Here is a 57,671-nt window from a genome sequence, read left to right as displayed (position 1 = left end):
CGGTACTCCGCTCGGCGATCCGATCGAGGTCCAGGCGGCTGCCGCCGCCTACGGCAGCGCGCGCGACTCCGACCGTCCGTTGCTGATGGGTTCGGTCAAAACCAACATCGGCCACACCGAATCTGCCTCGGGCGCAGCAGGTCTGATCAAGGTCGTGTTGTCGTTGCAGCACGAGGTCCTGCCGCAGAGCCTGCACTTCGACAACCCGTCGCCGCACATTCCGTGGGATTCGCTGCCGGTGCAGGTCGTCGACAAGGCGACCCCCTGGCAGACCAACGGCCGGCCCCGCCGCGCCGGTGTGAGCTCGTTCGGGTTCACCGGCACCAACGCGCACGTGCTGATCGAGGAGGCGCCGGCGCGACCCGCCGCCGCCCCCGATGACCAGCCCGCCGACGAGGTGTCGGCGGAGACGCAGGCTCCTGCCGAGCAGGTGAGCGTGCTGGCATTGTCCGCGCGGTCACCCGAAGCTCTCGTGGCACTGGCACAGCGGTACGAGACGTGGCTGAGCGCCCACCCGGACGCCGATCTGGCTGGTGTGTGCCTGACCGCCGGAACCGGACGGTCGCACTTCGAGCATCGGGCCGCGCTGGTCGTGGATTCGATCGAGGAAGCACGCCTGGCTCTGGCCGACCTGGCCGAGAACCGGACCCGGCCCGGTGTGGTGCGCGGTGAGCACACGAACCACCCGACCACCGCATGGCTGTTCACCGGACAGGGCAGCCAGTACCCGGGCATGGCGCGTGAGTTGTTCGACACGGAGCCGGTTTTCGCCGAGACCGTGACGCGGTGCGCCGACGCGGTCAAGGGCATGCTGCCGCTTCCGCTCCTGGACGTGATGTTCGCCCAGGATGCCGAGGCCGGACAGACGCTGCGACACACGTCGTATGCGCAACCGGCGCTCTTCGCCGTCGAGATGGGCCTGGCGCGGCTGTGGCAGTCATGGGGCATCGCACCTGACGTCGTACTGGGCCACAGCGTCGGCCAGTACGCCGCGGCATGCGTCGCCGGCGTCTTCAGCCTGGAGGACGGTGCCCGGCTGATGGCCGAGCGCGGCCGGTTGTTCGGCAGCCTGCCCGAAGGCGGTCGCATGGTGGCGGTGTTCGCCGACCCCAAGCACGTCGAGGAGATCGCAAGCAAGTTCCCGCGGGTGTCGGTCGGCGCCTACAACGGACCCAACACCGTGCTCTCCGGCCCGGGCGACGATCTCGAGGAGATCGTCAACCAGTTCGGGAACGAGGGGACGCGCTGCACCTGGCTGCAGACCAGCCACGCATTCCACTCGGAACTGCTGGACCCGGTGCTCGACGAATTCGAGGCGTACGCGGCGCAGGTGCAGTTCGCAGCGCCGACACTCCCCCTGGTCTGCAACCGCACCGGAGCAATCCTGACGGCCCAGACCCCACTCGATGCTCAGTACTGGCGCCGCCATTCACGTCAGCCGGTGCAGTTCTCCGAAAGCGTGCGGACCGTCGCGGCGCTGGGCTGCTCGGTCCTGATGGAGATCGGTCCGCAACCGGTGCTCACCAGCGCAGCGGTTCAGGTATGGCCGGAACACCTGGCCGCACCGCGGGCAATCGTCTCGCTGCGCAAGGGCATCAGCGATCGGCGTCAGATCGCCGACGCGCTGGCAGCGGCCTACGTCGGTGGGCACCGACCCGACTTCGCTGCAGTGCAGCGGCAGCCCGGTCACAAGGTCGAGTTGCCGACATATCCGTTCCAGCACCGCCGCTTCTGGCCCAAGACCTCGGCGATCACGAGCTCCGGCTTCGACGGCAGCGCAGGGACTGGAATCCTCGGCGCGGCCAAGGACCTGGCTTCCGGGGACTCCATCTACACGAGCCGGATCTCGGTCAAGACGCAGCCGTGGCTTTCCGACCACGTCATCTACGGCACCGTCGTCGTCCCCGGCGCGACGTACGCCGCGATGGCGCTGGCCGCGGTCGGAACCCCGGCCCACGCCAAGGACGTCTTCTTTTTCGAGCCGATCATCCTGCCCGAGAAGAGCTCTCGCGAAGTGCAGTTGACATTGCACCCGTTGGAGACAGGCGGAGAGTGGAAGTTCCAGGTTCACAGCCGTCCCTACGGAGAACGCGACGTCGACTGGTCGCTGAACGCCGAAGGAACAGTGGTAAGCGGTCTCGCCGACTCGTCCGAGGAGCCGACCGCCGAAACCGATCCGGTCGACGAGGCCATCGAACGGCTGGAACGCATGCGTCCGCAAGAGCTGTTCGAGACCTTCGCCGACCTGGAATTGGCCTGGGGCCCAAACTGGTCCGGATCCCTGAAGTCCTTGTGGCTCGGTGAGGGCGAGGCGATCGGCGACATCCTGGTCGGAGCGGAACTCGCCGAACAACTGGGCACCGAGCCGATGCACCCGGTCCTGATGGACCTGTGCACGGGCGTCGCCTTCCCGGCGTTCCCGGCTCTTCTGGCGGCCGAGCAAGGGGTCAACGACCTGTTCCTGCCGTTGCGCTACGGGCAGGTGACGTTGAAAGAGAAGATGCCTCGGCGGTTCTACTGCCGGGCGAAGTGGCACGAGGCCGAGCTCAACAACGAAACCCAGGTGTTCGACCTCGAGTACATCGATCGGGACGGCCATTACCTCGGCGGCGTTCGCGAGTTCACGGTCAAGCGCGCACCCCGCGAAGCATTGCTTCGTGGCCTCGGCGGCGACGCCACCCGGCTGCTGTACACGCTGGGCTGGCACGAAGTGCCGGTGCCGCCGTCCGACGCTGCGGCCGAAAGCCCCAGCGGCACTTGGCTGGTCGCCGGGTTCGACGAACTCGCCGCGAAGGTGCCGGGCTGCATCCCGCTCGATCGCAACACCGGTCAGCAGCTGGGAGAGGTGCTGGCAGAGGCCAAGGAGCGCGGTCTGCCGTTCTCCGGTGTCATCTGGCGCGCCGCTACGCCGGGCACGGAAGAGGCCGGTGCTGACAGTCAGGCACGACTCGAAACCGAGATCACCAATCTGCTCGGCGCGGTGCACACCGTGCAGGGCGGTTCACAGAACGGCGGCGTGAAACTTCCACATGGATTGTGGATCGTCACCGAGCGGGCCGTCGCCACCGAATCCGGCGAGCCGGTCGATCCGGTGCAGGCGGCGCTGTGGGGCTTCGGCCGCACCACGATCAACGAGGAACCGGCGTTGCACGCCAAACTCATCGATTGCGACGGGTCACCGGAGGCCGTGCAGGCACTGGCCGATCTGATCGCCACCCCGGTCGAGGAACCGGAGATCGCTGTGCGGCAAGGCAAGCTGCTCGCATCTCGGTTGCTGCCATGGTCGCGAAGCGGGAACCTCACGGTGCCGCGCGGCAGCGACTACGTGCTGGCACCCACCGAACGCGGCGCGATCGACAACCTCCGCATCACCGAGAAGGAGGTGCCGGCGCCGGACGAGGGTTACGTGCAGGTCCGGGTGGAGGCCGCAGGTCTCAACTTCCGGGATGTGCTCAACGTGCTGGGCCTGTACCCCGGCGATCCGGGACCGATCGGCGGTGACTTCGCCGGCATCGTCACACAATTGGGTGAGGGCGTCACCGGAGTCGAGGTGGGCCAGCGGGTCTACGGCTCCATGCAGGGTGCGTTCTCCAGCCGGTTCAACGTGCCTGCCCAGTTCCTGGCGCCGATCCCGGACGGGGTCAGCGCGGTCGAGGCCGCGACGATTCCGGCCGCGGCGCTGACCGTCCGACTGTCGTTCGACTGGGCGAAGCTCAACCCCGGCGACAAGGTGCTGATCCACGCCGCCAGCGGTGGTGTGGGCCTGGCCGCAATCCAGATGGCACAGCAGTGCGGTGCTGAGGTCTACGCCACGGCGAGCACCTTCAAGCGGGCCACGTTGCGCAAGCTGGGTGTCAAGTACGTCTATGACTCGCGGACAACGGACTTCGCCGATCAGATCCTGGCGGACACCGACGGTGCGGGCGTGGACGTGGTGCTCAACTCCCTGACGAGCGAAGGGTTCATCGAGGCGACGCTGAAGGCCACCGGCAAGAACGGCCGCTTCGCCGAGATCGCCAAGCGCGACATCTGGTCACCGGAGCAGATGGCCGAGGCTCGTCCCGACATCGCCTACGAGATCGTGGCGTTGGACACGGTGATGTTCAACGAGCCCGATCGCATTCGCGACCTGCTCGTTGAAATTTCGGAAGGCCTGGCTGCAGCTGTCGACTCCTCGCGCGAGCGCTCGTCGGTGGCCGAATGGACTCCGCTGCCCGCGGAGATCTACCCGCTGACGGAGGCCAGGACGGCGTTCCGGCGTATGCAGCAAGCCCGGCACATCGGCAAGATCGTGTGCCAGCTGCCGAATCCGCTTGCACCTCGGCCGGATCGGACCTACCTGATCACGGGTGGGCTCGGGGCGATCGGTCTACACACCGCGTCGTATCTGGCTCAGCTGGGTGCCGGCGACATCGTGCTGACCAGCCGCCGCGCACCGGATACGGACGCGCAGAAGCTGATCGAGGAGATCACCGAGCGCAACAAGACCCGCATCCATGTGTTCACCGCCGATGTGGGCGAGGAGTCCGAGGTGTCGAACCTCCTGGAGCGGATCCGTGCGGAGCTCCCGCCGCTTGCGGGCGTCGCCCACCTGGCAGGTGTGCTCGACGATGCGCTGCTGGGTCAGCAGAGCACGGAGCGGTTCCATAAGGTGTTGGCACCCAAGGCCTTCGGCGCCGAGTATCTGGACAGGTTGACCAAGGACGACGAGCTGGACTTCTTCATCGTGTCCTCCTCGGTGTCCAGCCTGTTCGGTTCCCCGGGGCAGTCCAACTACGCGACGGCCAATGCGCTGCTCGACGGTCTGATCGCACAGCGCAGGGCGCAGGGCCTGCCGGCCACCGGCATCAACTTCGGCCCGTGGGGTCAGGGTGGCATGGCCTCCTCGGAGGCGGCGACAGCCAATATCAGTGCGCAAGGCCTGATTCCGCTGGATCCCTCGGCCGCGCTCGCCGCGCTCGCCGAGGTCGTCGCCAACGGGACCGGCCAGGCGGCCGTCATCAAGGCCAACTGGCAGCGGGCCGCGAAGGTGCTGGGCAGTCAGCGGCCTCCGATCCTCGACCTGGTGTTGCCGAGTGCCGTCGGTGAGGTCGTCGGTGACAGTGAGGTTCTCAAGCAGCTGCTCGAGATCCCCGTGCCGCAGCGTGCCGGGTTCGTGACCGAGTTCCTGCAGAAGGAGGTGCAGAACTTCCTGCGACTCGCCTCACCGCCGGCCGCGACCAGCCGCTTCCTGGATCTCGGCACCGACTCGCTGATGGCGATCGAACTGCGCAACCGACTGCACACTCAGTTCGGTGGCAAGTTCACGCTCAACGCGACGGCGGTCTTCGACTACCCGACCATCGGTGGGCTGGCCGAGTATCTGGTGGCCCAGCTGCCCGATGCGGAGTCCGCGGATTCGGCCGAGTCGTCGGAGCCGTCGGAGTCTGACGCGGCGCAACCGGAGTCGGCACCGGAGGCCTCAGAGGCACCCACGGACTAACCCGCGAGCAGACGCTGCGGTACCCGCGAACGCCGATTTTCGGTACCGCAGCGTCTTCTCGTCGGAGCGGACGGAAGTCTTCAGGACATGCCGGCTGCCGCACTGCGGCCGACGTGCACTGGCAGGTCATCCGCCCAAGGTTGGTTGACGGCCATGTCATCGACTTCGACGTAACCCCGCTCGAACTCGCCGGTGGCTGCGTCGACGAGCCGATACTCCTGTCGCTTGGTGTGAATCGGCTGCGAGTCGAGGATCACCACACGAACCTCTCCCGGATCGAACCCGCAGCGCCGTTGCATCGCCTCGATCAGGCACTCGTTGTGCATGTGGCCGTCACCGAAGTTCCAGCCAAGCAGCATCGCGCAGACCTGCTCGCCCTCACACAAGTTGTAGTCAGCTTCGTCCTGGCCGGCCATGGCTCGGTGCGCCAACGTGAACAATGCGCGCCCGTGGGTGTTCATCCCGCGGAACGCGTAGCCGAGATAGGTGATGATCTGGGGCGTTTCACTGTCGTCGTACAGCCGCTCCAGTTGCAGGTGATACATCGGGCCGAGCGCTCGCGAGGCTGCCCGCAGCTTCTCGTCAGCCGACGGCTTCACGCACCACACCGTGGTGTCCCAGTTGCCTGCGTAGTACCTCATGCCGGGCAAGAAGGAAATCTTGTGCGGCAACAGGTTTCCGCACACCACGGTGCCCGCGAGGACGACAAGAAGCAGCACCACCGGCCAGGGTTCGCCAAGGTCAGGCAGTCCGATGTCCGCATGGCCGACGAAAAGCCAGAGCAACCCGAAGATCATGAAGACATTCCATTCCAGCGGAACACCCATCGGAAACGACAACAGGATGTTCAGGTGGAACACGACCATCACGAATGCCGCGACGGCGGTGGGCCAGCCACCGTGGGAGAAGAACAGCACCAGCGGCACCAACCCCTCCACTGCCGTCGAGAAATGCGCGATGAAGTGCGCGACACTGCTGGGCCTCAGATCGTCCGGATATCGCTTGAACATCGAGCGTTTGAGAATCCCCGGCGGGACAAAGGGATTGTTCGCCAGCATCGTCGAAATGACGAACGGAAAGTGCGCGTTGAGCTTGCTGGTAGCGGCGCCCAGCCAGATGACCAGGAAGACCACCTTTGCGCCGACGACGATGTCTGTCCCGACGAACAGGAACACCAGTGCCAGTGGCGCGTACACCTCGGCGCGGGCCGCCAGATAGATCACCTTGTCGCGCAACCCGAGCAACGCCAGGACGGACAGCACCGCGGCGGTCTGCCACCAGGGCAACACGCCGATCTCGGTGTCCAGGGCGGAAATTGGGCCGGACCCATCGGACAACAGCGCTGTCACGAGTAACACGAGCAGTCCGGCGTACAGCGCCACATCGATCGGGGACCGGTTGTCGCCCTTGGTCAACGGCACCCGGTCCGGCCACGGCGGCAGCCGCACGGTCCCGGGCCGCAACCAGTACAGGATCGATCCCATCGGCGGAAAGTAGCGGCCCGCCAAAGGCCCGAAACAGCAACCGAGCCCGACGACTTCGAACAACATCGTGTAGAGGACGGCCTTCTGGAAGACGATCGGCTCCAACCACCAGGCCCCGACGTTGGTGAATCCGTCGACGCCCCGAGTCGACAACGCGAACAACCAGGCACCGAGAACGTAGAGCACGATCTTCACGCCGTACATCAGCGGCATCACCACCGGCGTGCCGAAGCCGTTCTCGGCGATGTGCCGCGCCATCGGCACAATTCGCTCGGCGCGGGTGCCTTTGCTCCACACCGCGACATCGACGACCGGCAGGTTCGGCTGGAGAAACCCCATGCCGGAATGTTCCACGTCAGAGGCCGATTGCGGGGGTCTTTGGAACGAGGAGCCGCCCCGATGCTTGCGTCAGCAAGCGCGTCACCCCTGATTGCCGAGCAGACGTGGCGGTACCCGGAGTTGCCGATTTTCGGGTACCGGAGTGTCTGCTCGGCGGAAGAACTCGGCAGAGCGAACTCAGACCCAGCGGGTCGCTTCGACCTCGGCAGGCAGCGGCGGGTGCAACGGCACGTCGAGTCCGTCGTAGATACCGGGCTTCTGGGTAGCCAGCCAATCGATCGCGCCGAGCAGACGGTTGGCCGCCGTGGTGTTGCCGCCGTCGGCGCGGGTGCCACCCGGCACATCGGCGCGCACGACGATGCTCAACTGCGGATCGCCGTCGACGATCACCCGGTGATCGCCGACCCCTTCGTCGGGCTGCGGCCAGTCCGGCGCACAGGCCGGGTCGATGCGGGTGATGTGCTCGATGACGACCCGCTCGACCCCGTTGGCCCACCCGATGACCTGCAGGCGGAACGCGCCCTGGGTGCCTGCCTCGAACCGGCCCATGACGTTGTCGACAGCCTCGGTCAGCGGCAGCCGTTCGACCGTCTCGGTGATCTCGTCGATCTCCAGGCCGAGCCCGCGGCCGATCAAGCGGACATTGCCGCCCCACACCATGGTGGGGATGGACGGCAGCAACATCATCGGCGTCTCGTCCATCGACCCACCGAAACCGCAGAGCACCCGGACCGAGTGCGGCTGGTTGTAGGTGGAGTAGTCGAAGATCTCCTGGCACCGGATGGTGCGGATCCGGGTGCACAACCCCGCCGCGATCACGGCCAGGGCATCGTTACCCCAGCCCGGGTCCACGCCACTGACCAGAAGCGCGGAGTTGCCGGCCACCGCGGCGTCGGTGAGCCGCTCGACCCATTCGGCGGGAGCCGAGGCCGGGTCGTAGAGCGAGTACAGCGACGGCGTCACCACTTGCTTACCTGCACGGAGGCACCGCTCGATCTCGGCAAGGGCCTCCTCGGGACGGATATCGCCGGAAGACATATACGCCACCGCATCGCACTGGGCGAGTGCCGCGTCCACATCGGTGGTGGCCTCGACTCCGGTAGGCGCGTCGAGCTTGGCGAACGTCGCCGCGTCGCGACCGGCCTTGTCGGGCGAGGACGTGATCACCGCGGTCAGTTCGAGGCCCGGAAATCCCGTGGCCGACCTGATCGCCGTCGCACCCATGTTGCCCGTACCCCACACCGCAATTCGACGCATCGGGCCACCTTAGTAGACCATTGGTGACTATCCTCACATTATCCGAAAACAGCTGGTCAAGCCCGTTTACGGAAAGGGGTACAAGGCTCGATCAACCACTGGGTTGGTTAGCTTTCAGAAATTGCTCAGAGTCTCTTTGCGTTGAAGTTACCGAACGGTATAGTTAGCCGCAGTTACTGGTGGGTAACTTATCCAAAGTACCCAACCTCAGGTGGCATTCCACAAGGAGGAAAAGTGAGCCACTACAAGAGCAATGTCCGTGACCAGGTCTTTAACCTGTTCGACGTGTTCGGCATCGACAAGGTGTTCGGCACCGGCAAGTTTGCGGATCTCGATCAGGATTCGGCTCGCGAGATGCTCGCGGAGATCGCACGACTGGCCGAGGGACCCATCGCCGAGTCGTTCGCCGACGGCGACCGCAACCCTCCCGTCTTCGATCCCAAGACCCATAGCGTCACGCTGCCGGAGTCGTTCAAGAAGTCGATGCGCGCCCTCCTCGAGGGTGGCTGGGACAAGGTCGGCCTCTCCGAGGAACTCGGCGGTATGCCGGTGCCGCGTGCCCTGCAGTGGGCGCTGATCGAGCACATCCTCGGCGCCAACCCCGCGGCCTACATGTACGCGATGGGCGCGGGCATGTGCGAGATCTTCTACAACAACGCCACTGAAGAGCAGAAGAAGTGGGCAGTGCTGGGCGCCGAGCGCGGCTGGGGCGCCACCATGGTGCTCACCGAGCCCGACGCCGGTTCCGACGTGGGCGCCGGCCGCACCAAGGCCGTCCAGCAGGAGGATGGCTCCTGGCACATCGACGGCGTGAAGCGGTTCATCACGTCCGCCGACTCCGACGATATGTTCGAGAACATCATGCACCTGGTGCTGGCCCGCCCCGAGGGCGCCGGCCCGGGCACCAAGGGTCTGTCGCTGTTCTTCGTACCCAAGTTCCTCTTCGACTTCGAGACCGGTGAGCTGGGCGAGCGCAACGGCGCCTTCGTCACCAACGTCGAGCACAAGATGGGCCTGAAGGTCTCCACCACCTGTGAGCTGACCTTCGGTCAGCACGGCGTTCCCGCCAAGGGCTGGCTGGTCGGCGAGGTGCACAACGGCATCGCGCAGATGTTCGACGTCATCGAGCAGGCCCGAATGATGGTGGGCACCAAGGCCATTGCAACCCTGTCGACCGGTTACCTGAACGCCCTCGAGTACGCCAAGGAGCGCGTCCAGGGTGCCGACCTGACCCAGATGATGGACAAGGCTGCCCCGCGCGTCACCATCACCCATCACCCCGACGTGCGCCGGTCCCTGATGACCCAGAAGGCCTACGCCGAGGGCATGCGCGCCGTCTACCTCTACACCGCGACCTTCCAGGACGAGGACGTTGCCAAGGCCGTCCACGGGGTGGAGCCCGAGCTGGCCCACAAGGTCAACGACCTGCTGCTGCCGATCGTCAAGGGCTGCGGCTCCGAACGGGCCTTCGTCCTGCTGGGCCAGGAGTCGCTGCAGACCTTCGGTGGCTCCGGCTTCCTGCAGGACTACCCGCTCGAGCAGTACGTCCGCGACTCGAAGATCGACTCGCTCTACGAGGGCACCACCGCCATCCAGGCGCAGGACTTCTTCTTCCGCAAGATCGTCCGCGACAAGGGCCAGGCGCTGGCATTCGTGGCCGGCGAGATCGAGCAGTTCATCAAGAACGAGACCGGCAACGGCCGCCTCAAGACCGAGCGTGCCCTCCTGGCCACCGCGCTGGAGGACGTGCAGGGCATGGCCGCCACCCTCACCGGGTACCTGATGGCCGCCCAGGAAGATGCCGCAAGCATCTACAAGGTGGGTCTGGGTTCGGTCCGCTTCCTGATGTCGGTCGGCGACCTGCTGCTCGGCTGGCTGCTGGCCCGCCAGGCCGCAGTGGCCATCGAGAAGCTCGACGCCGGCGCCACCGGCGAGGAGCGCACCTACCTGGACGGCAAGATCGCCGCCGCATCGTTCTTCGCCAAGAACATGCTGCCGCTGCTGAGCAGCACCCGTCAGGTCATCGAGACCCTCGACAACGAGGTGATGGAGCTCGACGAGGCTGCGTTCTAAGAAGTTCGAAGTCGAACGCCCCCGGGTTACCCGGGGGCGTTTGTCTTTGATGCACCCGGGTGCAGACACGGCCGCCAACGGGTATCTCCGGACAGTGCCCATGGAGTTGACGAATTGGTTCCTCACGACAGAGGAACGCGGCAATCCGGACACCTTGTTGCCTGACTGGTGTGCCGGCAACCGGGTCGAACCGCTGATCCATGGCGCAACCTACTTCGATCGGCTGGCCGCCGAGGTGAGCGAGATGCGCCGAGGCGACCATCTGTTCTTCACCGACTGGCGCGGCGACCCCGACGAACGGATGCGCGTTGACGGACCTACCATCGCCCAGCTGTTCTGCCAGGCTGCCGCGCGTGGCGTTGTCGTCAAGGGCTTGATGTGGCGCTCGCACCTGGACCGATTCGCCTACAGCGAGGAGGAGAACCGGCATCTCGGTGACGTGATCGAGGCAGCGGGTGGGGAGGTGCTGCTCGACCAACGGGTGCGCATCGGCGGTTCCCATCACCAAAAGCTCGTCGTACTGCGCCATCCCGGCGCACCCGAACGCGACGTCGCCTTCGCCGGCGGTATCGACCTGTGCCACTCGCGCCGCGACGACGCCGACCATCATGGGGATCCGCAGTCGATGCGGATGGCTCGCCAGTACGGCGAACACCCGCCGTGGCACGACGTCCAGCTACGCATCCAGGGACCGGCGGTCGGCTCGCTGGACTTCACGTTCCGGGAGCGTTGGACCGACCCGGCACCGTTGGACATGCTGTCGCCGATCGCCTGGATCGCCGATAAACTTCGCCGCTCCGACCTGAACGCCGGCACATTGCCGCCGCAGCCACCCGATCCCCCACCCTGCGGCCGACAGGCCGTGCAAGTTCTGCGGACCTATCCCGATGCCCACTTCGAGTACGCGTTTGCCCCGCACGGCGAGCGCAGCGTGGCACGTGGGTACACGAAAGCCGTGCAGCGGGCCAGGAGCCTGATCTATCTCGAAGACCAATACCTGTGGTCCAAGCAGGTTTCGCAGTTGTTCGCCGACGCGTTGGCGAACAACCCTGACCTACACCTGATCGCGGTGGTGCCGCGACACCCCGATGTCGATGGCCGCTGGGCCCTGCCACCCAACCAGGTGGGCCGCCAGCAGGCGATCGAGACGTGCCGCGCCGCCGACCCGCGGCGTGTACATATCTTCGACATCGAAAACCACATGGGGACACCGGTTTACGTACACGCAAAAGTGTGTGTGATCGACGATGTCTGGGCCTGCGTGGGCAGCGACAACTTCAACCGGCGGTCCTGGACGCACGACAGCGAGTTGTCGTGCGCAGTACTCGACGGCACCCGCGACCAACGTGAACCCCGTGACCCAGCGGGCCGCGGCGAAGGTGCCCGGGTGTTCGCCCGCAACCTCCGGCTGCGGCTACTCGCCGAACATCTCGACCTCGCCCCCCACGACGATGTCGACCTGATCGATCCGGCGGCTGCGGTCGAGGCCGTCACGGCGTCGGCACAGGCGCTGCAGGACTGGCATGACGGCGGGCGGACCGGCCCGCGCCCGCCCGGGCGGCTCCGGCCGCATCAACCCGAGCGTCTCGCCCGGCTCACCCAGGCGTGGGCAAAACCGGTGTACCGCGCCGTCTACGACCCCGACGGGCGGTCTTACCGCGACCGGCTGCACCGGCGCTGGTAGTGCGGTGACCAAGCCCAACGTTGGCTCGTGTCTCAAATTCGGCCGAAATATGGGACACAAGCCAACATTCGGCGGATGACAAACTGGTCGCATGACTGAAGCCCGCGGCATCTTGCTCGTCATGTCGTTGATGGCGACGACCGCGCTCACCCTGGCCCTCGGGATCACCGATCCGGCGGCGCCGATGTCCTACCCGACCAAGTTCCTGGTGTGGAACCTGGTGCTCGCCTGGATCCCGATGGTCTTCGCGATCGCTTTCGATCTGGTCGAGCGACGACTGTGGCTGTTGCCGCTGGGACTGGGTTGGTTGGCGTTCCTGCCGAATGCTCCCTATCTGGTGACCGATCTGGTCCACCTCGGCGAGGGCTACGAGCTGTGGCGTCACGTGCTGCAGTACGGATTCGCCGCGTGGACCGGGATGCTGCTGGGCGTGGTCTCGCTGTTGCTGGTGCATCAGCGCCTTGACGACGAATTCGGCTCGTTCTGGGGCTGGCTGGCCGTCGTGCTGTCCGTGGCGGGGTGCGCCGTCGGCGTGGTCATCGGCCGGTTCCAGCGCTGGAACTCCTGGGACCTGGTGACCCGGCCCGATGCGGTGGTCGCGGCGACGTTCGACTGGATGCGCGCACCGCTGTCCTATGTGCAGTCGACCGGCGTGGCGATAGCTGTTGCAGCGTTCTTCGGGTTGGCGTATCTGACGATCTGGGCACTCAACGGACTGAATGTGCGCAGATAGTGTCCTGATCGTTATCGCGGTTTATCCCATTTGCCACATGGGTAACTTCTGTATCAGCGGCGCGAGTCCGCGACCGCACTGAATCAGAAAGAGGCGAATGGATCACCACCATGAACACCGTCCTATATTTCAGCGTCTACGGCGCCGTCTATGAAACCCGGGCCTACACCACCGCCGATATCAACCAGCTCGTCCACGACCATGGGCTGCACTGCCTGACCTCCGCGGATCGGCAGTTCGACTTCTGGTTCAGCCCGTCAACACACTCATGCCAGCGTCACGTGAACCGGAAGGCAACCGAACTCCTGCTGGCCACAACAGCTTTCACCCCCAAGTCGGTTCCGCTGCTGCGCGGATGCGTCGTCGTCGCCACGCACGACACCGACGGTGAACTCGACGGGCTGAGCTGGCAGCAACTGGAGCTGCTGGCCCGCCGCGACCGCTCGCTGACCACGTCGCAAAAGCGTGCGCTCGGTCGACACATCAACCGCACCGACGCCCGCCGAATCGACCCGCTCATCCCCGCCGCGCACTGCGACGGGTCGCATCACATCGCGGTCAGCCGCGTCCGCGCAACCAGTCGAAGGGCCTGGGCCGATTGATCGGCGATGCCGGAATGGCCCGTGGCGGCGGAACGCTACACGGGCGATTCATGGGCCAGCGCCCGGTAGCCCTTGGCTCCCGCCCGGTCGACGGCGGCGCGGACCAAGCCGAACACCAAGCCCTGCAGGGCTGCAGCCGTCAGCGCTTTGGCGGTGGACCTTTCGAGATCTTTGGGGTCGGGCGGTTCCAGATTCGGCTCATCGATGCGCTTCCAGATCTGGGTGAACAACGCGCCGGCCAACAGTCCCCCGCCCACGCTCGTCGCCATCGACAGCGGCAGGTACAGCGTTTTCGAGAGTCGGCCCACGGGTTCTCCTCGCATCGTCCAGGCCCCGAAAGAACGGCTTTCGGGCTGACAGTGCGGATACCCCGAACCGACCGGTTCTAACGGGTTCCGGCGGCGGTACGAGGTTTTGCCGGGCCCTGCGTCGGGCACAGCTGTGTGAGAAGTAGTACGCATGGGGAAAGGCCCACCGATGACTACCGAACCCAAAACCATCAACGAAGCGTCCACGGCCGAGCTCCTCGGCCAACTACAGCAGCAGACCACACGGCTGGTACGCGACGAGTTGCGATTGGCGCAACGCGAATTCCAGGAGTCGGCGCGCCACGCCGGACTCGGCGCCGGGCTGATCAGTGCTGCCGGCCTGCTGGCGGTGCTGGGCCTGATGACGGTCGTCGCCGCCGCAGTGGCGGCGATCGCGCTGGCCCTGCCGGTATGGGCGGCCGCGCTCATCGTCGCCGCGGTGCTGTTCCTCGGGGCCGGGGTGGCCGCGCTGGTCAGCCGCAGCCAAGCCAAACAGGTACCGCCGCCGGCGAGCCAATCGGTCGACAGCGTCAAGCAGGATCTCGACGAGCTCAAGGAGGCACGACATGGCCACCGCTGATCGCCTTCCGCCCGAACCGGGGCCGGACGCCGGCATCGACGAACTCCAGTCCGATATCGACAAGACGCGCAGCGAGCTGGGTGAGACGGTGGCTGCGCTGTCGGACAAACTCGACGTCAAGGGCCGGGCACAGGACAAGGCAGTCGAGACCAAGGAAGCCTTCGTCGACCGGGCCCACGCCGCAACCGAGGCCGCGCGGTCCAAACCGGCGGTTCCGGTGGCCGCTGTGCTCGCCGTGCTCGCGGCAGTAGGCCTGCTCGTGTGGTGGCGCCGCCGCTGACAGCTCAGAACCGGGTCAGGCTGGGCATCAACACGTCGTCCACGAGCGCCCGAACCGTCTCCTCGGTCGGCGGACGTCCTGGGATCAGGGACCGGAACACCAGATACCCGGGCATCACATCCCACAACTCGTTGTGCACCGCCGCGGCGGCGATCTCACCCCGGTTGACCGCATCCGTCAGCACTTCGGTCATCAGCTTCTTGCGCTGCAGAACGAACTGATTCTGCAGCGCCGCACTCAATTCCGGGCTGTGCGCTACCTCTGACATGATCGCGCTCATCGTGCTGCCGTGCTCGCGTGCCTGTGCGCACACCGACGAGCCGATGCTCAGCAAATCGGTCCGCAGCGCGCCCGTGCGAGGCGGCACCAACTGGATCCGGGTGCCCTCGATGAAGGCTGCCAGGACCAGCTCGGTCTTCGAGGGCCACCGGCGGTAGATGGTGGCCTTGCTCGACTTCGCTTCGGTCGCGACGGCTTCCACCGTCAGCCGGTCGTATCCGTGCTGCTGCAACAGACGCAGGGTGACCGCCAACAACTCCGATTCGCGCTCGGTCCACTGTGTCGCCGGGGCCGGCGGTGAGACGTCATGCGACGAGGCGGTCGAAGCGGGTGACACTGAAAACCTTTCCATAGCGGGCAACCACAGCCACTTGCCTGTAGGCCTTGCCCTGCAATCGACTGTACCGTACGGTACCGTTCAGGTGCTTGGAACGGCCAAAGACTCTCGCCTCACGGCGCGCAGAGCGCCCGTTGTCGAAAGGCTCTGAGATGCAGGGGATCTCGGTAGGCAGCCTGATAAGGCGGCGCTGGACGGTGATCGTGGCCGTACTCGTGGTGGCGGTCGTCGCGTTCACCGTCAGCCGACTACACGGCATATTCGGTTCCGACAACGAGGTGTCACGCCCCAGTGCCGACGCCCTGGAGAACACCGGATACAACCCGAAACGGGTTCTCTTCGAAGTATTCGGATCACCGGGCTCGGTAGCCACCATCAATTACCTGGACATCGACGCACAACCCCAGCGGGCCGAGGACATGACGCTGCCCTGGTCGCAGACCCTGGTCACTGATGACCCGACCATGTTCGCCGACCTGCGGGCACAAGGCGACGGCGCGTACATCGGCTGCCGCATCACCGTCAACGGTGTGGTCAAGGACGAAAGGTCCACCGACAACGTGAACGGCTACATCGCATGCTTGGACAAGTCGGCATGAGCGGGCAGCACGCCGAAGGCGCAGACGTCCGCTCCAGGACGTCGCGGACCATCCGCATGCTCGCGGTACCGATCGTGCTCGTGTGGGTGGCCATCGCCGCACTGACGAACATCCTTGTGCCACAACTGGAGGTCGTCGGCGCAGCACGTTCGGTGGGGCTCAACGCGCCCGATGCACCGTCGACCATGGCGATGCGCCCCATCGGCCAGGTCTTCGACGAGTTCAACTCCGACAGCGCAGCCATGATCGTGCTCGAAGGCGATCAGCCGCTCGGCGATGATGCCCACCGCTTCTACGACACCTTGGTGAAAAAGCTTGCCGAGGACACCGAGCACGTCGAGCACATCCAGGACTTCTGGGGAGACCCGCTCACCGCGGGCGGCTCACAGAGCAAGGACGGCAAGGCCGCTCTGGTGCAGGTGTACCTGGCCGGCAACCAGGGCGAGGCATTGTCCAACCAGTCCGTCGACGCCATCCGCGAGATCGTGGCGAGTGTCCCACCACCGCCTGGGGTCAAGGCCTACGTCACCGGCGCCGCGCCGCTCATCACCGACAACTTCGAGGTGGGTAGCGAGGGCACCGAAAAGGTCACCGGCATAACCTTCTTGGTCATCGCGGTGATGCTGCTCGTGGTCTACCGATCCCTGGTCACGATGCTCCTCATGCTCGTCACCGTCCTCATCGAACTGGCGGCCGCGCGCGGTGTCGTCGCCGCGCTCGCGCACTCCGGGGTCATCGGCCTGTCCACCTATTCGACGAACCTGCTGACGCTGTTGGCGATCGCTGCGGGCACGGACTACGGCATCTTCATCGTCGGCCGCTATCACGAGGCGCGTAGCCGTGGCATGGACCGCGAAGCCGCGTACTACGACATGTTTCGCGGCACCGTCCACGTCATCGTCGGCTCCGGGCTGACCATCGCCGGAGCCGTGGCCTGCCTGCACTTCACCCGACTCCCCTACTTCCAGACCCTGGGCGTACCCGCCGCCATCGGCGTGCTGGTGACGCTGGTGGCCGCACTGACGCTCGGGCCCGCCGTACTGACCATCGGGAGCCGATTCGGACTCCTCGAACCGAAACGCAATCCACGGGCACCGCGCTGGCGGCGCATCGGCACCGCGATAGTGCGGTGGCCCGGTCCCATCCTGGTGGTGTCGTGTCTGATCGCGCTCGTCGGCCTACTCGCCCTGCCGGGCTACAAGACCAGCTACGACGGCCGCCCCTACCTACCGGAATCAGCACCGGCCAACATCGGCTACACCGCCGCCACCCGCCACTTCTCCGAAGCCCGGCTGAACCCCGAGCTGCTGATGATCGAAACCGATCACGACATGCGCAACCCCGCGGACATGCTGGTGCTCGAACGCGTTGCCAAGGCCGTTCTGCACACCCGCGGCATTGCCCTGGTCCAGTCGATCACCCGACCGCTGGGCACACCGATCAAGCACAGCTCCATCCCATTTCAGATCAGCGCGCAAAGCGCCAGCCAGATCATGAATCTGGGTTACCAGCAGGACCGCGCCGCCGATCTGCTCAAGCAGGCAGGCGAGCTGTCCAACACGATCAACATCCTCAAGCAGCAGGTCTCCTTGCAGCAGGCCAGTGCCGCCGCCACCCATGAGCAGACGCAGGCGTTCCACGACACCGTCGCGATCGTGAACGATCTGCGCGACAAGATCGCCAACTTTGACGATCAGTTCCGCCCCTTGCGCAACTACTTCTACTGGGAACCACACTGTTTCGACATCCCCATGTGCGCGGCGTTGAGGTCGGTCTTCGATGCGCTCGACGGGATCGACAAGCTCAGCGACCAATTCGGTCAGATCACCGCGAGCCTGGACAAGCTCGACGCCCTTCAGCCGAAACTCGTGGCGCTGCTGCCGCCGCAGATCGCCATCCAGGAGCGCAACCGTGATCTCACCCTGTCCAATTACGCCACCACGGCCGGCACCAACTCGCAGTCCCAGGAAGCCCTCGAGAATTCGACCGCGATGGGCCAGGCCTTCGACTCCGCGAAGAATGACGACTCGTTCTATCTGCCGCCGGAAGCCTTCGACAACCCCGACTTCAAACGTGGCCTGAAACTGTTCATGTCACCCGACGGCAAGGCCGCCCGCATGATCATCACGCATGAGGGCACTCCCGCCACACCCGAGGGTATTTCGCACATCGATGCGCTCAAGGACTCCGCGTTCGACGCGATCAAGGCCACGCCGCTGTCGGACGCCAAGATCTACGTGGCCGGAACTGCTTCTGCGTACAAGGACATTCAGGACGGCGCCAAGTACGACCTGCTGATCGCCGCGTTGGCAGCCATCAGCCTGATCTTGCTCATCATGATGTTCATCACCCGCAGCCTGGTCGCCGCGATGGTCATCGTCGGCACGGTCGTGCTGTCGTTGGGAGCCTCGTTCGGTCTGTCAGTTCTGGTGTGGCAGTACATCTTCGGCATCCAGTTGTACTGGATCGTGTTGGCTCTGGCCATCATCCTGCTGCTGGCGGTCGGAGCGGACTACAACCTGCTGCTGATATCCCGCTTCCAGGAAGAGATCGGGGCCGGACTCAAGACCGGCGTCATCCGCGCCATGGCCGGGACCGGGCGGGTGGTGACCGCGGCCGGCCTGGTGTTCGCCGCCACCATGTCCTCGTTCATCTTCAGCGATCTCATCGTGCTCGGGCAGATCGGTACCACCATCGGCCTCGGTCTGCTCTTCGACACCTTGATCGTGCGGTCGTTCATGACGCCGTCCATCGCGGCGCTGCTCGGCCGGTGGTTCTGGTGGCCGCAGATCGTGCGGCCCCGCCCGGCCAGTCGCATGTTGCGCCCGTACGGATCTCGCACCTCGGTTCGCAAACTGCTCGAGCCGGAATCCGAGCCCGAGCCGACCACATCGACTTAGAGGCCGGACATCACGCCAGGTTCGTCCGCGCCCATTCCTCGGCGGTCGTGGTGGTGATCCCGCGAACAGCGTTGTAGGACTGGTCTTTCGACCAGGCAACACCGTTGGTGCGGGCGAACACCGCCCGGTACTTGCTCATCGTGTCCTCTGGGTGCTGCCGCAACTGCTCGGCCAAGAAGTCATCGGTCCACAGCGTGCGGTTCACCGCACTCCCACGGAGCCGTTCGACGATATCGGCGAGTTCGCGGTAGCTGATGGTGTCCCCGGCGAGATAGACAACAGTGTCGCGAAGTCGCGGTTCGGCGAAGACGATATCGGCGGTCAGTGCCCCGATATCTTCGGGAGTGGTGAGGGTGACTTGGTTGTCCCAACTTCCGAGCGCATGCACGGTACCGGCAGGCAGATCCACGACGCCGAACTCGGGTTCGAACAGGAAACTGGTGAACATGCCAGTGGAGACGATCACCCACTCCGTGGTGTGCTGGCCTCGCAGCAAATCACGCACGTCGAGCTGCTCATCGAACAGCGGCTGCGCGCTACCGCGACCTATCTCGTCATAGTCGACACCGAACTGCCATGGGAAGAACCGCGGCACTCCGGCCGCGAGGGCCGATCGAGCGAGTTTGCGCTGTGTGCCCGGCCCCGCCGCGAAACCGACACAGCTGATGACCGTGTGGTACCGGCCCATTACGGCTGCGAGCTCTGCCACCGACGCCGTCGAGACGTCGGCATGTTCTACCGTGATTCCCCACTCGACCAGTTCCCTACGGCGAGCATCACTTTTCGCCGCCTCGGCACCCGCTGCCGGCGGCCGCCGCAGCACCGCGAGAGTTGCGTCCGGAGGGCGCGCGACGTGATGGGAGAGAGCGAACAACACGCCGGCGCCGAGTTCTCCTGCCCCGATCACGAGAATGCTGGGGCTGTCTGCCGCTGATGACGTTGTGGGCAATGCGGCCTCCGTTACTGGTGGTGCGTCAAGCTTGCCTCGGCAACCACATCCACTTGCGGCCACCGGCAAGGACTGCAACCGCCAGATCGGCGACAATCATCCCCGTCAGCTGTCGAGCGAGCGCAGCAGCGCCCTGGTGCGGGCCCGGTTCTCGGGCGATGCGTCGAACACCACCCCGACATATTCGTCGACACCAATCGTTCCGAGCGCCCGAATGCGTTCTGCCACAGTGCTTTCGTCGCCGATGATGGCGGCATCCTCGGGACCGGCGTAGCCCTCCCGGTCGAGCATGGCGCGGTACGACGGCAGGTGCCCGTACATGGCGAACTGTTTGGCGGCCTGGGCACGGGCGCCGTCGACATCGTCGGTGACGCTGACCGGAAGTGCCGCGACGACGCGGACCGGGCGGTCCCCGGCCGCCTCGCGCAGTGTCGGGGACACGTGTTCGGCCAGTGTGGTCGGGCCGGTCATCCAGGTGACGGTGCCCGCTGTGCGACGGCCCGCGAGCTTGAGCAGTTGTGGCCCCAACGCGGCGATGTACACGTCTGGTGCCGTCGCCCCCGGGATCTGCAGCGCGCCGCGCGTGGTCACCGTCTCGCCCGGTGCGTCGGCGGGTTCGCCTGCCAACAACGGTTGTAGTCCGTCCAGATACTCACGGAGCCGACGCACCGGCTTGTCCCACGGAATGCCCCACATCCCCTCGGTCACCGCGGCATGGGTCATGCCGAGGCCGAGCAGGAACCGGCCGCCGCTGATCAGGTTGAGAGTGAGCGCACGCTGCGCCAGCAGCATCGGGTGCTGATTCTGGATCGGGATGACGCCGGTGCCCACCTCGATCCCGACGACCTCACGGAAGGCGACAGCGAGCACGGTCAACAGGTCCGGTTCGTAGGGCATCTGGGTCATCCAGACCCGCCGGAATCCCTCGTCGTGCAATTGCGCGAGATTCTCTACTGTGGCGTCGATCGGGGAGCGGCCACCGGTGTCACTGAGCGAGGCGATGAGGCTGGTCTGCATGTCACCACGCTACGGGCCGTATGGGCCAGACGATGCGGGGATCAAGACAAAAAGGGCGGGTTCGGGAGGACACCTGGGGGCGTTTCAATTCGTCTCACGCAGCCGGTCTTTCACCCCTGTACCGACTCTTTGGATCAGTCACTCCCGAACCCGTCGTACGCTCGATCGTACGCCTCGGGTACCCCTCAAACCAGAGAAAAGTACGGCCGAATTTGCCGAGAATTTGAAGCTAGGTCGCCCCGTGTTGCCGTCGGGTCGGGGGGTCAGACGGCAACACGGAGCTACCCGTGTATCGACCTCTATGCCGCGGCCGTTACACATCCCCGAAAGAAACTTTTCGGATGTTTTCGGTCTGGGCGTTTACGGAGGTCACGCCGCAAGCTACGCCTCCAGCCTGATGGTCGGGCTCCGCAAGCTACGCCTCCAAAATCGCGGTGACGCCCTGTCCCCCGGCCGCGCAGACAGAGATCAGGCCGCGCACCGGCTTACCCGTTTCCTTCTTCTTCTCGGCCAGTTGCTTGGCCAACTGGGCCACGATCCGGCCACCGGTGGCCGCGAACGGGTGACCCGCCGCCAACGAGGAACCGTTGACGTTGAGCTTGGCGCGGTCGATGCTGCCGAGCGCCTTGTCCAGACCCAGGCGCTCCTTGCAGTACTCGTCGGAGTCCCAGGCCGCCAGCGTGGCCAGCACCACCGAGGCGAACGCCTCGTGGATCTCGTAGAAGTCGAAGTCCTGCAGCGTCAACCCGTTGCGGGCGAGCAGGCGAGGCACCGCGTAGGTCGGTGCCATCAGCAGCCCGTCGGGCCCGTTGACGTAATCGACGGCGGCGGTCTCGCCGTCGACGAAGTAGGCCAGCGGCTCGTGACCGTGCGCCTGGGCCCAGTCCTCACTGGCGAGCAGCGCCACCGAGGCACCGTCGGTCAGTGGGGTCGAGTTGCCCGCGGTCATGGTCGCGTCACCGGCCTTGACCCCGAACACCGGCTTGAGCTTGGCCAGCTTCTCCACCGAGGAATCGGCCCGGAGATTGTTGTCGCGGTACAGCCCGAGGAACGGGGTGACCAGGTCGTCGAAGAAGCCACGGTCGTAGGCGGCGGCCATGTTGCGGTGGCTGGCGGCGGCCAGTTCATCCTGGTCGACGCGCTTGATGCCCATCTTCTTGGCGGTGACGGCGGCGTGCTCGCCCATCGACATACCGGTGCGGGGCTCGCTGTTGACCGGGATCTCGACGCCCAGTGCGGCCGGCAGCTTGCCGACCAGCTTGAGCCGGTCCACGTTGGACTTCGCCCGGCGCAGGCCCAGCAGAACCTGCCGCAGATCGTTGCCGAACGCGATCGGGGCGTCCGATGCGGTGTCCACACCGCCGGTGGCCGCGGACTCGTATTGCCCCAGCGCAATGGCGTTGGCAGCGACGATCGCAGCCTGCAGGCCGGTGCCGCAGGCCTGCTGAAGATCGAAGGCCGGGGTGTACGGCGACAACGAGCTGCCCAGCACGCACTCGCGCATCAGGTTGAAGTCGCGGCTGTGTTTGAGCACCGCGCCGCCGATCACCGCACCGAGCTGCTCACCGGCCAGATCGAAGCGCTCGATCAGCCCGTCCAGCGCGGCGGTGAACATGTCCTGGTTGGAGGCGTTGGCGTAGGCGCCGTCGGACCGTGCGAACGGAATTCTGTTGCCACCCAAAACGGCAACGCGTCGCCGGGTCGTGTTGTTGGCCATTTGTTTGCCCTCCACTGTCGGGTTGTCCGGGGCCATATTACCCACTGTTCTTACTCTGGAGTAAGTTCGGTATTGACAACGCAGTACTGCGAAGCGAAAGGCAGCTGAAGTGGCTTCCGACCTGTTCTCCCAAGTGGTCAACTCCGGGCCGGGATCGTTCCTGGCCAAGCAGCTGGGCGTGCCGCAGCCCGAGACCCTGCGCCGCTACCGCCCCGGGCAGCCGCCCCTGAACGGCTCCCTGCTCATCGGCGGCGAAGGCCGCGTCGTCGAGCCGCTGCGCGCCGCACTCGCCGGCGACTACGACGTCGTGTCCAACAACATCGGCGGCCGCTGGGCCGATTCGTTCGGCGGTGTGGTGCTCGACGCCACCGGCATCGCCGACGCCGCCGGGCTCAAGGAGCTCTACCAGTTCTTCACGCCGGTACTGCGCAACCTCGCGTCGTGCGCGCGTGTGGTCGTCATCGGCACCACGCCGGACGAAGCAGGCAGCGTCCACGCCCAGATCACTCAGCGTGCCCTGGAGGGCTTCACCCGCTCGCTGGGCAAGGAGCTGCAGCGCGGCGCCACCGCGTCGCTGGTGTACCTGGCCGCCGACGCCAAGCCCGGCGCCACCGGCCTGGAGTCCACCCTCCGGTTCATACTCTCGGCCAAGTCGGCCTACGTCGACGGGCAGGTGTACCGGGTGGGCGCCGCCGACTCGACCCCGCCCGCCGACTGGGACAAGCCGCTGGCCGGCAAGGTCGCCGTGGTGACTGGCGCGGCGCGCGGCATCGGCGCGACGATCGCCGAGGTGTTCGCACGTGACGGCGCGACCGTGGTGGCGGTCGACGTCCCCCAAGCGGCCGAGGATCTTGGCAAGGTCGCCGAGAAGGTCGGCGGCAGCGCCCTGACGCTGGACGTCACCGCCGACGATGCGGTCGAGCAGATCGTCGCCCACGTCACCGCACAGCACGGCGGCAAGGTCGACGTTCTGGTCAACAACGCCGGCATCACCCGCGACAAGCTGCTGGCCAACATGGACGAGAGCCGCTGGGATTCGGTGATCGCGGTGAATCTCCTTGCCCCGCAGCGCCTCACCGAGGGTCTGGTTGCCAGCGGCACGCTCGGCGAGGGCGGCCGGGTGATCGGACTGTCCTCCATGGCCGGCATCGCCGGCAACCGCGGCCAGACCAACTACGCCACCACCAAGGCCGGCATGATCGGCCTGACCGAGGCTCTCGCACCGGTGCTGGCCGAAAAGGGCATCACCATCAATGCCGTGGCCCCCGGGTTCATCGAAACGAAGATGACCGACGCCATCCCGCTGGCCACCCGTGAGGTGGGCCGCCGGCTGAACTCGCTGTTCCAGGGAGGCAAGCCGGTGGATGTGGCCGAGTTGATCGCCTACTTCGCCAGCCCGGCGTCGAATGCGGTCACCGGCAACACCATCCGGGTCTGCGGCCAGGCCATGTTGGGGGCGTGAGCAGGTGAACAACATGCTGCGCGCCGTCGTCGGTGCCCTGCCGTTCATACCGCGCGACGACACCCTGCCCGCACGCACCGTCACGGTCGACGAGCTGTCCATCGACCCGGCCAACGTTGCCGCCTATGCGCAGGTGACCGGGCTTCGGTTCAGCGACACCCTGCCGCTGACCTACCCGTTCGCATTGACCTTCCCCACGGTGATGTCACTGGTGACCGGATTCGATTTCCCTTTCGCCGCAATGGGTTCGGTACACATCGAGAACCACATCACGCAGTACCGGCCGATCAAGGTGACCGACACCGTCAGCGCCGCCGTACACGCGGAGAACTTGCGTGAGCACCGCAAGGGCCTGCTGGTGGACATCGTCACCGAGCTCAAGGTCGGCAATGACACGGCGTGGCACCAGGTGACGACGTTCCTGCACCAGCAGAAGACCAGCCTGTCCGGTGAACCGAAACCGGAACCGCAGAAGCAGCCGAAACTGCCGCCGCCCAACGCGGTTCTGAACATCACCGCGGGCCAGATTCGGAACTACGCGTCGATCGGCGGGGATCACAACCCCATCCACACCAACGCGATCGCCGCCAAGCTGTTCGGCTTCCCCACGGTCATCGCACACGGGATGTTCAGCGCTGCAGCGGTTCTGGCCAACATCGAGGGGCAGCTCCCCGATGCGGTCAAGTACTCCGTGCGGTTCGCCAAACCTGTGGTGTTGCCCGCCAAGGCCGGACTCTACGTCGAACGCGACGGCGAGGGCTGGGAGCTGACGCTGCGCAACCTGAAGAAGGGCTACCCACACCTCACTGCGACGGTGCAGCCCGTCTGACTGCGAAGTAGCCGGGGGCTATTGCGATTCCAGCTCAGCCGTCACGTCGCCACGGTCGAACGGGTCTTTGGAGTGGTCATAGGTGTCGCGGCATTCGCCGTAGAGGGTGACGCGCGCGTGCGCGCCCAGTGGGAGAACGTACATCAGCTCCACCACTGCTTCCACGTCGTTCTTCTGCAACGTCGCGGTGCTGTGTGAGTGGAAGTCGGGGTCGCCCTGCCATCCGTGTTGCTGCAGCGCGGTAACGAGCATCGCAGGGTCCAGCGGCGCGGACCGGTCGGCGCCCGGCATCCAGAACACCAACACGAGCTTGCCTCTGAACGGGCCCTTGTTGTCATCGGTGCAGGATTCGTAGGTGAACGTCGTTCTGGTCAGGTTGCCCCGCAACCCCAGGTCCCGGACCAGTTCTTTGCCGGCGTCGATCACCTGCGCGCGGGACTGTTGCGGTGTCATCGGTTCTTTCACTGCGTTACCACCGCCGCACCCGACCATCACACTGGTCATTGTCACTAGCGCGATCGCCGTGATCACGTGTCTCCAACGCGTACCCAATCCTCATGCTCCTCCCTCAGTTCCTAATGGCGGTGGTTGTCCTGAGCGCGCCGATCCGCCTCGGGGTCGAAGGCTTGGTCGACACCCGGGATGGTGATCGAGGTGCCGGGCACCGGGATGGGGCCCATCGGGGTTGGTATCACCACCGGAACTTTGGCATACCAGTGATCCGAGCGATGTTCGGCGGTCATCCCGTTCTGTTGCAACCGATCACCGTGTCCTGAGGCGATGTCGGCCATGTTGTACAACGATTCCGAGCCCTGTTCGAAGTATCTGCTGTGATCGGTGCCGTAGTCGCGCAACGAGGATTCGGCGTCGAATCGGGTCGATCCGTACCCCTCGATCGACGGGTCGGTGCCCAGGCCCAGGCCGGGTGCATTCATGTGTTCCCGACCGAGGTAGGTGACCGGGTCGGTGCTGGCCGCCCCCACGTACAGATGGCCGTCCGGAGGCAAGTGGAAATCGGCTGCCGATTTCGCCAGATCGGTGCCCGGGCTACCGATCAGCACAATGTCGTCGGCGCGCATACCGAACCCGGCCGCCGCATCGGCCACAGTGGTCGAGCCGTAGGAATGGCCGATCACAGTCAGGTGGCTGGAACCCAAGTGGGTGGCGTCCAGAGCGTTGACGTCGGCGGCCAACAGTTCAGCACCGTGGCGGGCCATGTTCGGCACCGCGACCGCCTGGTCGTCGGGCGCGTCATAACCCATCCACATGACGACTGCGTTCGACTTGCTCGGGTCGGCCAAACTGGTCTCGTTGTAGAGGTTGACCGGATCGGGGTTGTCCAACGATCCGCCCTTCACCGAGGTGGTGAGACCGGAGACCTTCACGGTCGTGTTGTTGGCGGTGTCGGGGTTACCGATCGCGATCGCCGCCGCACCCTTGCCGCCGAACGCCTCGGGGTCGTACTTGGTCAGAAAGATCGGTGGGTGCTGATCGTCGGTCCCGGGGAGCTTGGCGTCGCGGCCATAGCGGTCCAGCGCCTTCTGCACCTCGACCGCATTGTGGTAACGCGTGATGTCTGTGGCGGTCAGACCGTACTTTTCCGGGTGCGCCCGCACCTCGTCGACGCTGACATGGTGCGCCTCAGCCGCAGAGTTGACCCGGGCCAGATCCTGTTTCTGGATCTTCAGATTGGCCTCGCTCTTCACACCGGTCGGGATGCCGTTGAGGTTCCCGATCTTGTCCGGGTGATCGCGGAGCATCTGCGCCTTCTGCTCCGGGGTCAGCGAAAGCCACCAATCATGGATCGCGTGGGGGTCCTTGGTGTCGGGGATTTGTGGCTCGGCCTTGTCACCAGGGGTCGGTGCGCCCCCGCCGGACCCGCTGCCCGGGCTGTTGGTCAGGCCGGCCACTGCCTGCCGTACCGCTTCGTCGGTCTGTTGATCCGCCGCGTCGAACTGAGCCAGCAACTTTTTCACCGCAGCGGTGTTGCGAACCGCCAGCATGCGGACCATCAACGCGTTGACCGGGCTGAGCCGAGCGTAGAAATCCAGAGCGCTGCCCGGCCGCACCGACACCGTGCCATCCGAAGCGACCTGCCAGCCCTGACCCTCCAACTGCGCCACGGTCTGCAACACCGATGATCTGATCTGGGTCAACTGCGCGCCGCCGGCCTGCAGAGGAGCTTGCACCCGAACCATGGCCTCGTGCACGCGCCGCATCTGTTCAAGGGTCTTCTGCCCGTCGGCAATTGCCGCATCTGACGCCGTGCCCTGCCATCCTGACTTCAGCTTGTCCAGGTTCGCCTGCTGCCGATCGATCTGGGCCTGGTAGGCCGCCGCAGCCGCCTCCATCTGAGCGCCGGCGCGGGTCAGCGCCTCCGGTCGCGAGGCCTTCACCTGCTCGACGGTGACCGTCATCGACTGAACTGCTGCAATCGACGACCGAAGGTGGCGTCAGTGGCCTCATACTGCTGGGCTGCCGCCTCGAGCTTCTGCGAGTGACCGTTCAGCGCCGTAGTCACCGACTGGTTGACTTCATCGAACACCGCCTGGGCCGATTGACAGCCGCCCGCGGAGCGCAATCCCGCCATGCCGGCCGCCGCATCAGCCAGCGCCGCAGCGGCTCCGGTGTTCGACGCGGCCGCAGCTACCGATTTCTCCGCTGCAGCAACATCGCGCAACGTCGGCGCGTTTACTCGCAGGGTTGGCGTCACCCTTCGAGGATAAGTGCACCGTCACGCCGGTAAAGACACCAAATTCTGGTCAGCCGGCCCCTGCGCTCGAACTAGGCGCTCGCAACCGCCTCGCCCGAGGTCTTTCGCAGATCGGCGAATTCGGAGATCGACGCCGACGTGACCGAAGCGACCGGCCGGGCATTGGGCGCTGACGCGTCCGACTTGGACACCATCACCACGTTGTCGATGTAGGGCTGGATCGTCGTGCTGTTCTGCACGGTCGACACGATCACCAACTGGAAGCCGAACTTGCGGAACGCCGACAGGGCCTGCTGAGCGAACTGCGGATCCGACTTCGAGAACGCCTCGTCCAGCATGAGCTGGGCGAACAGCGGCCGGGTGTCGTCGCTGTCGGGGCTGGCCAGGTTGAAGCTCAGCGCCCCGGCCAGACAGAACGCCATGAGCTTCTCCTGCTCACCGCCGGAGTTGTCGCCGGAGTTGCTGTAGGTCCGGATGACCTCGCCGGTCTCGGCGTCGCGCTCCTCGCAGTACAGCACGAACCGGTTACGCACATCGAGTGCATCGCGGGTCCACTGGCGGTCCTCGGGGGTGTTGCCCGCCAACAACTTTCGCAACTGCAGGATGTCGGTGTACTGCTCGAACATCGCGGTCTCGTCGCCGAAGCTCACCAGGGACACCCGCGAGGAGATGCGCTGGGCCTTCTCGTTGAGTTCGTCGACGGCAGCCAGATGTCGGGTACCGGCATGCAGCGTCAACCGGGTACCGCGGTTGAACTCCACCGCGCCCAGCCCGGTATTGACGCGGGCGATCTGCTCGGTGATCCGCCGAGCCTCGTTGTCGGCGATCATGTGCAGGTTCAGGATCGCGCCCGGCGCCTGCTCGGTGATCAGCCGCTGCATGCGCTCGTAGGCGTCGGGCAGCTCGCGCTCGTCGATCCGACGGCACAACGCCACGTAGTCGTGCACCCGCTCGTCGAACACATCGCTGTCGTTGGGAATCGCATCGGGGAACGAGCTGTCGTAGGCGGCCATGATCCCGGCCAACTCGTCGTGAGACCGGTTGCGGTCCGCCCGCAGGCGGTCCCGTTCACGACTGATGACGCGGACCAGTTCGTTCCGGTAGAGCTCGGGTTCGAGCAACTCCAGGCTCAGCGCGATGTCGGCGGCATAGCCGTCGATCGTGTCCCGGGCATGGGACGGGAATTCGCCGGCACCGAGCCGCTCGGTCAAGACCTCGCTCAGCTCCAGCAGCGCCGTTCGCCTGCGGTCCAGGGTGGTCTCACGCTCGTTGAGCGAACCGATCTGTTGGATGACCTTCTCGACGCGCTCCCAGCAATCGTCGGCCCGCTGTTGCAGCCGTTCGGCGTCGGGATTGTCGGAGACCAGCAGATCGTGTTCGCCCTGCAGCCGCTCCAGCATCTCGTCCACCGAATCGGTGTCGATGTCACTCCACTGCATGTACTGGTCGCACAGCGCCCGGCAGGCCCGTTCCCGGGACTGCAGCTGGCCGCGGTGCTCGTCGAGCCGCTCACGGGCCGTGCGCGCCACCTGGTACACGTCCTGGGCCGCGGTCAGATCATCCTGCAACGCTTCGACTTTGGCCGCTGTTCCGCCGAGGAAGATGTAATCCGAGGGGCGCAGCCGTGACCGGTCGTCCTTGATGGAGAGACGGCCGCTGTCCTTGCGCAAGCCCTGGTCGGTCACAGCGCGGGACTGCTCGGTGAACTCCCCTGGCCCGTCGACGCACACGTAATCACCCACCGCGGCAATCACGTTGAGCGCCTCCACGGCACTGTCATGCGTCGGGTCGGCCAGTTGAAGCTTGGTGGCCAGCGTGGCCGGGGGCGGAGTCCGCAACTGCGAACCGTGCTGGACGTGCTGCAGCTGGATCCGGCCGCGCATGTCGTTCTCGTTGACGAAACGCAGCGCCCGTTCCATGTGGGCGTCGGGAACCAGCAAGCGCAATCCGGCACCGCGCAACACCTTTTCGACCGCAAGCCGCCACCGCGACTCGTCCGGCTTGAGCTCCATCAGCTCTGCCACGTAGACCAGATCGCGTTCAGAGATGTCGAGCGCCCGGGCGATACGTGCCCGCATCTCATACTCGGTTCTGGGCAGCGGGGAACCCAGGCGCTGCACCCGCTCCAACTCGGCTTCCACGCTCTCGCGTGCCTCACGAGCCCGGACTTCCTTCGCCGAGGCCTCGACGTAGGGCTGATTTCCGGTGAACAACTCGCGGTGCAGCCGGTCGGCTTCCTCCATCAAAGTCTCACGCAGCGACCAGAATTCCTCGCCGTCGTCCGGCGGGGTCAACCCCAGCGCGGTGACCTTGTCCTCGTAGCCGCTGCGCCGACGCGACACCTCCTCGCTGACCCGCTCGGCCTCGGTCAGGCGCTGTTGCAGCGGCACCAGATCCACCGTGACGGTGTTGATCTGGGCCATCAGCGAGTTGTGCTCGTTCTTGAGCTGACGCTGCTGGGTACCGAACTCGTCGCGTTGGGCGCCAAGCTGGGTGATCTGATCATCGAGATTCGCGATCTCCGGGCCGGCCTGGGCCAGCCGCACATGGTCGACGTAATCGCGGATCATGGTGTTGTCGATCGTGTCGATCACCCCGAACTTGGCGGCCTCCTCGGCATAACGCGCTTGTACCGCAGCGATGTTGCCGAGCGTGTTGCGCTTCCGCCGGGCCACGTCGAGCAGACCACGGGCCTCGACCAAGGGGTTGATCTGCTCGAGCGCCTCCTCCACGCCACTGAGGCTGGCCGGCTCGTCCAGCATGAACTCGCGGACGAACTGTTCAAGACCACCAACGCTTTTCAGCGATTTGGCCTTGCCCAGCAGCTGTTGGGCTGCTTCAGAGGCTCGGATACCGATGCTGGAGTACAACTGCGCCAGGTACTGGCTCTCGCTGCGGCCACCGGTCCAGCCGTCGTCCCGGAACACCGCGGCGTCATAGCCGTTGGACGCCCAGCGGTTGCACAGGCCGAAGATGTCGCGGTCGTCGTCGATCAGGTAGTAGCGGCTGCCCGGATCCGAGGTCTTCTCTGCGGCCAGCCATTTGAGGACCAACCCGGTGACCGAACGCCCGGTGCGGTCGCTGTAGGTGACCGCGACCGCGGACCAGGCCGGCCCCGTCCCGCGCAGGTACATGATCTGGCGGCTGGTGCCCTCGCGTCGCTCGCCCCACGCGCCGCGGACGTACTTGTCGACCGTGCGCTTGCCGGTGCCCGAACCCGCGGCGGTGGTGTCGCCCGAGGCGTTGAAGTTGCGGCGGTGTGACGGCAGGAAGGCCAGCGAAATCGCATCCAGCAGTGAGGATTTACCGCTGCCCGAGGATCCGGTGATCAGGGTGCCGTGTCGGCTGAACGGGATCGAGTGATACCCGTCGAACACGCCCCAGTTGATGACCTGCAGGCGCGACAGGGAGAACTGGTTGGTCGGGTCAGCCATGGGCGTCCACTTCGTCTTCGAGCCGTTCGGATACATCTGTGTCGTCGGAGTCATCGACGGTGCCGTTCGCGGCCCGCTTGAGCTGCTCGAACTGCTGCTGCAACTCGGTGATCATCGACGCCGTCATGATGGCGTTGACCACCGGGCTGATGGTGAAACTGTCCTCGTCCTCCCGGTTACGCCCGAGCATCTCGATGTCGGTGAGCCGCTCGATCGCGTTGTCGATCCGCTTGTCGAACGAGGCGGTATCCCGGTCGGTGTCGTTGTTCACCCCGGCGAACAGCTCGTGGATCTCGTCGCGGCTGATCAGTACGTTCTCGTCGCGCGCCGCCGCGCGCATGAGCTTGGCCAGGTGCAGGGCCAGGATCGAGTCGTAGGTGTTGAGGGTCTCGCGGCGCAGCAGCCGACGCCGCCACTGCGATTCGTAGTCGGCCTGCTCGACGTAGGCGATGTCGTGATCATCCGAAATGCACAGCCGCATATCGAGTTCCGACAGCCGCACGGTGAGTTCGGCACGGTACCGCGTCACCCACGACCACAGCTCCGAGTGGTTGTCCTTGCTGACGTAACGACGCGACAGCAGATGCTGAAGCGCCCAGCAGGCGCGGTCGGGCAGTTCGCTGACATCCCCGTCGAAGCGGGGCGCGCGCCGCTGGTCGGTGGACCGTTCGACGGCGTCGATGCTCGGCAGGGCATCGAAATCGATGACGCCGTCTTTGACGGGCGACGACTCCGGGGTGTCGGTCATAGCATGCTCTCGCTGGCAGTAGGGATCGGTTCGTTGAAAACCAGTCGGGGGATTTCGATTTCGCGGTCGGCACCCTCCAGCGACCGGAACCGCACCCGGACCGAAGGACCGTCGCCCGGTTCTCCCACCTGTTGCTTGAGTGCCCAGGACCACAGCACGATGACGTGCCCCAGGTACGCCGCGTCCAGCATGCCGATCGCGTCGGGTAGCGACAATGGCCCGTCCGCCACCGCGCCGTTGATCAACTCGGCGAGCTCAGCGGCGTCCACCTGGGACGCCAGTGCGGAGAAGGCCGACAAGTTCACCTCACCGTGCGAGGGTTCGGCCTGCGACGGCGGGACGGCGTCACGAATCTTGAATGCCACAGCGCCAATCGAATTGAAGTCCGTTCGGACCAGCGGAACCTCGATGCCGATGCGGCTGTCGGCGAGCGAAACGCTGAGCAGCTCCTGCGCGCTGGCCAGGGCGTCGTTGAGCTGACGGGTGACGCCGCGGCTGTGTTCCAGCGTGCCGGACGCGACGAAGCGTTTGATCCGTCGGGCGCAGCGCTGGCGGGTGCGGCCCACCTCGGCCGTCTGCGCCGACACCAGGCCGAAGAAACCCGTCATCACCTCACGCAGGCCCGGGTCCAGGTGCGGCAACTCACGGGTCACCGCCTCGATGTCGGCCACCAGCGCAGCCCGCTGCTCGGGGTCCTGGATCATTCGGGTGAAGGCGCTGTAGGACGCACTCTCCCGGGAGGCGAACAGCGACTCGTAGTCGTCGAAAAGCTGGCGTTGGCGCTCCCGGTAGCCGAGATCGGTATCGGCGGAGGCATCCAGCAGTCGGGTGGTGATGCGGTTCAGCATGGCGCCGTACTGCCCGATGTCGGAGACGATCTGCTCCATCTGCAAGGCGATGGCTCGTGCCTCGTCTTCGACGTCGACCAGGTCGGGTTCCGGCCGCTGTCCCTGCTCGAGAGCATCCAATTCATCACGCAGCTTGGCGATTTCGGCTTCGATGTCGGCACGGATGCGATCGGGGTCGTTGCTGACCTGGCCGGCCACGCGGCGCAGACCGGCCGCGATCCCGGTGATCGAACCGCCGGTGGCGACGGTGTCCTCCCGTCGCATGCGGCGGGCGAAATCCAGCACGGCCCGCGCCTCGTAGGTGAGGTAGCAGACATTGCGTTCGGTGTCACCGGACTGCTCGGTGATCCGGTGCAGCCAGCCCTGGCTGGCCCAGTGCTTGATCAGGGCCAGACCCGACTGGTCCGTTTCGGAGCCGAGGTCGACGAGGTCGCGTTCCAGCCGGACCACCAGGTCGGTCTCGGTGAGCTTGGCGCCGCGGTCCAGGTGGCGTTCCATCAGCGTCAGGTAGGTGGCCAGGTTGTTCGTCACCAGGAGCCGCAACGAGCGCGAATCGGCCACCTCGCGATGGAGCTGGTAGAGCTGGTCCAGCGACGAGCTGCCGGTGCCTGCCTCAGGCATTACCGGACTCTTCGGTCGCATTGAACATTCGCACCACTCTAGGCGGCCGACGCAACAGGTTCCGACGCCAGTTCGGTTTGCTGTTGGCTATCAGACCGGCCATAGTGACCGACACCTCAGCCCAGCTGCCCTAGAGTCATCCGGTGACTCCCGCCAAGGTGCCGCCGGCCGGATTGGTCCGTGCGGTCGAACGCGTTCGCCACCACCTGCGTCGCGTGCATCAGCGCACGGTCCCGCCGCCCGCGGCGATGCTGGAGCTGATCCTGGGTGCCTGGGTCGCCCAGGGCATCACCGCCGCCGCACAACTCGGAGTGGCCGACGCGCTGGCCGACGGCCCGCTGCGCCCCGAGGAGCTGGCGCGCCGCGTCGAGGCCAATCCCGACACCCTGGACCGGCTGATGCGGGCGCTGGTCAGCGAGGGCGTCTTCCGTCGCACGCGCGACGGACGCTACGCACTTAATCCGTTGGGCGACACGCTGCGCACAGACGCGCCCGTCTCGATCGCCGGGATGGCCAAATTCGTCGGCTCGCCCCAGCATCGGGAGCACTGGAGCCATCTCGCCGATGCGGTCCGCACCGGCGAGGCGGTCATCCCGAGGCTGCGCGGCAAAGGGGCGTTCGACTACATGGGCTCCGAGCCTGAACTGGGCGCGATCTTCAACGACGCTATGACCAGCGTCTCCGAGCTGGCCATTGCCCCCGTGGTCGCCGCCTACGACTTCTCCCGGTTCGGAACCATCGCCGATGTCGGCGGCGGGCACGGCCGACTGCTGGCGGCCATCCTGCAGGCCACCCCGCGGAGCCGGGGCGTGCTCTACGACCTGCCGCAGGTGGTCGACGGCGCACCGGCGATGTTGGGCAAGTACGGAACCGCCGACCGAGTCCGCGTCATCCCCGGCTCCTTCTTCGACAGCGTCCCCGCAGGCGCCGACGCCTACGTCATGAAGAACATCATTCACGACTGGCCCGACACCGAGGCACTGTCGATCCTGCGCAATGTGCGCGCCGCCGCCACACCGGGCACCACTCTGCTGCTGATCGAGGGAGTGATTCCCGACCACGACCGCGAGTTCCTGGGCAAGTGGACCGACATGGAGATGCTGATCGGGATCGCCGCGAGGGAACGCACCGAGGACGACTACCGAAAGCTGTACCAGGAGGCCGGGTTCCGGCTCACTCGCGTGGTGGAGACAGCATCACCATTCAGCCTGGTGGAGGGTGTCGCCATCTGATCCGCGTCGGCGGGCAACGACCTAGCCTGCGGTGACCGACTGTGTCCCCGCGTCCGAGGGCGTGCCCTTCAGACCGCGCCAGAACAGGTTGATCATCAACTCGGCGGCTTCGTTGACGTCGGCATCCCCGGTGCTGACCCGGCTGGCGATCGCCTCGCCGGCACCCACCAGCGCCACCGCCATCATCTCGAAATCGCTGTCCGGCTGAGGATTACGCGTACCGGTGCTGAGCAGCCGGGCCACCAGATCGATGATCCGGTCACGACCCTCCCGGACTGTGTGCGCGAATGCCTGTGAGCTGGTGGCCTGGGTATACAGCACCATCCAGGAGGCCCGGTTGGCGTCGATGTAGGTGAGGAACGCCAGCACGGCACTACGCAGCAGATCCTTGGGGCTCTGGGTGAAGTCGATCTCCCCGCGCACCACGTCCACGAACCGGGTCAGCTCCCGGTCGAGGCAGGCGCCGAACAGTTCTTCTTTGGAGCCGTAGTAGAGGTACAGCATCGGCTTGGAGATCTCGGCCTCGGCAGCGATCGCGTCCATCGACGTCTCGTGATAGCCGTTGACCGAGAAAATCTGCACCGCGGCGTCGAGCATCTGCTGTTCACGCACAGCCCGCGGCAGCCGCTTGGTTCCACCTGCCATCCGAACAGGATAAGCGTCCGGTTGAGGAACAGGGCAGCAGCTCAGCGAGCTGCTAGCAGTGCACCCCACCCTTGGCGTCAATATTGCGCTGCACCGCCGCATCCACGGCGGCCTGGTTCAGCTGACCGTCGGCCAACGCCTTCTCCAGGCCGTCGAGCACCGCGGGCACCTCGTCGGTGGTGATCCACAGCGCGTTGTCGGCCCCGGCCTGGAATGCCTTGAGCACCGCAGCAGCCACTCCGTAGCGCTGGTTGATCGCGGCCATGCTGGACAGGTCGTCGGTGTAGACCAGACCGTTGAAGCCCGGGCCCCCGTATCCGCCCGAACGCAGCAGCTCATACGCGGCGGGGCTGAGGCTGGCCGGATCGGTACCGGTCAGCCCCGGCACCTCCAGGTGCCCGACCATGACGGCCACCGGGGCCTGGGTGGTCAAGGTGGCGTAGGGCAGCAGATCGTTGGCCTTGAGCTCCTCGAGCGGCGGGGTGGTCACCGAGCCGGTGTGCGAGTCACCCGAGCCGTGTCCGTGTCCCGGGAAGTGCTTGAGCACCGGGAGCACCCCGGCCTCCCGCAGCCCGCGGGCATACGCACCGGCGTACTCGGTGACCTTGGCCGGGTCGTCACCGAAGGACCGGTCACCGATGACGGTGTCGTCGGGATCGGAGGTGACGTCGACGACGGGCGCGAAGTCGACCGTGATGCCGAGGCCGCGCATCTTCTGGCCGCGCTCCAGCGCGATGCCGTACACCTCGTCGACGGATTTGGTCTGTGCCAGCACCCGCGCCGACGGCTGCTCGCCGATCAGCGAGGACAGCCGCGAAACCCGGCCCCCCTCCTCGTCGACGGTGACCGCCAACGGCAACGGGCCGGCGGCCGAGATATCGCGCAGAGATCCTTCGTTGACCATCGACAGGTCGGTCCAGCTGCCGATCATGATGCCGCCCACGTGCTGGCTGCTCACCACCGAACGCGCGTCGTCCGCGTCCTTGACCCCGACGGTCAGCAGCTGGGCCAACTTGTCGCGGGGCGACAGGGCGGCCACATCGCATACCGGCGCGGCGGGCATCGGTGCGTGGGTGGACATCGGCTTCGTGTCGGAAGATTGAGACTCCGGCGCCGGCGTGCTCGGGGAGCAGGCCAGCAACAGTCCGGACAACGCTGCGAAAGTTGCGACGAGGCGCGGTGAAGCCATGGGGCCCGACCTTAGCCGCTGAGCAAGCCGTAATCGATTCTCTGCGTGTCGACCCACGTCCACCTGGCACTGATCGGCGGTGTTGCCGTGCTAGGTTGGCCGGGTGAACCGGTTCGTCATACCCTCCGCGGCCAGCATTGTCGTCGGCCTGCTGTTGGGGGCGGCTGCCGTTTTCGGTGTGACGCTAATGGTGCAGCAGGACACGAAGCCTCCGCTGCAAGCGGGCGACCCGGCGTCATCGGTGCTCAACAGGGTCGAGTACGGCGACCGGTCCTAGCTTGGATGTGCCGCTAACGCGGCGGGCGCTCGACGCGCCACTGTCGCGGCGCTGGTTGTGGGTGGTCGCCGCGGCGACACTGCTCCTGACTTTCGCCCAGTCGCCCGGAGAGATTTCACCCGACACGAAGCTGGACCTCACCGCCAATCCCCTGAGGTTCCTGGCTCGCGCCTTCAATCTGTGGAACAGCGACCTGCCGTTCGGGCAGGCGCAGAACCAGGCCTACGGCTACCTCTTCCCCCACGGCGCGTTCTTCCTGGCCGGCGATCTGCTGGGGATTCCCGGCTGGGTCACGCAACGACTGTGGTGGGCCCTGCTGTTGACCGTGGGTTTCTGGGGCATGCTGCGCCTGGCCGAACTCCTGGGCATCGGCAGCACCGGTTCGCGTGTCCTCGGCGCACTCGCCTTCACGCTGTCACCCCGCGTGCTGACCACCCTCGGCGCGATCTCGTCCGAGACGCTGCCGATGATGCTGGCGCCGTGGGTGCTGGTACCGATGATCCTGGCGTTCCGCCAGGATCGGAACCTGCGGCTGATGGCTGCCCGGTCGGCGGGCGCCGTGGCGCTGATGGGCGCGGTGAACGCCGTCGCCACCCTGACCGGCTGCCTGGCAGCGATCATCTGGTGGGCCTGCCACCGCCCGAACCGGCTGTGGTGGCGGTTTACCGCGTGGTGGTTCGGCTGCACGGCACTCGCCGTCGCCTGGTGGGTCGTGGCGCTGGTGATGCTCGGTCGGATCAGTCCGCCGTTCCTGGACTTCATCGAATCCTCGGGCGTCACCACGCAGTGGATGTCATTGACCGAGATGCTGCGCGGCACCCATACCTGGACCCCGTTCGTGGCGTCTACCGCCACTGCGGCGGCGTCACTGGTGACGAGCACGGTCGCGGTGCTGGCCACGACCTTGGTGGCGGCAGCCGGCCTGGCCGGGTTGGCGCTGCGTTCAATGCCTGCACGGGGCCGGCTGATCACCATGCTGTTGATCGGCGTGGTCCTGCTGGGCCTGGGCTATTCCGGGGGGCTGGGCTCCCCGGTCGCGACGGCGGTCCAGGATTTCCTGGACGGCACAGGCACGCCGCTGCGTAACCTGGCCAAGCTCGATCCGGTGCTGCGGCTACCGCTGGCGCTGGGTCTGGCTCATCTGTTGGGCCGGATCCCGCTGCCGGGCAACGCGGCCCTGCCGGTGTGGGTGCGGGCATTCGCCCGGCCCGAACGCGACAAGCGCATCGCGGTGGCGATCGTGGTGCTCGCCGCACTGGCCGCCGGAACCTCACTCGCCTGGACGGGCCGGATCGCCCCCGCCGGAACCTTCACCGCCATCCCGCAGTACTGGCACGACACCGCGGACTGGCTCGACGAACACAACACCGACCGGGGCCGGGTCCTGGTCGCACCCGGCGCCCCGTTCGCCACCCAGACCTGGGGCAACAGCCACGACGAGCCGTTACAGGTGCTCGGATCCAGCCCGTGGGGGGTGCGGGATTCGATCCCGCTGACACCGCCGGAGACGATCCGCGCACTGGATTCGGTGCAGCGGTTGTTCGCCGCCGGTCGCCCTTCTGCGGGGCTGGCCGACACCCTTGCCCGGCAAGGCATTTCGTATATCGTACTGCGCAACGATCTGGATCCCGACGTTTCCCGGTCGGCCCGGCCGGTGCTGGTGCACCGGTCGATCGAAGGGTCTCCCGGGCTGTCCAAGGTCGCCGAGTTCGGCGACTCGTCGGGTCCCGGGACGCTGGAGGGCTTCGTCGCCGACAGTGGTCTGCGACCGCAGTACCCCGCCGTCGAGATCTATCGGGTGGACACCGGCGGAACCAACCCGGCCGCGCCCTATCTGGTCGACACCGACGCGATGACCCGGGTGGCCGGTGCACCCGAGGCGCTGCTGCGTCTCGACGAACGCCGACGCCTCGCCGGCCGACCCCCACTGGGGCCGATGCTGCTGACCGCCGATGCCGAACGGGCCGGCCTGCCGGTACAACCCGACGGATCGGCCGGGGTGATCGTCACCGACACCCCGACCGCGCGCGAGATCGACTACGGCCGCGTCGACGACCACGCCTCGGCGATCCGCACCCCCGACGACGCCCGCCATACCCACAATCGGGTCCCGGACTACCCGACCGACGGGGCCGCACCGGTCTACGGCAAGTGGAACGGCGGACGGGTGTCGGTGTCCAGTTCGGCCGCGGACTCCACTGCACTGCCCAACGTCGCGCCGGCCACCGGACCCGCTGCCGCCATCGACAGCGACGGCTCGACGTCGTGGGTGTCCAACGCCCTTCAGGCCGCGGTCGGCCAGTGGTTGCAGGTCGATTTCGATCACCCGGTCACCAACGCCACCTTGACCATCACCCCCAGCGCGACGGCGGTCGGTGCCCAGGTGCGCCGCATCGAGGTGGCCACCGCGACCGGCACCAGCAGCCTGCGCTTCGACACCGCCGGCCAGCAGTTGACCATCCCGCTGCCGGTCGGTGAAACGCCGTGGGTCCGGGTCACCGCGGTCGCCACCAACGACGGTTCGCCCGGCGTGCAGTTCGGCATCACCGATCTGTCCGTCACCCAGTACGACGCCTCTGGATTCGCGCACCCCATCAACCTGCGGCACACCGTGGAGGTTCCCGGTCCTCCAGCGGATTCGGTTGTCGCGCAATGGGACCTGGGCACAGAACTCCTGGGCCGGACCGGCTGCGCCGACAGCCCGGCCGGGGTCCGGTGCGCGGCTGCACTGGCGCTGGCCTCCGAGGAGCCGGTGAACCTCAGCCGCACGCTCACGGTGCCCGCCCCCACCGAAGTCGAGCCGACGGTGTGGATCCGGTCCCGCCAGGGACCCAAACTCGCCGATCTGGTCGCCCAACCCGGAACCACCCGCGCCTCCGGTGACGCCGATCCGATCGACGTGCTCGGTTCGGCCTATGCCGCCACCGACGGCGACCCGCGGACGTCCTGGACCGCGCCGCAGCGCGTCGTTCAGTTCAAGGCGCCGCCCACGCTGACGCTGAAACTGCCTGCGCCCACCGAGGTTGGCGCGCTGCGGATCGATCCCGGCGCCAGCCAACCGCCGGCGCATCCGACGCTGGTCTCGATCGACCTGGGCGACGGTCCGCAGGTACACAAGCTCCCCGGCAACGGTGAGGCTCAGACCGCGCACCTCAAACCGCGGGTGACCGACACCATCACCGTGTCGCTGCTCGCCTGGAACGACATCATCGACCGCACCTCGCTGGGCTTCGACCAGCTCAAGCCGCCCGGGCTGGCCGAACTGACCGTCCTCGATGTCCACGGCAAGCCCGTCGCCCCCGCCGACTCCGCCGCCAATCGCAAACGGACGGTGTCACTTCCGTGCGGTCAGGGTCCCATCATCGGCGTGGCCGGGCAGTTCATCCAGACCTCGGTGCGCACCACCGTGGGGGCACTGCTCGACGGTGATCCGATTGCGGCCCAACCCTGCCGGACCGGCCCGGTCACTCTGCCCGCCGGCCAACAGGAACTCCTGGTGAGCCCGGGCGCAGCATTCGTCGTCGACGGGGTCGTCCTCAATACCCCGGAGGCCGCTCAGCTACGCGTGGCCACAACAACTCCCGTCGCCGCACCGGTGTGGTCACCGGACCGCAGGCAGGTCGAGTTGCCGGCATCAGGGAAACCGCGGGCCCTGGTGGTGCCCGAAAGCGTGAACCCGGGATGGATCGCGCGGACCGCCGATGGCACCGCACTGAAGCCGGTGAAGATCAACGGTTGGCAGCAGGGCTGGGTGATCCCGGCCGGCGAGAGTGGACCCGTCACGTTGTCCTTCCCCTCGAACCGGCCCTATCGCGTCGGGTTGATCGGTGGACTCGCACTGCTGCCGGTGCTGGCCCTGTTGGCCCTGTGGCCGGCGCGGCGCCGCGATCTGGATCTCGATCCTGTGCAGCCGTGGCAGCCGGCGCGGCCGCTGGCGTCGGCCGCGGTACTCGCGGTGGGTACGGCGCTGTCGGGTCTACCGGGATTACTTGTAGCGGGTGCCGCCCTGGGAGTGCGCTACCTGCTGCGTAATCGCGACGCCTGGCAGGAGAGGCTGACGGTGGCCGTGGCGGCGGGCGGCCTGACGCTGGCCGGTGCGGCGCTGAGCCAGTACCCCTGGCGGTCGGTCGACGGGTATGTCGGACACTCGCCGTGGGTGCAACTGGCGGCGCTGCTGTCAGTCATCTCCGTTGCGGTATCCACGATCACCTTTGCCCGATCACCCGAGCCGATCGTCACACCAAAAGCACCGGAGCCCACCGATCCGGAGTAAACGGGCACTTCGCCGACGGATTCAGTGGAGCTGTTGACAACGCGGGTATCCAGTACTTACGGTACCGGCACGCGTGACACAAGCCCGGAACGTCCTTTGCTGCATGGGGGACCTCAGGTTGCGGACCAGGATTGTGCAGGGCTGAGCGTATTAACTACGCAGTCAGTTGCAGCCGAGCTGTGAGGCTTAGCTGTGTTCGCGCGGCTGCGCACTATGTGGTGCGCACGGCTGCGGTGTCGGCGACGGAGGGGTTCGCCGACACCGCACCCTCGGGACCTGTCGCCGACCTTGCGGGTCAGGCGGTGGCCGCCAGCGCCCGCGCATCCTCGTCGGCGAACGTGTCCTCCAACGTCAGTGGCGAGTAGTCGAGGTCGATCTCCTCGAGCGGCCGGCCCCGGGCGCTGCTGATGGTGCCGAACCGGCGCATCCCCTTGTCGGCCGAGTACTGCATGAACTCGTCCTGCACCAAGCCGAACGGAATGTCCGGTGCGTACAGGGCGAATCCCTCCTCGGTGAGTCGCAGCGCCAGCGGGATCAGCTCGTTCATCCGCTCCTCGAACACCGCCCAGTTGGCGTCATCGGCGGCGACGTGACGGCGACAGGTGAACGTGCCCCACGCCATGTGCCGACGCTCGTCGTCCCCGATGCGCCGGACCAGCTCCTGCATCCCGGGCAGGATGCCGCGATCGACGCAAATCTTGTGCCACGCATAGTATCCCGTGAGAGCAAGCATGCCTTCGACGATGTGGTTGTAGGTCACCGAAGCCCGCACCTGGGCAGCCGGCGACGGGTCGGTGTACAACGCATCCAGCGACTGCGGCAGCTCCTCGTAGAACATCTGCCGGTAGGCCGGAAGGTCGTCGAAGTAGTTGTGCAGATCGTCGCCGATACCGACGGCGTCCAGCCACATGCGGAACACCTGGGTGTGTTTGGCCTCCTCGAAGGCGAACTGGGTCAAATACATCTCGTCGCCCAGGCGGCCCTCGGCCCGCATCGCGGACATGAAAGGCTGAATGTCCTTGGTGACAGCCTCCTCCCCGGCGATGAACTCGGCGCACAGGCGGGTGGCGTACTCCCGTTCCCGATCCGTCAGCGCCTCCCAATCCGCTCGGTCGCGGGAGAAATCGATATCGGCAGGATCCCAGAATTTCGCGTTACCACCCGCGAAGAGCTTCAGCGGCAAGCTGTTCCAATTGAGGCCACCTTTGGCCAGCGAACCGAACTGTGTGTGTGACATGAGACCTCCTCAGGTCTGGCGGGCTGGTTGATCGGATGCCGAGAAATTGGGTACCGCGAATGCGGCCGACAACACCCCGACGAGGCGGCGTACGGCCAGGGCCGGTTGCTCAGGGCTGGGCTCATCGAGGCCCAGGATCGGATCCATCCCACGCACGTACGGCGCGAGCGCCAGGTGCGGAAAGATCATCAACATCAGCGACAGCAACGCATCGACGTCGCAGTCGGGCTTCAGGTCGCCGCGCGTTTGCGCATCCCGCACCAGGGGGCGCAGCACATCGAGGTAATGACGGTGGACCACGGCGCGCACGCTGACCCGCGCGTCGGCGTCGACCTCGAAACTGGCGGCGGCGTGCAGCGCCCGCTCCCTGGGGTGATCGGCGAAGTAGGCCACCCAGTCGTCGAGCAGGTCAGGGAGGAATTCGAAGAGCGGGCGGCTCGGATCGAGCTCGCGAATCCGGCCTTCCATGTAGGACCGCACCCGCTGGCTGCCGACATCGGCGATGAACGCGTACAGGTCGCGCTTGTCCGCAAAGTATTGGAAGAGACTGCCTTTCGCGACACCGGCCTTGCGGGCGATGACGTTGAGGCTGCCGCGGGAGTATCCGTGCGCCCCGAATTCCGCCTCGGCGGCCGCGATCACCGCGGCCCGACGAGCGGGATCGACACGTGCCCAGGTGACCGTTGGCATCAGCGCCTCCAGAGTGGATGACCACTGGTCATATTACTGTGATGGCGCTCACAGTCAAGAAGTGCGTACCGCGATCAGGTGATGCGAAACCGGCTCGCCCTCGACCCACCGCTCCACTGACTGCTCGATGAGCAGGTCGTTACCGGTGAGGCGAGTGCGGTGCTGCCGCACATGCTCGTCCCAGGACCGCACCACGAACGCTTCGACGAATACGGCGTCACGCTCGACACTGCGGAACAGCTGCCATTGCGTGGCCCCGGTGCGCTGCCGGGACCGGCCGAGTACACCCATGGCAGCGAAGAACTCGGCCTCATGTTCGGGTTCCACCCGGTAGGACGTCAGTACCAGGACGGGGCCGTCCGGCGGGGCCGGCTCGAACACCAACGCCGGTTCGGGCCAATGCGCCGACGGGGTCAGGTCCAGGTCGCCGGTGCGCGCGTGCAGCGGCCACCACCAGGCCGATACCGCGCAGAACACCAGAAGCCCGGCACTGATCAGCAGGGCCGTCACGGTGCTCGTCGCACCGGCCATCAGCCCCCACACCAGCGAACCGATCGCCTGGCCGCCCATGAACGTCAGCTGATACACCGACAGCCCGCGGGCGCGCACCCACGCAGGCAGGCTCAACTGCATCGAGGCATTGAGCGTCGACAGTGCCAACAGCCAGGACGTGCCCCCGATCACGAGGGCCGCCAGCACGATGCCGAAGTTGTGGACCAGCGCCAGAACCGCAGTGGCTCCGGCGAATCCGACGGCGGCGGCAATCAGCAGGGCGTTCAGGCCGAACGCGTACTGCAGCCGGCCCAGGACGAACGCGCCGAGCACCGCCCCGACTCCGAGCGCGCCCAGCAACAGGCCGTAGCCGGACGAGGACAGCCCGAGCTGCCTGTCGGCGATCACCGCGAGCAGGCCCCACAACGCGCTGCCGGGCGCGATGAACAACACCGCCCGCAGCAGAATCCGCCGGATGATCGGTGAGCTCCGGATGAACCGGCCACCGGCGCTGAGTGCGGCCAACGGCCGCTCGGCGGGCAGCAGGTGTTCGGCGACGGGGCTGCGCCAGAGCAGCAGCACCACGACGATGCCGGCGAAGGAGACCGCGTTGAGCGCGAACACCAGGGTCGGGCCTGACAGCGAGACCAACGCGCCGGCGATCGCCGGTCCGATCGCCCTCGCCCCGTTCATGCTCATACTGCCGAGCGCGGCGGCGGCCGGAATCTGTTCACGTGGAACAAGATCAGGTTGGATCGCCTGCCATGCCGGTGCGGTCAGCGCCTGCCCACAACCGATCAGGAACAGCAGGATCAGCAGCACCGTCGGTGTCGCGAGACCGACACCGGTCAGCGTCGCCAGCGCAGCCACTCCCGCCGCCATTGCACCCTGGGTGGCCAGCAGCAACCTGCGCCGGTCGACCAGGTCGGCGAGCACGCCCGACGGCAGGGCCAACAGCATCACCGGCAGCGTGGTGGCGGTCTGCACCAACGGCACCAGCACCGGGGCACGCGGATCCCCGACCAGCATCCACTGGGCGCCCACCGTCTGCATCCAGGTGCCGAGATTGGAGACGAATTGTGCGATCCACAGCGCTCGGTAGACCGGCGATGCCAACGGCGCCCACGTCGAACCTGCGGTGACGGCCATCTGCATGATCGTGCCAGTGCCACTGGGGCATAGTTGGGACATGGCTGAAGTCCGCAACATTCCCGAAGCCCGACATTACGAGATCACCGTCGACGGCGAACACGCCGGCCTCGCGGCCTATGTCGACTCCGGCGACCAGCGCATCTTCCACCACACCGAAATCGACGACAAGTTCGGCGGCCGCGGCCTGGCAGGCGAGCTGGTCTCCGCGGCACTGACCGATGCGCGTGCCGCCGGCAAACGCATCGTCGCGGTCTGCCCATTTGTCAAGAAGTACGTGCAGAAGCACCACGACTTCGACGACATCCTCGACCCGATCACCCCCGAGGTCATGGCCGCTGTCGAAGCCGACGCCGGGTAGCCGCTAGACCTTGGTGGCAGTCACCAAGAAGGCCGGCATCTGGGTGCGGCCTTCGGGCAAGGCCGCATACAGCTGTGCCGGCCGGATCTCGTCGACCTGCCAGCGGCGTGAGACCACCTCGCGCAATTGATCTTCGGTGAACTGCGTCGGGCCCGGGCCGTCCAGGTCACCGAATGCGCCGGCGCCGAAGGCCAGGATGTAGTACCGCGCACCAGGCGTCGCCGCGCGGTACACGGATTGCAGGTAGCCGTCGCGGAGTTCGGCAGGCAGCGCGTGCAGCAGCCCACTGTCGAAGATCGTCGAGAACCGGCCGTCGTATCCGGTGAACGAGGAGATGTCGGCCTGCGCGAATGTCGCGGTGTCCAGCCATCGCTGACGGGCGGTCTCGGTTGCTGCCGCCACGGCGGTGGGGCTCAGGTCCAGGCCGACGACGTTGTGGCCGCGCGCAGCCAGCGCCAACGCGAGTTCGGCGTGACCACACCCCGCATCGAGAACCTCACCTCGGACCGCGCCGTCGGTGTCGATGATCGCCGCGTACTCCGGTTGCGGTGCACCGATGCTCCAGGCTGGGGTCTGGTCCTGCCGGTAGGCGTCGTCCCAGTCGATCACGTGTGTCATGTCAGGCATCCCTTCATGTCGTTCAAATTTGTACTATATTGACTGTAGGTCGAGATATAGCGAACGGCAAGGCGATACTTCACACTATTGAAATCTGAACTAGTTGTCCGATCGGAGGAATATGACGCGAATGCTCTCCACCGCCGAGGCACGGACCTGGCGGCCCTACATCGAATCCAGCCTGCGTCTGGAGACACTGCTCGACGAGCGCCTCCGGGAGGCCACCGGCCTGAGCTTGATGGACTATCACCTGTTGATGCTGCTGTCCGCCGCTCCCGATCACCGCCTGCGCATGAGCGAACTCGCCGAGAAGATGGTGTTCTCCCGCAGCCGAATCACCTACCAGATCAACTCGATGACCAAGCGCGGTCTGGTGCTGCGGGAACCGGTACCCGAGGATCGCCGCGGCTACCGCGCGGTGCTGACCGCCTCCGGCGCCGAAGTGCTGCGCGACGCCATGCCGCTGCACTCCGAGTCGGTCCGCGAATTGTTCTTCGACCACATCCGACCCGACGAACTCGACTGCATCGAAAGGGTATTCACCCGGCTCCACGACACCCTGCAGCACGACGAGCTGCGACCCGACGAAGAAGGACCGACATCATGAGCTTCACCGCCGCCGAGCTGACCTACCTGCGCGAGCAACCGATCGGACACCTGTGCACCGTCGACCGCAACGGCGCTCCGCAAATCCGTCCCGTCGGTGTCCACGTGAGTCCCGATCAGGAGGGCATCGACATCGGCGGCCACGCCCTCGCGTCGACGCAGAAGTGGCGCAATGTGATTGGCAACCCGCAGGTCGCCTTCATCGTCGACACGGTGCTCTCGGTACGGCCACCAGACGCGCGCGGCATCGAAATCCGTGGCACGGCAACGGCGCTGCCCGGCGCGGGAACCACCGAAGGCGGGCTGTCCGGCGACATCATCCGTATCGCGCCGCGCCGCATCATCAGCTGGGGGCTCGACGGTGCAGGTACCACCGCCCGAGACTGGGCCGAATCCCCACACACAGCGGACTGACGCACCTAGCATCGGGCTCGTGCCGACTGTCAACACCGCCCACGGAGCCATCGATACCACCGACCTCGGCGTCACGCTCATGCACGAGCACGTCTTCATCATGAGCACCGAGCTGACCCAGAACTATCCCGAGTCCTGGGGCGACGAAGCCAGCCGGGAAACCGATGCGATCGCGCGGCTCACGGAACTCAAATCCCACGGTGTCGACACGATCGTCGACCTCACGGTGATCGGCCTCGGCCGCTACATTCCGCGGATCGCCCGGATCGCCGAGGCCACCGACCTGAACATCGTCGTGGCCACGGGCTTCTACACCTACAACGACCTGCCGCTGACCTTCCACTTCAACGCGCCCAAAACCGGCCGTCCGGATCCGATGACCGAGATGTTCGTCCGCGACATCGAGCACGGCATCGCCGATACCGGGATCAAAGCGGCAATCCTCAAGTGCGCCACTGACGAACCGGGCGTCACGCCTGGTGTCGAACGGGTGCTGCGAGCCGTCGCTCAGGCCCACCGACAGACCGGAGTGCCCATCTCGACCCACACCCATGCGGCCAGCCGGAGCGGCCTCGAACAGCAGCGCATCTTCGCCGAGGAGGGCGTCGACCTGTCCCGGGTGATCATCGGCCACTGCGGTGACACCACGGACATCGGCTACCTCGAAGAGCTGATCGCCAACGGGTCCTATATCGGCATGGACCGCTTCGGTGTCGATGTCTTTCTCCCGTTCGAGGAGCGGGTCGCCACGGTGGCGACCATGTGCGAGCGCGGCCACGCCGAGAAGCTGGTGCTCTCGCACGACACCTGGTGTTACTTCGACGCGCTGCCCGACGAGCTGACCACGCAGGCCCTTCCGAACAGCCATTACCTGCACATCCACAACGACGTGTTGCCCGCACTGCGGCAGCGCGGCGTCACCGAGGAGCAGATCACCACGATGCTCGTGGACAACCCACGCCGGATCTTCGAGCGGAAGGGCGGGTACTGAGATGACCGACGCCATCCCGACCATTCCTACGCAGGTCGCCCAGTTGGCAGCGGCCGGTCCTGACCGGCCGGCGGTGACCTGCCAGGGCATCACCCTCGCCAGGGCCGAACTGGATCGATCGACCAATCGACTGGCCCGCGCCTACGCCGAACTCGGTGTGCGACAAGGTGATTACGTCACCGTCAGCCTGCCCAACTCGATCGAATGGGTACAGGCCGTCCTTGCCACCTGGAAACTCGGCGCGGTACCGCAACCCCTGTCGCCCCGGCTGCCGGACGCCGAGTTCGCCGGGATCCTCGCGCTGCGTCCCAGGGCCCTGGTCGTCGGCCGCGACGCGGGCGAAACCCCCTGGGTTCCGGCCGGTTTCACTCCTGATGCCGAGCTGTCCGATGCACCGCTTCCCGAGGCGGTCGCGCCGACGTGGAAGTCGATGGCGTCGGGCGGCAGTACCGGACGCCCGAAGCTGATCGAAGCCGGCGGCGACAGCCGGGTGCCCGCTCTGATCGGTGTGCCCCTGGGCGCCCAGCCCGACGACGTGACGCTGATGTCGGTACCGATGAGCCACAACACCGGTTTCACCACATTCGCCATCGCGCTGTTGCAGGGCCACCACCTGGTGTTGATGCCACGCTTCGATCCAGCCGAGTTCCTGGCGCTGGTCACCGAACACCGCGTGACGTTCCTGACCACGGTGCCCACCATCATGCAACGGCTGCTGCCGGTGTACCGCGCCGACCCGAAAGCCTATGACCTGTCGAGCATTCGGCGGTTCTGGCACGTCGGCGCACCCTGCCCACCTGCGGTCAAGCAGGCCTGGATCGACCTGCTCGGCCCCGAGGCCCTGTGGGAACTGTACGGCGGCACCGAACTGCAGGCGCTCACGTTCATCTCCGGCGAGCAGTGGCTGCGGCATCCGGGATCGGTCGGCGTGGTGGTGGCCGGAGAGATGAAGGTGCTCGACGACGACGGCCAGGAGTGCCCGCCCGGCGTGACCGGTGAGATCTACATGCGGCCCGGACCCGGCAGCGCCCCCACCTACCGCTACGTCGGCAGCACGGCCAAAACCGCGACGGCTGGGACTCACTCGGAGATCTGGGGTATTACGTCGACGACGGGCCCGAGCGGTTCTTCTACCTCAACGACCGGCGGGTGGACATGTTCACCGTCGGCGGCAAGAACGTCTACCCCGCCGAAATCGAAGCCGCGCTGGCGGCCCACCCCGACGTCCTGTCCTGCCTCGTCGTCGGCGTACCGCACGAAGATCTCGGGCAGGTGCCGTACGCGCTCGTGCAGACGTCCGACGGATCGGACCTGAATGCCACGGCGGTGCAGGCATTCCTGCGCGAGCGTCTGTCGGGCTACAAGGTGCCGGGCGACGTCGAGTTCGTCGACACCCCACTGCGTGACGACGCGGGCAAGGCCCGGCGTACCGCGGTGCGCGACGAGGTCATCGCGCGGCTGGAGCCGGCTCGGGCTCGTCGGTGATGGAGCTGTCCAGCGGTGGCACCGGGGTCTGATTCCGGTACTCCCACCGCCGCAGGGCCTCCCGGCACGGTGACTCCACCAGCGCGTAGCTGACCGCGGCCAGCGCGAAACCGAACACCAGCGTCAGAATCAGCACCACCAGCATCTGGCCGTTGAAAAGGAACTCCCCGATCATCGGGAACACCATGGCCAGCGCCGCAAGGTGCCAGACGAACAGCCCGTAGGACCAGCGGCCCAGCGTGACCATCACCTTGTTGCCCAGAATCGGATGCCCGGTGTCGGGGTGGTCGAGGACCAGCGGGGCCAGCAGCGCGCCCGCGACGATCGCACCCATCGCCGTCTTCAACGTCACCTGGCCGACCGAGCCCGGGCGTAGCCCTTCCAGTCCGGCCAGCGGCGAGGCCGCGATCGCGAACGCCACCGCGGCGATGACACCCATCAGCACCCGGCGCCGGGCCAGCCGGTGCACCCAACCGAATGGGCTCACCGTGAGTTCAGCCAGCACCATGCCCGCGGCGAACCAGGAAAAGAACGCCGGCGGCCAGTTCCACGGGTTGAGTCCCGTGGTGCCCGAGAACGGGATGCGCACCCACAACAGGCTCAGCGCCGCCAGCGCGACGATCACGCCGACACGGGCCCGCACCGGCAGCCGCCGCGCGAGCAGCGCCAGCACCGGCAGCGCCAGATAGAAACTGACCTCAACCGACAGGCTCCACATCTGGGTGAGCCCCGCGGTCAGCGTCAGCGGCACGTAGATCTGGGTCAGGGTCAGGTTGGCCAGCCACACCGTCAGATCGGCCTTGGCCTCCGGGAGCAGCAGGATGATCACCACGACGGCCACCACATAGCCGGGCATGATGCGCACGATGCGCGAGCGCAGGTAGTGACCGGTTCGCGGGCGGGGACGCATGCCGCGGGCGGCGGCGGCATGGCCGCGCCACAGCAGGAACCCAGACAATGCGAAGAACACCGCGACTGCCAGGTCGAACCGGCCGAAGAACCGGCCGCTCACCCCGGTGGTGTGCCCGGTCTGAAAGGCGACGTGCGTGAGCACCACACCCATGGCCGCGCAGGCGCGCATGCCTTCGACCGCCGGCAGGAAGCTACGTGTCCCGCCGACCTGAGATTCCGATCCGGTTTCCGGGTCCGGTGCTCCGGTGGCCACGGCGACCAGTGTGCCGCTCGATGGCAACCCCGCCAAACTGCGGGTTAACGCGCCCGCGGGATGTCGCCTGAGTAAGTAATGGCCTTAGATAGTGCTGTTAGGGTCGAACGGGTTTGCCTCACGGCGAGTTGGCCCACACTGAAGGAGGCACGGTTTGAACCGCGCAGTGGCGCTGCGGATAGCGGCATGCGGACTGATGGGGCTGGGTGCAGCCCTGCTCATTGCCGCGCTGTTGCTGACCACCTATACCAAGGGCAAGATCGCCAAGATCCCGCTCAATCTCGATACCAGCCTGGTCAGCGATGGGACCGCGACCGCTTTCGATCCGGAATCGCTGGTGGCCGAGAAGTTCTCGGTCGACCGCAACGTGCCGGTCGCTTTGCAGCAACAGGTCAGTGTGGAATCACCGTCGAACGCCGAAGTGGTGACGCTGCAGGTGGGTAGCACGCTGCGGCGCACGGACCGGCAGAAGGACTCCGGTCTGCTGTTGGCGCTGGTGGACACCGTCACGATGAACCGAAGCACCGCGCTCGCGGTGTCCAGCGACAACAACCCGGGCGGGGCCCTGCAGAAGCCGCGGGCCATCGAGGACGAGAAGCCGCCGACCAACGTCGCGCTGCCGCATGACGGCCTGACCTACCGGTTCCCGTTCGACACCGAGAAGAAGACGTACCCGTTCTTCGACGCGATCGCGCAGAAGGCGTATGACGCGAACTACGACGGCGAAGAAGACGTCAACGGGCTGACCACCTACCGGTTCATCCAGAACGTGGGCTACGACTCCAACGGCAAGCTGGCCGATCCGGTCAAGTACTCCTCGCTCTACGAGGACGACGCCGACAGCTCGGTGACCGCAAGCCCCGAGATGTGGGGCGTGCCCGGCGAACCCGACGAGCGGATCACCATGGACCGCTTCTACGCCGCGCAGCGCACCTTCTGGGTCGACCCCGTGTCGGGCACCATCGTCAAGGCGCAGGACCACGGCTACCAGTACTACGCGCGGGACAAGCTCAAGCCCGAGGTGACCTACGTCGACTACAAGGTCACCTACAACGAGGAGACCGTGGAGTCCCAGGTTGCGGCCGCTCAGGACGAGCGCGACCGCGTGTCACTGTGGACCCGCGTCCTGCCGATCACGTTCACCGCGCTGGGCCTGCTGGCACTCGTCGGTGGCGCCGTGGTGGGATCGTTCGCGATCCGCGCCGAGTCCACGCTGATCGATCCCGGGCTCGACACCGCCGATCACGGCTTCTTCGACACCCAGGGCTTCCAAGTCCCCGGCGCCGAGGCCAAGACCGAGAAGCTACCCGCTCAACGACCATCCGACCTACCACCGGACCGGTGATCTGAGCCTGCGCTCTGCCGTGCTGCCGGCCTACGCGCTGGCACTGTCGTTATCGGTAACCGGGCCCCTGCTGGGGCCCGGTTACCTGCTTTTGCGGGACGCCGTCTCCACGCCCCGCTCCTACCTGACCGATGCGGCGCTCGGCCTGACCGAAGCCGCCCCCCGCGCGTTGCCCCAGGATTTTCTCGTTGCCCTGACGTCGACCGTGCTGGACGGCGGAATCGTGGTGAAGGTTCTGCTCGTGGTGGGCCTGTGGCTGGCCGGCTGGGGCGCCGCTCGCCTGGCCTCCACGGTGATGGACGCCGGGTTGCCAGGTCAGTTCATCGCGGCGACGCTGGCGATCTGGAATCCGTACGTGGCCGAGCGGTTACTGCAGGGGCACTGGAGCCTGCTCGTCGGCTACGGCTGCCTGCCCTGGGTGGCGGTGTGCGTACTCCGGCTGCGGACCAAGCGGGAGACGGGCCCGGTGTGGGGTCTGTTGTTCTGGATCGCGCTGGCCGGTTTGACGCCGACTGGGCTGATGCTGGCCGCCACGGTCGCTCTGGTGTGCGTTGCGGCCCCAGGCGACGGCTGGCGGCGCCTGCGCGTCGCCGCGCTCGCGTTGGGCATCTCAGTGCTGGCGGCGACGCCGTGGCTGGTGGCCGCCGCGGTCGGTGGCACGGTGTCCTCTCCGGTCTCGGCGGCCGGAGTGCATGCATTCGCGGCTCGGGCCGAGCCTGGTCTTTCCACCCTCGGCAGCCTGGCCGGCTTGGGTGGAATCTGGAACGGTGAAGCCGTGCCAAGCTCGCGCACAACACTTTTCGCGGTGGCCGCCACCGTTGTACTGGTCGGCGTCGTCGTGCTCGGCCTGCCCGTGGTGGTGCGCAACCGCGGGGCGGTGCCGCTGCTGATCCTGGCCGTGGCAGCGGTGCTGATCCCGGCCGCGATGGCCACCGGTCCCGGTCTGGCGTTCGTCGACGCGACGATCCGGGCCGTGCCCGGCCTCGGGGTGGTACGCGATGGTCAGAAATGGGTGGCGCTGGCCATGCCGGGCTATGTCGTGGCTGCTGCCGCCGCCCCGGTCACCTTGGGCCGCCTGCGGGTGCCGATGGCCGCGTCGGCCGCGGTGGCCTGTGCGGCGCTGATCGCGGTGCTGCCAGATCTCGCCTGGGGCGTCGGCAACCAGATGCGTGCGGTGCAGTACCCGCCTGGGTGGACCGCCGCAGCGGCCGCCATCAACGCGGATCCCCGACCGGTGGCGGTGTTGCCACCGGACAGTATGCGGTCGTTCTACTGGGCCGGCGCCGCGCCGGTACTCGATCCGCTGCCCCGGTGGCTGCGCGCCGAGGTGCTGTCGACCGGCGATCTGGTGATCGGTGGCCGGGTGGTACCCGGGGAGGGAACGCGGGCCCGTGCGGTGCAGGACCTGCTGCGCTCGGGCGCTGACGGCCGGACAATGGCCGACGCGGGTGTCGGCTGGCTGGTCGTCGAGACCAATGGGGTGCCGGCGGAACTGGATCTTCCGGTGGCTTACCGGGATGGCGATATCGCCCTGTACCGGATCGGCGGCGACCACCCGGCCTCACCTCACCGGGGCGTGTTGATAGCCGCACACCTGGTATGGCTGCTGGCCCTGGTCGGCGGGGCAGTGGGGATGGCGGTCAGTAGGTGGCGAGCCAGAACTTCTTGTTGACTTTGAGCTGACGCTGCATTTTTGCGAGTAGCGGTGTGCGTGGTTTCAAGTCAGCGGGCGCCGCCACGCGTAGTCGGAGTGACCGGTGCGACTACACCAGTCCACTGACGTAGTTGCCCTCGTGCACCGATTCGAGCACCGCCCGCATCGCGTCCGCACTGAGCGTCCAAGAGAATTCGTCGCTGCGGGCCTGCGCCTTGCTGCCCAACTGGACCCGCAGCACCGGGTCGCTCAACAGCTGGTGCAGCCCGGCGACCAGGGCATCACAATCCTCCACCAGCAGCCCGGTGACCCCGTCCACGATCGAGTCGGTCAGCCCGCCCGATGCGCGATAACCGATGGTCGGCACCCCGTGCTGAGCGGCCTCGGTGACGGCGAGTCCCCAGCCTTCTTTCCGTGACGGCAGCACATGCACCCAACTCTGCTGCAGCACACGGTGTTTGGTCTCTTCGTCGACGTGGCCGTGGAACGTCACCGAATCGGAGATGCCAAGCAGTTCGGCGTGTTCGACCAGCCGTTTCCGCCACCAGCCGCCGCCCAGGATGTCCAGGTGCAGCCCGGGAATCTTGGTGCGCAGTGTCGCGACAGCTTCGAGGGCGTCCTCGATCTGCTTGTGGGGCACCAGCCGGGACAGCACCACGAGGCGCGGACTGGTCGACCGCGGCAGCTCGAGGGTGGGGCCGGGAGCCTCGTCAAGCCCGTTGCGCACCACGGCGATCCGGCCCGAATCGACCCCGAGCTCGTTGAGATCGCGGGCCGAGGGCAGGGAGACGGTGACGTACTGGTTGCGACGGTGCAGCCGCGGGGACAGTTTGGACTCGACGAACCAGCCGATGCGGCCCTTCATCGGGCCCGCCACGGGCCACAGTTCCCGGTGACAGTGGTGCACGAGCACCGCCACCCGACGGCCGAACGCCAGCCGGGCCAGGAACGGCAGCCCGTTCTGGGTGTCGATGACGACATCCGGCCGGACCTTGCGCAGCGGCCCGAGACCGACGCGGGAGGCCACCATGGACAGCCCGGCCCAGATGTACACGCTGTAGGGCCCGCCGGCCCGGTTGATCTGTACCCCGTCGACCACCTCGCGCCGAGCCGCACCCGGGTACCGCGCTGTGCGCAACGTGACGTCCATGCCGCCGTCGGCCAGGCACGCGCCGATCCGCTGTAGATAGGCCTCGCTGCCGCCGCCCTGGGGATGCCCGGTATCGCGCCAGCAGAGCAGCAGGACGCTCCGCAGGCGAGGGTCGGGACGGGCAGACATCGTGTTGAGAGTACCGGTCAGTAGGTTGGGCAGGTGCAGCCCAGCGACATCTCCGCGCGCTTCGCCCGCCGGGCAACCCTGAACAGGTCCGTGCGCCTATTGGCCCAGTTCCGGTTCGAGCAGACCGAACCGGCCCGCTTCTACGGCGCGCTGGCCGCCGATACCGTCGACCTGGTCACCGATCTGTGGTCGGGCGCCACCGGTGAATCTCCTTCTGGGCGCACCGTGCTCGACGTCGGCGGCGGACCCGGCTACTTCGCCTCGGCATTCGATGCGGCGGGCATGGACTACATCGGGGTGGAACCGGACCCCCGGGAAATGCATGCGGGACCAGCCGCGGACGCTCCCGAAGGCACCTTCGTCCGGGCCTCCGGGATGGCACTGCCGTTCGCCGACGACAGCGTCGACATCTGCCTCTCCTCCAATGTCGCCGAGCATGTGCCGCACCCGTGGCGGTTGGGCAACGAGATGTTGCGGGTCACGAAGCCGGGTGGGCTGGCGGTGTTGTCCTACACGGTGTGGCTGGGTCCGTTCGGCGGCCATGAGATGGGGCTGACGCACTATCTGGGCGGAGCCCGGGCGGCCGAGCGCTACGCCCGCAAACACGGTCACCGACCCAAGAACGACTACGGCTCGTCGTTGTTCGCGGTGTCAGCGGCCGATGGTCTGCAGTGGGCCGCCAGCACGGGCGCGCTGATCGCCGCATTTCCCCGCTACCACCCACGATGGGCCTGGTGGATGACCTCGGTGCCAGGGTTGCGGGAGTTCCTGGTGAGCAATCTGGTTCTGGTTCTTCGGCCGCCCTAACCCGTCCACTGGAACAGGTTCTCGTTTTTCTGGGAAATCTAGGTAATGTGACGGCCATGACACAAAGCGCAGCCGCCATAAGGACGGAATTCGACAAACTGTTCATCGGCGGCCACTGGGTGGAGCCCTCGACCTCCGAGGTCATCGAGGTCTTCTCCCCCGCGACCGGCGAGAAGGTCGGCCAGGTCCCGCTCGCCGCCGAGGCCGACGTCAACGCCGCGTGCGCCGCGGCCCGCAAAGCCTTCGACGAGGGCCCGTGGCCCCACATGTCGCCCGAGGAGCGCCAGGCCGTGCTGGCCAAGGCCGTCGAGCTCATCAACGAGCGGGCCGAGGACTTCAAGCACCTGCTGAAGCTGGAAACCGGCCAGCCGCCGACCATCGTCGACATGATGCAGTTCGGCGCGGGTGTGTCGAGCCTGCAGTACTACGCCGGCGCAGCCGACAAGTACGACTGGAAGGACATCCGCGACGGCATCTACGGCCAGACCCTGGTCATCAAGGAGCCGATCGGTGTTGTGGGCGCCGTCATCGCCTGGAACGTGCCGTTCTTCCTGGCCTGCAACAAGTTGGGCCCGGCCCTGCTCGCGGGCTGCACCGTCGTGCTCAAGCCGGCGGGTGAGACCCCGCTGACCACCAACCTGTTCGCCGAGGTGCTCGCCGAGGCCGGCCTGCCCGAAGGTGTGCTGTCGGTGGTGCCGGGCGGCCCGGAGACCGGTCGCGCCCTGACCGCCAACCCCGAGCTGGACAAGTTCACCTTCACCGGCTCCAGCGGCGTCGGCAAGGAGATCGGCAAGATCGCCGCCGAGAAGCTCAAGCCCTGCACGCTGGAACTCGGCGGCAAGTCCGCGGCGATCATCCTCGAGGACGCCGATGTGGACTCGACCCTGCCGATGCTGGTGTTCTCCGGCCTGATGAACTGCGGGCAGGCCTGTGTGGGCCAGACCCGCATCCTGGCACCGCGGTCGCGCTACGACGAGGTTGTCGAGAAGCTCTCGGCCGCCGTCGCCGCCATGCCCGTCGGCCTGCCCGACGACCCGGCCTCGATGATCGGCCCGCTGATCTCGGAGAAGCAGCGTGACCGCGTCGAGGGCTACATCAAGAAGGGCGTCGAAGAGGGTGCCCGCATCGTCACCGGCGGTGGCCGCCCCGAGGGACTGGATTCGGGCTGGTTCGTGCAGCCGACCGTCTTCGCCGACGTCGACAACTCGATGACGATCGCCCAGGAGGAGATCTTCGGGCCGGTGCTCGTGGTGATCCCGTTCGACACCGAGGAAGACGCGGTGCGCATCGCCAACGACTCGCCGTACGGCCTGGCCGGCAGCGTGTACACCACGGACTTCCCGAAGGCTGTCGAGATCGCCTCCAAGATCCGCACCGGCACCTACGCGGTGAACATGTACGCCTTCGATCCGGGCGCCCCGTTCGGCGGGTTCAAGAACTCGGGCATCGGCCGCGAGAATGGCCCCGAGGGCATCGACGCCTACACCCAGGCCAAGAGCGTGCTGCTGCCGTTCGGCTACACCCCGGAGTAAAACTCCACGAGAGTTCTCTGCGCGAGCAGACGTAAAACTGCCCCAAAACTGAAGTGGTCCCCGAAAGTTGGACACTGACGTTTGGAGCTTAAGCGGCAAGGGCCTGGGCTCGGTATTGGACCGGGCTCAGGCCCTTGAGTTTTGTCGAGATTCGTTCGGTGTTGTACCAGTGGATGTAGGTGTCAAGGGCAGCAGTGAAGTCCTCGACAGTGTCGAACCGGTTGTGGTGGAACATTTCTGACTTCAGGTGACCGAAGAAGTTCTCGATGACCGCGTTGTCATAGCAGTTGGCTTTCCGCGACATCGACTGCACCACCTCAGCGTCGCCGAGCAACTTGCGCCAGGACCAATGCCGGTATTGGAAGCCCTGATCGGAGTGCACCAGCGGACATTCACCCGGTTCCAAGGTGGCGATCGCCGCGGTCAGTGAGGTGTTGGTCAACTCCACATTCGGGCTCATCGACCACGCGTAAGCCACCACCGACCGGTCGAACAAATCGAGCACCGGGGACAGATAAACCTTGCGATCGGTGATGCGGAACTCGGTCACGTCGGTGACCCACTTCTGATTCGGCGCGGCAGCGGTGAACTCGCGGTTGAGAAGATTTTCGGCGACCTGACCGGGCCCGCCGGTGTAGGAGTTGTAGCGCCGGCGGCGCCGCACCCGGCAGATCAGCGCCAGCTCGCGCATCACCGCCAGCACGGTCTTTTTTGCCACCACGAACCCCTGCTTGGTCAGCACCGTGTGGATGCGGCGGTGCCCGTAGCGGCCGTGGGCGGCCTTGAATGCCTCGGTGATCGCGGTCTTGAGGTCCGCGCGCGCCTCCGGCGCCTCGGGTTTGCCCTGGTGGTAGTAGAACGTCGAGCGCGCCAGTCCCGCGACCTCCAGCAGCACCGGCAACCGATGATCAGCCCTGAGAGCGGCGACAGCGGCGGCTTTCACCGCCGTTCGTGC

At 66.5% G+C, this 57,671-nt stretch carries 44 protein-coding genes and 1 pseudogene (1 of these 45 running past the window's edge); 23 read left to right on the top strand and 22 right to left on the bottom strand.

Going from position 1 to position 57,671, the window contains the following annotated elements; all coding sequences use genetic code 11:
- Positions 1 to 5,482: the final stretch of a type I polyketide synthase gene (locus tag AC4ELH_RS28895; RefSeq protein ID WP_498888242.1), read on the top strand. The gene continues 5,618 nt to the left of window position 1, outside the view; only the last 5,482 of its 11,100 coding nucleotides appear in the window; the start codon falls outside the window, past its left edge; the stop codon is at positions 5,480 to 5,482.
- 80 nt (positions 5,483 to 5,562) lie between these two features.
- Here AC4ELH_RS28895 and AC4ELH_RS28890 read toward each other — a convergent pair whose 3' ends face one another.
- On the bottom strand, positions 5,563 to 7,305 hold the full coding sequence (locus AC4ELH_RS28890) for a DUF3556 domain-containing protein (protein ID WP_498888240.1): 1,743 nt from the start codon (positions 7,303 to 7,305) through the stop codon (positions 5,563 to 5,565).
- Between the two features lie 177 nt (positions 7,306 to 7,482).
- The gene (locus tag AC4ELH_RS28885; protein WP_498888238.1) at positions 7,483 to 8,562 is read right to left on the bottom strand and encodes an NAD(P)H-dependent amine dehydrogenase family protein; all 1,080 of its coding nucleotides are present in this window, start codon (positions 8,560 to 8,562) and stop codon (positions 7,483 to 7,485) included.
- A gap of 234 nt (positions 8,563 to 8,796) precedes the next feature.
- On the opposite strand from AC4ELH_RS28885, the gene AC4ELH_RS28880 reads away from it, so the two are divergent.
- The 4 genes from AC4ELH_RS28880 (at position 8,797) to AC4ELH_RS28865 (ending at position 13,654) form a co-directional block, all read left to right on the top strand.
- A complete protein-coding gene (locus AC4ELH_RS28880) occupies positions 8,797 to 10,635 on the top strand; it encodes an acyl-CoA dehydrogenase (protein ID WP_064882157.1) in 1,839 nt (612 codons plus the stop codon).
- Between the two features lie 100 nt (positions 10,636 to 10,735).
- Entirely contained in the window at positions 10,736 to 12,319 is a 1,584-nt protein-coding gene (locus AC4ELH_RS28875) for a phospholipase D family protein (RefSeq protein WP_498888235.1), read from the top strand.
- A gap of 91 nt (positions 12,320 to 12,410) precedes the next feature.
- On the top strand, positions 12,411 to 13,052 hold the full coding sequence (locus AC4ELH_RS28870) for a DUF1361 domain-containing protein (protein ID WP_055119693.1): 642 nt from the start codon (positions 12,411 to 12,413) through the stop codon (positions 13,050 to 13,052).
- A gap of 110 nt (positions 13,053 to 13,162) precedes the next feature.
- Positions 13,163 to 13,654 carry a hypothetical protein gene (locus tag AC4ELH_RS28865; RefSeq protein WP_498888233.1) on the top strand — a complete coding sequence of 164 codons (492 nt, stop codon included), beginning with the start codon at positions 13,163 to 13,165 and terminating at the stop codon, positions 13,652 to 13,654.
- 35 nt (positions 13,655 to 13,689) lie between these two features.
- Here the strand turns inward: AC4ELH_RS28865 and AC4ELH_RS28860 are convergent, their stop codons facing one another.
- Positions 13,690 to 13,962, bottom strand: a complete 273-nt coding sequence (locus AC4ELH_RS28860; protein WP_498888231.1) for a DUF4235 domain-containing protein — start codon at positions 13,960 to 13,962, stop codon at positions 13,690 to 13,692.
- 169 nt (positions 13,963 to 14,131) lie between these two features.
- Between AC4ELH_RS28860 and AC4ELH_RS28855 the strand changes: the two genes are divergently transcribed.
- Positions 14,132 to 14,542 (top strand): phage holin family protein, encoded by a 411-nt coding sequence (locus tag AC4ELH_RS28855; protein WP_064882151.1) that lies wholly within the window; start codon positions 14,132 to 14,134, stop codon positions 14,540 to 14,542.
- The gene (locus AC4ELH_RS28850; RefSeq protein WP_064957889.1) at positions 14,529 to 14,822 is read left to right on the top strand and encodes a DUF3618 domain-containing protein; all 294 of its coding nucleotides are present in this window, start codon (positions 14,529 to 14,531) and stop codon (positions 14,820 to 14,822) included. Before AC4ELH_RS28855 ends, AC4ELH_RS28850 begins: the two co-directional genes overlap by 14 nt.
- A gap of 4 nt (positions 14,823 to 14,826) precedes the next feature.
- Here AC4ELH_RS28850 and AC4ELH_RS28845 read toward each other — a convergent pair whose 3' ends face one another.
- Entirely contained in the window at positions 14,827 to 15,453 is a 627-nt protein-coding gene (locus tag AC4ELH_RS28845; protein WP_463793995.1) for a TetR/AcrR family transcriptional regulator, read from the bottom strand.
- Between the two features lie 137 nt (positions 15,454 to 15,590).
- On the opposite strand from AC4ELH_RS28845, the gene AC4ELH_RS28840 reads away from it, so the two are divergent.
- On the top strand, positions 15,591 to 16,037 hold the full coding sequence (locus AC4ELH_RS28840) for an MmpS family transport accessory protein (protein WP_498888228.1): 447 nt from the start codon (positions 15,591 to 15,593) through the stop codon (positions 16,035 to 16,037).
- Complete coding sequence (locus AC4ELH_RS28835) at positions 16,034 to 18,937, top strand: MMPL/RND family transporter (RefSeq protein ID WP_498888226.1); 2,904 nt, start codon at positions 16,034 to 16,036, stop codon at positions 18,935 to 18,937. The genes AC4ELH_RS28840 and AC4ELH_RS28835 overlap by 4 nt, the downstream gene beginning before the upstream one ends.
- A 10-nt stretch (positions 18,938 to 18,947) precedes the next feature.
- On the opposite strand, the gene AC4ELH_RS28830 is transcribed toward AC4ELH_RS28835, so the two are convergent.
- The 3 genes from AC4ELH_RS28830 to AC4ELH_RS28820 all read right to left on the bottom strand — a co-directional run bounded on the left by AC4ELH_RS28830 (position 18,948) and on the right by AC4ELH_RS28820 (position 22,620).
- Positions 18,948 to 19,886: an aromatic alcohol reductase gene (locus tag AC4ELH_RS28830; protein WP_498888224.1), complete on the bottom strand. Its 939-nt coding sequence runs from the start codon at positions 19,884 to 19,886 to the stop codon at positions 18,948 to 18,950.
- Between the two features lie 105 nt (positions 19,887 to 19,991).
- Positions 19,992 to 20,903, bottom strand: coding sequence for a TIGR03564 family F420-dependent LLM class oxidoreductase (locus AC4ELH_RS28825; RefSeq protein ID WP_498888222.1), 912 nt, complete (start codon positions 20,901 to 20,903; stop codon positions 19,992 to 19,994).
- A gap of 415 nt (positions 20,904 to 21,318) precedes the next feature.
- Positions 21,319 to 22,620 carry an acetyl-CoA C-acetyltransferase gene (locus tag AC4ELH_RS28820; RefSeq protein WP_064934264.1) on the bottom strand — a complete coding sequence of 434 codons (1,302 nt, stop codon included), beginning with the start codon at positions 22,618 to 22,620 and terminating at the stop codon, positions 21,319 to 21,321.
- A 109-nt stretch (positions 22,621 to 22,729) separates the two neighbouring features.
- Between AC4ELH_RS28820 and AC4ELH_RS28815 the strand changes: the two genes are divergently transcribed.
- Entirely contained in the window at positions 22,730 to 24,082 is a 1,353-nt protein-coding gene (locus tag AC4ELH_RS28815; protein WP_463793988.1) for a 3-oxoacyl-ACP reductase, read from the top strand.
- A gap of 13 nt (positions 24,083 to 24,095) precedes the next feature.
- Entirely contained in the window at positions 24,096 to 24,911 is an 816-nt protein-coding gene (locus AC4ELH_RS28810) for a MaoC/PaaZ C-terminal domain-containing protein (protein ID WP_498888252.1), read from the top strand.
- Between the two features lie 18 nt (positions 24,912 to 24,929).
- Here the strand turns inward: AC4ELH_RS28810 and AC4ELH_RS28805 are convergent, their stop codons facing one another.
- The 6 genes from AC4ELH_RS28805 to AC4ELH_RS28780 all read right to left on the bottom strand — a co-directional run bounded on the left by AC4ELH_RS28805 (position 24,930) and on the right by AC4ELH_RS28780 (position 33,275).
- Positions 24,930 to 25,376: a lipoprotein LppJ family protein gene (locus AC4ELH_RS28805; protein WP_131812658.1), complete on the bottom strand. Its 447-nt coding sequence runs from the start codon at positions 25,374 to 25,376 to the stop codon at positions 24,930 to 24,932.
- 110 nt (positions 25,377 to 25,486) lie between these two features.
- Positions 25,487 to 27,328, bottom strand: a complete 1,842-nt coding sequence (locus tag AC4ELH_RS28800) for an alpha/beta hydrolase (protein WP_498888219.1) — start codon at positions 27,326 to 27,328, stop codon at positions 25,487 to 25,489.
- Positions 27,325 to 27,624 (bottom strand): type VII secretion target, encoded by a 300-nt coding sequence (locus AC4ELH_RS28795; RefSeq protein ID WP_064882136.1) that lies wholly within the window; start codon positions 27,622 to 27,624, stop codon positions 27,325 to 27,327. Before AC4ELH_RS28795 ends, AC4ELH_RS28800 begins: the two co-directional genes overlap by 4 nt.
- Before the next feature lie 71 nt (positions 27,625 to 27,695).
- The gene (locus AC4ELH_RS28790; RefSeq protein WP_064882134.1) at positions 27,696 to 31,058 is read right to left on the bottom strand and encodes an ATP-binding protein; all 3,363 of its coding nucleotides are present in this window, start codon (positions 31,056 to 31,058) and stop codon (positions 27,696 to 27,698) included.
- Positions 31,051 to 31,806: a DUF4194 domain-containing protein gene (locus tag AC4ELH_RS28785; RefSeq protein WP_064882132.1), complete on the bottom strand. Its 756-nt coding sequence runs from the start codon at positions 31,804 to 31,806 to the stop codon at positions 31,051 to 31,053. The genes AC4ELH_RS28790 and AC4ELH_RS28785 overlap by 8 nt, the downstream gene beginning before the upstream one ends.
- Positions 31,803 to 33,275: a DUF3375 domain-containing protein gene (locus AC4ELH_RS28780; protein WP_064957882.1), complete on the bottom strand. Its 1,473-nt coding sequence runs from the start codon at positions 33,273 to 33,275 to the stop codon at positions 31,803 to 31,805. The genes AC4ELH_RS28785 and AC4ELH_RS28780 overlap by 4 nt, the downstream gene beginning before the upstream one ends.
- Before the next feature lie 143 nt (positions 33,276 to 33,418).
- On the opposite strand from AC4ELH_RS28780, the gene AC4ELH_RS28775 reads away from it, so the two are divergent.
- On the top strand, positions 33,419 to 34,507 hold the full coding sequence (locus AC4ELH_RS28775; protein WP_498888215.1) for a methyltransferase: 1,089 nt from the start codon (positions 33,419 to 33,421) through the stop codon (positions 34,505 to 34,507).
- A gap of 21 nt (positions 34,508 to 34,528) precedes the next feature.
- Here the strand turns inward: AC4ELH_RS28775 and AC4ELH_RS28770 are convergent, their stop codons facing one another.
- Together AC4ELH_RS28770 and AC4ELH_RS28765 are read right to left on the bottom strand one after the other, a co-directional pair.
- A complete protein-coding gene (locus AC4ELH_RS28770) occupies positions 34,529 to 35,152 on the bottom strand; it encodes a TetR/AcrR family transcriptional regulator (protein WP_064933861.1) in 624 nt (207 codons plus the stop codon).
- 52 nt (positions 35,153 to 35,204) lie between these two features.
- The gene (locus AC4ELH_RS28765; RefSeq protein WP_064882123.1) at positions 35,205 to 36,341 is read right to left on the bottom strand and encodes a glycoside hydrolase family 3 N-terminal domain-containing protein; all 1,137 of its coding nucleotides are present in this window, start codon (positions 36,339 to 36,341) and stop codon (positions 35,205 to 35,207) included.
- Positions 36,342 to 36,444: 103 nt separating this feature from the next.
- On the opposite strand from AC4ELH_RS28765, the gene AC4ELH_RS28760 reads away from it, so the two are divergent.
- Both AC4ELH_RS28760 and AC4ELH_RS28755 read left to right on the top strand, forming a co-directional pair.
- On the top strand, positions 36,445 to 36,618 hold the full coding sequence (locus AC4ELH_RS28760; protein WP_003881739.1) for a DUF2613 domain-containing protein: 174 nt from the start codon (positions 36,445 to 36,447) through the stop codon (positions 36,616 to 36,618).
- A gap of 40 nt (positions 36,619 to 36,658) precedes the next feature.
- The gene (locus AC4ELH_RS28755) at positions 36,659 to 40,891 is read left to right on the top strand and encodes an alpha-(1->3)-arabinofuranosyltransferase (protein ID WP_498888250.1); all 4,233 of its coding nucleotides are present in this window, start codon (positions 36,659 to 36,661) and stop codon (positions 40,889 to 40,891) included.
- Between the two features lie 295 nt (positions 40,892 to 41,186).
- Here the strand turns inward: AC4ELH_RS28755 and AC4ELH_RS28750 are convergent, their stop codons facing one another.
- Genes AC4ELH_RS28750 through AC4ELH_RS28740 form a run of 3 tightly spaced genes read right to left on the bottom strand, consistent with a single transcriptional unit; the run spans position 41,187 to position 44,465 of the window.
- A complete protein-coding gene (locus AC4ELH_RS28750; RefSeq protein WP_055119657.1) occupies positions 41,187 to 42,128 on the bottom strand; it encodes a R2-like ligand-binding oxidase in 942 nt (313 codons plus the stop codon).
- Between the two features lie 9 nt (positions 42,129 to 42,137).
- Complete coding sequence (locus AC4ELH_RS28745) at positions 42,138 to 42,818, bottom strand: TetR/AcrR family transcriptional regulator (RefSeq protein WP_064882121.1); 681 nt, start codon at positions 42,816 to 42,818, stop codon at positions 42,138 to 42,140.
- A 54-nt stretch (positions 42,819 to 42,872) separates the two neighbouring features.
- Positions 42,873 to 44,465, bottom strand: a complete 1,593-nt coding sequence (locus tag AC4ELH_RS28740; RefSeq protein ID WP_498888211.1) for an MFS transporter — start codon at positions 44,463 to 44,465, stop codon at positions 42,873 to 42,875.
- 34 nt (positions 44,466 to 44,499) lie between these two features.
- Between AC4ELH_RS28740 and AC4ELH_RS28735 the strand changes: the two genes are divergently transcribed.
- Positions 44,500 to 44,820: a GNAT family N-acetyltransferase gene (locus AC4ELH_RS28735; protein WP_064882187.1), complete on the top strand. Its 321-nt coding sequence runs from the start codon at positions 44,500 to 44,502 to the stop codon at positions 44,818 to 44,820.
- A 3-nt stretch (positions 44,821 to 44,823) separates the two neighbouring features.
- On the opposite strand, the gene AC4ELH_RS28730 is transcribed toward AC4ELH_RS28735, so the two are convergent.
- Positions 44,824 to 45,438 carry a class I SAM-dependent methyltransferase gene (locus AC4ELH_RS28730; protein ID WP_498888208.1) on the bottom strand — a complete coding sequence of 205 codons (615 nt, stop codon included), beginning with the start codon at positions 45,436 to 45,438 and terminating at the stop codon, positions 44,824 to 44,826.
- A 121-nt stretch (positions 45,439 to 45,559) separates the two neighbouring features.
- Between AC4ELH_RS28730 and AC4ELH_RS28725 the strand changes: the two genes are divergently transcribed.
- The 4 genes and pseudogenes from AC4ELH_RS28725 to AC4ELH_RS28710 all read left to right on the top strand — a co-directional run bounded on the left by AC4ELH_RS28725 (position 45,560) and on the right by AC4ELH_RS28710 (position 48,934).
- Positions 45,560 to 46,045 carry a MarR family transcriptional regulator gene (locus AC4ELH_RS28725; RefSeq protein WP_110777168.1) on the top strand — a complete coding sequence of 162 codons (486 nt, stop codon included), beginning with the start codon at positions 45,560 to 45,562 and terminating at the stop codon, positions 46,043 to 46,045.
- Complete coding sequence (locus AC4ELH_RS28720) at positions 46,042 to 46,458, top strand: PPOX class F420-dependent oxidoreductase (RefSeq protein WP_498888206.1); 417 nt, start codon at positions 46,042 to 46,044, stop codon at positions 46,456 to 46,458. Before AC4ELH_RS28725 ends, AC4ELH_RS28720 begins: the two co-directional genes overlap by 4 nt.
- Positions 46,459 to 46,477: 19 nt before the next feature.
- Entirely contained in the window at positions 46,478 to 47,449 is a 972-nt protein-coding gene (locus tag AC4ELH_RS28715) for a phosphotriesterase family protein (protein WP_498888204.1), read from the top strand.
- 1 nt (position 47,450) lies between these two features.
- Positions 47,451 to 48,934, top strand: a pseudogene (locus AC4ELH_RS28710) (AMP-binding protein).
- Here AC4ELH_RS28710 and AC4ELH_RS28705 read toward each other — a convergent pair.
- Positions 48,897 to 50,015 (bottom strand): acyltransferase family protein, encoded by a 1,119-nt coding sequence (locus AC4ELH_RS28705; protein WP_498888248.1) that lies wholly within the window; start codon positions 50,013 to 50,015, stop codon positions 48,897 to 48,899. The pseudogene AC4ELH_RS28710 and the gene AC4ELH_RS28705 sit on opposite strands and share 38 nt — an antisense overlap.
- Before the next feature lie 238 nt (positions 50,016 to 50,253).
- Between AC4ELH_RS28705 and pgfA the strand changes: the two genes are divergently transcribed.
- A complete protein-coding gene (pgfA, locus tag AC4ELH_RS28700; protein WP_064957871.1) occupies positions 50,254 to 51,444 on the top strand; it encodes a cell envelope lipid trafficking protein PgfA in 1,191 nt (396 codons plus the stop codon).
- 19 nt (positions 51,445 to 51,463) lie between these two features.
- Positions 51,464 to 53,116: an MmpA family trehalose lipid delivery protein gene (locus tag AC4ELH_RS28695; RefSeq protein WP_498888202.1), complete on the top strand. Its 1,653-nt coding sequence runs from the start codon at positions 51,464 to 51,466 to the stop codon at positions 53,114 to 53,116.
- A gap of 91 nt (positions 53,117 to 53,207) precedes the next feature.
- Here AC4ELH_RS28695 and AC4ELH_RS28690 read toward each other — a convergent pair whose 3' ends face one another.
- Positions 53,208 to 54,377: a glycosyltransferase family 4 protein gene (locus AC4ELH_RS28690; protein WP_498888200.1), complete on the bottom strand. Its 1,170-nt coding sequence runs from the start codon at positions 54,375 to 54,377 to the stop codon at positions 53,208 to 53,210.
- A gap of 48 nt (positions 54,378 to 54,425) precedes the next feature.
- Between AC4ELH_RS28690 and AC4ELH_RS28685 the strand changes: the two genes are divergently transcribed.
- Together AC4ELH_RS28685 and AC4ELH_RS28680 are read left to right on the top strand one after the other, a co-directional pair.
- The gene (locus AC4ELH_RS28685) at positions 54,426 to 55,184 is read left to right on the top strand and encodes a class I SAM-dependent methyltransferase (RefSeq protein ID WP_498888246.1); all 759 of its coding nucleotides are present in this window, start codon (positions 54,426 to 54,428) and stop codon (positions 55,182 to 55,184) included.
- Positions 55,185 to 55,240: 56 nt separating this feature from the next.
- Positions 55,241 to 56,716, top strand: coding sequence for an aldehyde dehydrogenase (locus tag AC4ELH_RS28680; protein WP_498888198.1), 1,476 nt, complete (start codon positions 55,241 to 55,243; stop codon positions 56,714 to 56,716).
- Positions 56,717 to 56,804: 88 nt separating this feature from the next.
- On the opposite strand, the gene AC4ELH_RS28675 is transcribed toward AC4ELH_RS28680, so the two are convergent.
- A partial coding sequence (locus AC4ELH_RS28675; RefSeq protein WP_498888196.1) for an IS3 family transposase occupies positions 56,805 to 57,671 on the bottom strand: 867 nt, incomplete at its 5' end.

Source organism: Mycobacterium shunyiense, from assembly GCF_058270075.1.
The sequence above is the reverse complement of the archived record's forward strand: the minus strand, read 5'-3'. Positions and strand labels throughout refer to the sequence as shown.

Bases quoted from the DNA above. Each gene is read 5' to 3' on its own strand.
- AC4ELH_RS28840 (WP_498888228.1), top strand. From the start codon at position 15,591: ATGCAGGGGATCTCGGTAGGCAGCCTGATAAGGCGGCGCTGGACGGTG.
- AC4ELH_RS28855 (WP_064882151.1), top strand. From the start codon at position 14,132: ATGACTACCGAACCCAAAACCATCAACGAAGCGTCCACGGCCGAGCTC.
- AC4ELH_RS28705 (WP_498888248.1), bottom strand. From the start codon at position 50,015: ATGCGCGCCTGCGCGGCCATGGGTGTGGTGCTCACGCACGTCGCCTTT.
- AC4ELH_RS28785 (WP_064882132.1), bottom strand. From the start codon at position 31,806: ATGACCGACACCCCGGAGTCGTCGCCCGTCAAAGACGGCGTCATCGAT.
- AC4ELH_RS28740 (WP_498888211.1), bottom strand. From the start codon at position 44,465: ATGCAGATGGCCGTCACCGCAGGTTCGACGTGGGCGCCGTTGGCATCG.
- AC4ELH_RS28890 (WP_498888240.1), bottom strand. From the start codon at position 7,305: ATGGGGTTTCTCCAGCCGAACCTGCCGGTCGTCGATGTCGCGGTGTGG.
- AC4ELH_RS28870 (WP_055119693.1), top strand. From the start codon at position 12,411: ATGACTGAAGCCCGCGGCATCTTGCTCGTCATGTCGTTGATGGCGACG.
- AC4ELH_RS28835 (WP_498888226.1), top strand. From the start codon at position 16,034: ATGAGCGGGCAGCACGCCGAAGGCGCAGACGTCCGCTCCAGGACGTCG.
- AC4ELH_RS28885 (WP_498888238.1), bottom strand. From the start codon at position 8,562: ATGCGTCGAATTGCGGTGTGGGGTACGGGCAACATGGGTGCGACGGCG.
- AC4ELH_RS28745 (WP_064882121.1), bottom strand. From the start codon at position 42,818: ATGCCAACGGTCACCTGGGCACGTGTCGATCCCGCTCGTCGGGCCGCG.
- AC4ELH_RS28720 (WP_498888206.1), top strand. From the start codon at position 46,042: ATGAGCTTCACCGCCGCCGAGCTGACCTACCTGCGCGAGCAACCGATC.
- AC4ELH_RS28750 (WP_055119657.1), bottom strand. From the start codon at position 42,128: ATGTCACACACACAGTTCGGTTCGCTGGCCAAAGGTGGCCTCAATTGG.
- AC4ELH_RS28780 (WP_064957882.1), bottom strand. From the start codon at position 33,275: ATGCCTGAGGCAGGCACCGGCAGCTCGTCGCTGGACCAGCTCTACCAG.
- AC4ELH_RS28725 (WP_110777168.1), top strand. From the start codon at position 45,560: ATGACGCGAATGCTCTCCACCGCCGAGGCACGGACCTGGCGGCCCTAC.
- AC4ELH_RS28825 (WP_498888222.1), bottom strand. From the start codon at position 20,903: ATGCAGACCAGCCTCATCGCCTCGCTCAGTGACACCGGTGGCCGCTCC.
- AC4ELH_RS28690 (WP_498888200.1), bottom strand. From the start codon at position 54,377: ATGTCTGCCCGTCCCGACCCTCGCCTGCGGAGCGTCCTGCTGCTCTGC.
- AC4ELH_RS28865 (WP_498888233.1), top strand. From the start codon at position 13,163: ATGAACACCGTCCTATATTTCAGCGTCTACGGCGCCGTCTATGAAACC.
- AC4ELH_RS28850 (WP_064957889.1), top strand. From the start codon at position 14,529: ATGGCCACCGCTGATCGCCTTCCGCCCGAACCGGGGCCGGACGCCGGC.
- AC4ELH_RS28735 (WP_064882187.1), top strand. From the start codon at position 44,500: ATGGCTGAAGTCCGCAACATTCCCGAAGCCCGACATTACGAGATCACC.
- AC4ELH_RS28875 (WP_498888235.1), top strand. From the start codon at position 10,736: ATGGAGTTGACGAATTGGTTCCTCACGACAGAGGAACGCGGCAATCCG.
- AC4ELH_RS28845 (WP_463793995.1), bottom strand. From the start codon at position 15,453: ATGGAAAGGTTTTCAGTGTCACCCGCTTCGACCGCCTCGTCGCATGAC.
- AC4ELH_RS28680 (WP_498888198.1), top strand. From the start codon at position 55,241: ATGACACAAAGCGCAGCCGCCATAAGGACGGAATTCGACAAACTGTTC.
- AC4ELH_RS28790 (WP_064882134.1), bottom strand. From the start codon at position 31,058: ATGGCTGACCCGACCAACCAGTTCTCCCTGTCGCGCCTGCAGGTCATC.
- AC4ELH_RS28730 (WP_498888208.1), bottom strand. From the start codon at position 45,438: ATGACACACGTGATCGACTGGGACGACGCCTACCGGCAGGACCAGACC.
- AC4ELH_RS28765 (WP_064882123.1), bottom strand. From the start codon at position 36,341: ATGGCTTCACCGCGCCTCGTCGCAACTTTCGCAGCGTTGTCCGGACTG.
- AC4ELH_RS28800 (WP_498888219.1), bottom strand. From the start codon at position 27,328: ATGACGGTCACCGTCGAGCAGGTGAAGGCCTCGCGACCGGAGGCGCTG.
- AC4ELH_RS28770 (WP_064933861.1), bottom strand. From the start codon at position 35,152: ATGGCAGGTGGAACCAAGCGGCTGCCGCGGGCTGTGCGTGAACAGCAG.
- AC4ELH_RS28810 (WP_498888252.1), top strand. From the start codon at position 24,096: ATGCTGCGCGCCGTCGTCGGTGCCCTGCCGTTCATACCGCGCGACGAC.
- AC4ELH_RS28820 (WP_064934264.1), bottom strand. From the start codon at position 22,620: ATGGCCAACAACACGACCCGGCGACGCGTTGCCGTTTTGGGTGGCAAC.